Source organism: Nonomuraea sp. NPDC052265 (assembly GCF_044547985.1).
In the GTDB taxonomy this organism is placed as follows: Bacteria; Actinomycetota; Actinomycetes; order Streptosporangiales; family Streptosporangiaceae; genus Nonomuraea.
Genome location: NZ_JBIUBJ010000010.1, coordinates 224,543 through 265,459 on the forward strand (window position 1 = coordinate 224,543; position 40,917 = coordinate 265,459).

General features: G+C 71.6%; 36 protein-coding genes, 1 tRNA gene and 2 pseudogenes (1 of these 39 running past the window's edge). 13 read left to right on the forward strand and 26 right to left on the reverse strand.

From position 1 onward, the window contains the following. Positions 1-613: the 5' portion of an FIST N-terminal domain-containing protein gene (locus ACIHAD_RS28230; RefSeq protein WP_357708870.1), read on the reverse strand. Its footprint begins 569 nt before the window's first position; only the first 613 of its 1,182 coding nucleotides appear in the window; it begins with the start codon at positions 611-613; its stop codon lies off the left edge, out of view. A gap of 172 nt (positions 614-785) precedes the next feature. Between ACIHAD_RS28230 and ACIHAD_RS28235 the strand changes: the two genes are divergently transcribed. The 3 genes from ACIHAD_RS28235 (at position 786) to ACIHAD_RS28245 (ending at position 5,003) form a co-directional block, all read left to right on the forward strand. After that, positions 786-2,177 carry a sigma 54-interacting transcriptional regulator gene (locus tag ACIHAD_RS28235; protein ID WP_397357644.1) on the forward strand — a complete coding sequence of 464 codons (1,392 nt, stop codon included), beginning with the start codon at positions 786-788 and terminating at the stop codon, positions 2,175-2,177. Between the two features lie 62 nt (positions 2,178-2,239). After that, a complete protein-coding gene (locus ACIHAD_RS28240; RefSeq protein ID WP_397357645.1) occupies positions 2,240-2,998 on the forward strand; it encodes a hypothetical protein in 759 nt (252 codons plus the stop codon). A 37-nt stretch (positions 2,999-3,035) separates the two neighbouring features. Continuing rightward, the gene (locus tag ACIHAD_RS28245) at positions 3,036-5,003 is read left to right on the forward strand and encodes a VWA domain-containing protein (protein WP_397357720.1); all 1,968 of its coding nucleotides are present in this window, start codon (positions 3,036-3,038) and stop codon (positions 5,001-5,003) included. Between the two features lie 134 nt (positions 5,004-5,137). Here ACIHAD_RS28245 and ACIHAD_RS28250 read toward each other — a convergent pair whose 3' ends face one another. Further along, entirely contained in the window at positions 5,138-5,560 is a 423-nt protein-coding gene (locus ACIHAD_RS28250; protein ID WP_397357646.1) for a DUF6292 family protein, read from the reverse strand. Between the two features lie 139 nt (positions 5,561-5,699). Here ACIHAD_RS28250 and ACIHAD_RS28255 point away from each other — a divergent pair, with 139 nt between their 5' ends. Both ACIHAD_RS28255 and ACIHAD_RS28260 read left to right on the forward strand, forming a co-directional pair. Beyond that, positions 5,700-5,825: a hypothetical protein gene (locus ACIHAD_RS28255; protein WP_357708775.1), complete on the forward strand. Its 126-nt coding sequence runs from the start codon at positions 5,700-5,702 to the stop codon at positions 5,823-5,825. Between the two features lie 10 nt (positions 5,826-5,835). Beyond that, on the forward strand, positions 5,836-6,267 hold the full coding sequence (locus tag ACIHAD_RS28260; RefSeq protein WP_397357647.1) for a DUF2269 family protein: 432 nt from the start codon (positions 5,836-5,838) through the stop codon (positions 6,265-6,267). Here the strand turns inward: ACIHAD_RS28260 and ACIHAD_RS28265 are convergent. After that, complete coding sequence (locus ACIHAD_RS28265) at positions 6,264-7,403, reverse strand: cystathionine gamma-synthase (protein WP_397357648.1); 1,140 nt, start codon at positions 7,401-7,403, stop codon at positions 6,264-6,266. The two genes, ACIHAD_RS28260 and ACIHAD_RS28265, sit on opposite strands and share 4 nt — an antisense overlap. Before the next feature lie 132 nt (positions 7,404-7,535). Then, positions 7,536-7,745: a hypothetical protein gene (locus tag ACIHAD_RS28270; RefSeq protein ID WP_397357649.1), complete on the reverse strand. Its 210-nt coding sequence runs from the start codon at positions 7,743-7,745 to the stop codon at positions 7,536-7,538. 588 nt (positions 7,746-8,333) lie between these two features. Here ACIHAD_RS28270 and ACIHAD_RS28275 point away from each other — a divergent pair. Beyond that, a pseudogene (locus ACIHAD_RS28275) lies at positions 8,334-8,600 on the forward strand (histidine kinase); the annotation flags it as partial. Between the two features lie 276 nt (positions 8,601-8,876). Here the strand turns inward: ACIHAD_RS28275 and ACIHAD_RS28280 are convergent. Continuing rightward, complete coding sequence (locus ACIHAD_RS28280; RefSeq protein WP_397357721.1) at positions 8,877-12,239, reverse strand: BTAD domain-containing putative transcriptional regulator; 3,363 nt, start codon at positions 12,237-12,239, stop codon at positions 8,877-8,879. 75 nt (positions 12,240-12,314) lie between these two features. On the opposite strand from ACIHAD_RS28280, the gene ACIHAD_RS28285 reads away from it, so the two are divergent. Further along, positions 12,315-13,163 carry an NAD(P)-binding domain-containing protein gene (locus ACIHAD_RS28285; RefSeq protein ID WP_397357650.1) on the forward strand — a complete coding sequence of 283 codons (849 nt, stop codon included), beginning with the start codon at positions 12,315-12,317 and terminating at the stop codon, positions 13,161-13,163. Here the strand turns inward: ACIHAD_RS28285 and ACIHAD_RS28290 are convergent, their stop codons facing one another. Then, complete coding sequence (locus ACIHAD_RS28290) at positions 13,164-14,534, reverse strand: cystathionine beta-synthase (RefSeq protein WP_397357651.1); 1,371 nt, start codon at positions 14,532-14,534, stop codon at positions 13,164-13,166. A gap of 144 nt (positions 14,535-14,678) precedes the next feature. Between ACIHAD_RS28290 and ACIHAD_RS28295 the strand changes: the two genes are divergently transcribed. From ACIHAD_RS28295 to ACIHAD_RS28305, 3 genes are all read left to right on the forward strand, one after another. Then, positions 14,679-15,644, forward strand: coding sequence for an SGNH/GDSL hydrolase family protein (locus ACIHAD_RS28295; RefSeq protein ID WP_397357722.1), 966 nt, complete (start codon positions 14,679-14,681; stop codon positions 15,642-15,644). A gap of 148 nt (positions 15,645-15,792) precedes the next feature. Then, entirely contained in the window at positions 15,793-17,121 is a 1,329-nt protein-coding gene (locus tag ACIHAD_RS28300; protein WP_397357652.1) for a PQQ-binding-like beta-propeller repeat protein, read from the forward strand. Positions 17,122-17,195: 74 nt separating this feature from the next. Beyond that, positions 17,196-18,413, forward strand: coding sequence for an acetyl-CoA C-acetyltransferase (locus ACIHAD_RS28305; RefSeq protein ID WP_397357653.1), 1,218 nt, complete (start codon positions 17,196-17,198; stop codon positions 18,411-18,413). A 62-nt stretch (positions 18,414-18,475) separates the two neighbouring features. Here the strand turns inward: ACIHAD_RS28305 and ACIHAD_RS28310 are convergent, their stop codons facing one another. From ACIHAD_RS28310 to ACIHAD_RS28405, 20 genes and pseudogenes are all read right to left on the reverse strand, one after another. Then, the gene (locus ACIHAD_RS28310; RefSeq protein ID WP_397357654.1) at positions 18,476-18,883 is read right to left on the reverse strand and encodes a PPOX class F420-dependent oxidoreductase; all 408 of its coding nucleotides are present in this window, start codon (positions 18,881-18,883) and stop codon (positions 18,476-18,478) included. A 56-nt stretch (positions 18,884-18,939) separates the two neighbouring features. Further along, positions 18,940-19,173: a DUF4287 domain-containing protein gene (locus tag ACIHAD_RS28315; protein ID WP_397357655.1), complete on the reverse strand. Its 234-nt coding sequence runs from the start codon at positions 19,171-19,173 to the stop codon at positions 18,940-18,942. Positions 19,174-19,331: 158 nt separating this feature from the next. Next, a complete protein-coding gene (locus ACIHAD_RS28320) occupies positions 19,332-20,123 on the reverse strand; it encodes a Bax inhibitor-1/YccA family protein (RefSeq protein WP_397357656.1) in 792 nt (263 codons plus the stop codon). Positions 20,124-20,492: 369 nt separating this feature from the next. After that, a tRNA-Leu gene (locus tag ACIHAD_RS28325) sits at positions 20,493-20,568 on the reverse strand. Between the two features lie 49 nt (positions 20,569-20,617). Next, positions 20,618-21,142: a peptide deformylase gene (locus tag ACIHAD_RS28330; protein ID WP_397357657.1), complete on the reverse strand. Its 525-nt coding sequence runs from the start codon at positions 21,140-21,142 to the stop codon at positions 20,618-20,620. Further along, positions 21,139-21,660 carry a glycine cleavage system protein R gene (locus ACIHAD_RS28335; RefSeq protein ID WP_397357658.1) on the reverse strand — a complete coding sequence of 174 codons (522 nt, stop codon included), beginning with the start codon at positions 21,658-21,660 and terminating at the stop codon, positions 21,139-21,141. The genes ACIHAD_RS28330 and ACIHAD_RS28335 overlap by 4 nt, the downstream gene beginning before the upstream one ends. Positions 21,661-21,740: 80 nt before the next feature. Continuing rightward, on the reverse strand, positions 21,741-23,057 hold the full coding sequence (locus tag ACIHAD_RS28340; protein WP_397357659.1) for an NAD(P)/FAD-dependent oxidoreductase: 1,317 nt from the start codon (positions 23,055-23,057) through the stop codon (positions 21,741-21,743). 95 nt (positions 23,058-23,152) lie between these two features. Further along, complete coding sequence (locus tag ACIHAD_RS28345; protein ID WP_397357660.1) at positions 23,153-23,947, reverse strand: uracil-DNA glycosylase; 795 nt, start codon at positions 23,945-23,947, stop codon at positions 23,153-23,155. Positions 23,948-23,965: 18 nt separating this feature from the next. Next, on the reverse strand, positions 23,966-24,931 hold the full coding sequence (locus ACIHAD_RS28350; RefSeq protein WP_397357661.1) for a hypothetical protein: 966 nt from the start codon (positions 24,929-24,931) through the stop codon (positions 23,966-23,968). Continuing rightward, entirely contained in the window at positions 24,928-25,254 is a 327-nt protein-coding gene (locus tag ACIHAD_RS28355) for a PadR family transcriptional regulator (RefSeq protein ID WP_397357662.1), read from the reverse strand. Before ACIHAD_RS28355 ends, ACIHAD_RS28350 begins: the two co-directional genes overlap by 4 nt. A gap of 88 nt (positions 25,255-25,342) precedes the next feature. After that, on the reverse strand, positions 25,343-26,782 hold the full coding sequence (locus tag ACIHAD_RS28360) for a hypothetical protein (protein ID WP_397357663.1): 1,440 nt from the start codon (positions 26,780-26,782) through the stop codon (positions 25,343-25,345). 172 nt (positions 26,783-26,954) lie between these two features. Continuing rightward, positions 26,955-27,902 (reverse strand): exopolyphosphatase, encoded by a 948-nt coding sequence (locus ACIHAD_RS28365; RefSeq protein ID WP_397357664.1) that lies wholly within the window; start codon positions 27,900-27,902, stop codon positions 26,955-26,957. After that, positions 27,893-28,381 (reverse strand): DUF501 domain-containing protein, encoded by a 489-nt coding sequence (locus ACIHAD_RS28370; protein WP_397357665.1) that lies wholly within the window; start codon positions 28,379-28,381, stop codon positions 27,893-27,895. The genes ACIHAD_RS28365 and ACIHAD_RS28370 overlap by 10 nt, the downstream gene beginning before the upstream one ends. After that, complete coding sequence (locus ACIHAD_RS28375) at positions 28,371-28,781, reverse strand: septum formation initiator family protein (protein WP_357974748.1); 411 nt, start codon at positions 28,779-28,781, stop codon at positions 28,371-28,373. The genes ACIHAD_RS28370 and ACIHAD_RS28375 overlap by 11 nt, the downstream gene beginning before the upstream one ends. A 71-nt stretch (positions 28,782-28,852) precedes the next feature. Beyond that, complete coding sequence (gene eno, locus ACIHAD_RS28380) at positions 28,853-30,130, reverse strand: phosphopyruvate hydratase (protein WP_397357666.1); 1,278 nt, start codon at positions 30,128-30,130, stop codon at positions 28,853-28,855. A gap of 123 nt (positions 30,131-30,253) precedes the next feature. Continuing rightward, the gene (locus ACIHAD_RS28385; protein WP_397357667.1) at positions 30,254-32,233 is read right to left on the reverse strand and encodes a WD40 repeat domain-containing serine/threonine protein kinase; all 1,980 of its coding nucleotides are present in this window, start codon (positions 32,231-32,233) and stop codon (positions 30,254-30,256) included. 75 nt (positions 32,234-32,308) lie between these two features. Further along, positions 32,309-33,241 (reverse strand): MazG family protein, encoded by a 933-nt coding sequence (locus ACIHAD_RS28390; RefSeq protein WP_397357668.1) that lies wholly within the window; start codon positions 33,239-33,241, stop codon positions 32,309-32,311. Positions 33,242-33,245: 4 nt separating this feature from the next. Further along, positions 33,246-33,836 (reverse strand): annotated as a pseudogene (locus ACIHAD_RS28395) (SurA N-terminal domain-containing protein); the annotation flags it as partial. Between the two features lie 26 nt (positions 33,837-33,862). Then, a complete protein-coding gene (mfd, locus tag ACIHAD_RS28400; RefSeq protein ID WP_397357669.1) occupies positions 33,863-37,363 on the reverse strand; it encodes a transcription-repair coupling factor in 3,501 nt (1,166 codons plus the stop codon). 75 nt (positions 37,364-37,438) lie between these two features. Continuing rightward, positions 37,439-37,810 (reverse strand): signal peptidase I, encoded by a 372-nt coding sequence (locus ACIHAD_RS28405; RefSeq protein WP_397357670.1) that lies wholly within the window; start codon positions 37,808-37,810, stop codon positions 37,439-37,441. Between the two features lie 62 nt (positions 37,811-37,872). On the opposite strand from ACIHAD_RS28405, the gene ACIHAD_RS28410 reads away from it, so the two are divergent. Genes ACIHAD_RS28410 through ACIHAD_RS28420 form a run of 3 tightly spaced genes read left to right on the forward strand, consistent with a single transcriptional unit; the run spans position 37,873 to position 40,801 of the window. Beyond that, positions 37,873-38,592, forward strand: coding sequence for a methyltransferase domain-containing protein (locus ACIHAD_RS28410; RefSeq protein WP_397357671.1), 720 nt, complete (start codon positions 37,873-37,875; stop codon positions 38,590-38,592). Between the two features lie 59 nt (positions 38,593-38,651). Continuing rightward, on the forward strand, positions 38,652-39,878 hold the full coding sequence (cysC, locus tag ACIHAD_RS28415; RefSeq protein WP_397357672.1) for an adenylyl-sulfate kinase: 1,227 nt from the start codon (positions 38,652-38,654) through the stop codon (positions 39,876-39,878). Further along, the gene (locus ACIHAD_RS28420) at positions 39,875-40,801 is read left to right on the forward strand and encodes a sulfite exporter TauE/SafE family protein (RefSeq protein WP_397357723.1); all 927 of its coding nucleotides are present in this window, start codon (positions 39,875-39,877) and stop codon (positions 40,799-40,801) included. Before cysC ends, ACIHAD_RS28420 begins: the two co-directional genes overlap by 4 nt. Positions 40,802-40,917 lie beyond the last annotated feature (116 nt).

Below are 40,917 nucleotides of genomic sequence, written 5' to 3' on the forward strand. Positions count from 1 at the left end.
GGCCGATCGGGCGGCAGCCCTGGCTGACCACCGTACTGATCTTGACCGGCCCGCTGAGCAGGACGCCGATCGCGCCCTCGGTGTAGATCTTGCCGTCCGCGAACAGCCGTACGGACCCGCGGCCCTGGAGCCCGTTGGCCAGCCCGCCGATCAGCGGCAGGTCGCCGAGCACGTCGACCGAACGCTCCACGAACGCGTCGGTCGGGAAGGTGTACGGATCGGCCAGCAGGATCGCCACGTGGTCGTCCCCCGTGCGCTCGGGCAGGCCGACGACCACGAACCGGTCCTCGGCCGCCAGCGTCTCCAGCGCGAACGTGGTGAGCCTGGCCCCCTCCAGGGTGGCCGCCCACGCGCTCACCGCGGGCGTCAGCTCGACCCCCTGCCCGTCGCCGATCACCCCTGTGGCGCTGCAGCCGATCACGTGCGCCTCGGGCGCGAGCTTCATCGCCGCCTGGCCCGCTCTGGCGACGTCCTCGGGGTCCTCGCCGCAGATGAAGAAGCAGACCAGGTTCGCTTGCCCGCTGAGCCTCGACAGTGCCTGACCGACGGCGTTCTCCGCGGCCTCCACCAGGTCGGAACCCACGGCGAGGCCGTCGGCGAAGCGGCTTGTCATCAAGGCCACGCGTCTCGCCTCCCTCGACATGTGCATGTTCCCTAGGGCCGATTCTCCCCACTAAAGGGACAAGCACGCGTACGAACCGTCACGCAATGGGTCAAGATCCGAAATCTCCGCCAGATGCGAAACTCTCTGCCGCATTTCTCGCGGGGGACGTAGTCTCGTTCCCGTGCATCAGCCACGTATTCTCCGCGAGTTGCGAGAGAGCGGCCACGTTCATCGCAGCGTCAAAGCCGAGGTCCGGGAAAACCTGCTGGCCAGGCTGCGGGCCGGCGAGACCCGGTTCCCCGGCATAGTGGGCTTCGACGACACCGTTCTGCCACACCTGGAGCGGGCGCTGCTCGCCGGGCACGACCTGGTCCTGCTCGGTGAGCGCGGGCAGGGCAAGACGCGGCTCATCCGCACGATCACCGGCCTGCTCGACGAGTGGACCCCGGTGGTCGAGGGCTGCGAGATCAACGACCATCCGTACGCACCCGCCTGCACGCGCTGCAAGACGCTGGCGCGGGAGCTGGGCGACGAGCTGCCGCTGGCGTGGAAGCACCGCGACGAACGTTACGGCGAGAAGCTCGCCACTCCCGACACCTCCGTCGGCGACCTCATCGGCGACGTCGACCCGATCAAGATCGCTGAGGGGCGCACCCTCGGCGACCCCGAGACCGTCCACTACGGTCTGGTCCCCCGTACCAACCGCGGCGTGTTCTCCGTCAACGAGCTGCCCGACCTGGCCGAGCGCATCCAGGTCTCGCTGCTCAACGTGCTGGAGGAGCGCGACATCCAGGTGCGCGGCTACAACCTGCGCCTGCCGCTCGACATCCTGCTCATCGCCAGCGCCAACCCCGAGGACTACACCAACAGGGGCCGCATCATCACGCCGCTGAAGGACCGGTTCGGCGCGGAGATCCGCACCCACTACCCGCTCACGGTCGAGGACGAGCTCACGCTCATCCGCCAGGAGTCGGTGCCCGACATCGGGGCCGACGTGCCGGAGCACCTGATCGAGGTGATCGCCAGGTTCACCCGGCTGGTCCGCGAGTCCACGGCCGTCGACGCCCGTTCCGGCGTGTCGGCGCGCTTCTCGATCGCCGCCGCCGAGACCGCCGCGGCCTCCGCCGTGCGCAGGTCCGCGATCAAGGGCGAGGACCAGGCCGTCACGCGCGTCTGCGACCTGGCCTGCGTCGTCCACAGCCTGCGCGGCAAGGTGGAGTTCGAGGTCAGCGAGGAGGGCAGGGAGACCGAGATCCTGGCCCACCTGCTGCGCCGGGCCACGGCCGAGACGTTCAGGAGCAGGCTGGGCGGCATGGACCTGGCCCCGGTGACCGACAAGTTCGCCGAGGGCAACCAGGTGGAGTCCGGCGACATGGTGGCCGCGGCCGAGCTGCTGCACCAGATCGGGCCGGTCAGCGGCCTGGCCAAGGTCATGTCGAGGCTGGGCATGGGCGCCGGCGAGGAGTCCCCCGGGCACGCCGCGGCGGCCCTGGAGTTCGCGCTCGAAGGTCTCTACCTGATGCGGCGGCTGTCAAAGGAAGACCTCGACGGGGTCACGATCTACAGGACGTGAACAAACGGGCGGTTTCCCGCGTCGTAGTGTTTGGTTGATCACGACTCCGGGGGGAACCGCCCATGCGCCTGCTCATCCATGCCACCGCCGTCGGCCTCGTCCTGGGCGGCCTCGCGCTTCCCGCGCACGCGGCCCGCGTCAAGACGGCCGCCAAGACCGCCTACGGCTACGCCTGGGCCGACGGCAAGGGCAGCCTCCGGATCGTGCCCATGAAGCCCGCCAAGGTCCGACGCGGCGGCAACGTGCTCTACAAGCTGACCCCGGTCACGGGGGCCGAGGAGCTCAGGCTCGACTACACCCGTGCCGCCTACAGCCGGGTGACGACGGCCTGCGACCTGAAGGAGACCGAGGGGCGGGTCGCGCTCGACCGCGACGGGCTGGGCCGTACGGCGTGCAAGCCCTCCCAGCTCACCGCCGGGCTCCGGGAGGGCGCGGTCCCGCTGCGCGTGGAGTACGAGGGTGGCAAGGCCGTGAAGGCGCAGGAGTTCCTGCTCGACGCCTGGCCGGAGCCGGTCACCGCGCGCGGCTCGATCAGGCGGATCGACGACGCGACGGTCCTGTTCAGCACCGGCGGCAAGCAGATCAAGCTGGGCTACACGTACATGACGTCCTTCTACCGGGCCACCTCCCGCTGCGGCGACCGCTGGGTGTCCGGCAAGCCGGCCGGCGTCGACAAGCGCGGGCTCGGCACGCTGCCCTGCGGGTCGGCCGACCTCGCCAAGGCGCTCAAGGGGGCCGGGCGCGCCGTCCAGGTGCAGGTGAGTTATACGCCCGACGCGAACAGCGCGGTCGAGGTGTGGGAAGTGGCCAGGCGTCCGTAGACGGGCGGGGGCGGGTTGGGGTTAGCGTGGAAGCGTGATGGCCTTCCGCTACGGCGAATACCACAACGGCCCCGACCCCCTGGCCCCCCCTTATGACGTACGCGCGGCCCTCGACGAGATGGGCGACGCGATCCTGTCCGGTTCGACGCCGGTCCACGCGCTGCGCGACCTGCTCAAGCGCGGGCTGCCCGGCAGCCAGGACCGGCGGGGGCTCGACGACATGCTCAAGGAGGTCCGCAGGCGGCGCAGGGACCTGCGCGAGCGCGGGCGGCTCGACGGCACCCTGGAACGCGCGCGGGCGCTGCTGGACAAGGCGATCGGGCAGGAGCGGGCCGAGCTGTTCCCCGACCCGTCCGACGACGCGCGGCTGCGTGAGGCCGGGCTCGACGGGCTGCCGGAGGACACCGCGAGCGCCATCCAGGAGCTGAGCACGTACGAGTGGCGCTCGGCGGCGGCCCGGCAGACGTTCGAGGAGCTGCGCGGCCTGCTGCGGCGCGAGGTGCTCGACAGCCAGTTCAGGGGCCTGCGGGACGCGCTGGCCAACCCCGACCCCGAGGCCATGGCCCGCGTCCGGGAGATGATGTCCGACCTGAACGACATGCTGGACAGGGACACCAGGGGCGAGCACACCCAAGAAGACTTTGACGCCTTTATAGCGAAATATGGCGATTTGTTCCCAGAAAAGCCCCGGGACCTTGAGGAGCTCGTCGACATCCTGGCCCGGCGGGCCGCCGCGACCCAGCGCATGCTGGCCTCGATGACCCCCCGCCAGCGCGAGGAGCTGTCCAACCTCATCAACCAGACGCTCGACCAGGCCGGCCTGTCCGACCAGATGCGCCGCCTCGGCGAGGCCCTCCACGCCCGCCGTCCCGACCTGGCCTGGAACGCCCCCGAGCGGCTGACCGGCGACGAGCCCCTCGCCATGGGCGACGCCGTCACCGCCCTGGAGGAACTGGCCGACCTCACCCAGCTGGAGACCGCCCTGCGCCAGGACTACCCGGGCGCGCGGCTCGACGACATCGACGAGGCCGCCGTACGCCGCGCCCTGGGCCGGGCGGCGGTCGACGACCTCGACGCGCTCAAGCGCATCGAACGCGAGCTGGAGGAGCAGGGCTACCTGCTGCGCCGCCGCGGCAAGCTGGAGCTGACCCCGAAGGCGGTCCGGCGGCTGGGCGAGACCGCGCTGCGGCGCGTGTTCTCCTCCCTCGACGCGGGCCGGCGCGGCGACCACGACCAGCACGACGCGGGCTCGGCCGGCGAACTGACGGGCTCGACCCGCCCCTGGCGCTTCGGCGACGAGCAGCCGATCGACGTCGTCCGTACGCTGGTCAACGGCGTGCGCAGCGGCGGCGTGGCGACCGCCCCGCAGGACGGGCGGGCCCGGGTGCGGCTGTCCGTCGACGACTTCGAGGTCTCCGAGACCGAACGCCGCAGCGCCGCGGCGGTGTGCCTGCTGGTCGACCTGTCGTACTCGATGGCCCTGCGCGGCACGTGGGCCGCGGCCAAGCAGACGGCGCTGGCCCTCCAGGCGCTGGTGGCCTCCAAGTTCCCGCAGGACGCCGTGCAGATCATCGGCTTCTCCAACTACGCCCGGGTGCTGCAGCCCGACGAGCTGGCCGGCCTCGACTGGGACATGGTCCAGGGCACCAACCTGCACCACGCCCTCCTCATCGCCGGCCGCCACCTCGACCGGCACCCCGACTTCGAGCCTGTGGTGCTGGTGGTCACCGACGGCGAGCCGACCGCCCACCTCATGCGCAACGGCAGGTCCGCCTTCGAGTGGCCGCCGTCGCACGAGACGCTGGAGCTGACGCTGTCCGAGGTCGACAAGATGACGCGACGGCGCGCGACGATCAACGTCTTCATGCTGGCGGCCGACGACCGGCTGAAGGAGTTCGTGGACGAGGTGGCCCGCAGGAACGGCGGCCGGGTGTTCTCGCCCAGCGCGGACAGGCTCGGTGAGTACGTCGTCAGCGACTTCCTCCGCCTCCGCCGCTCCCGCTGACAAAAGAGGCGGCACGGCCTGCCGCCACTTCTCAGGCGTCTGGCGCGGCCGGCCCGCACCAGACGCTCACTCCGTCGTACGGCTGAACACTCGGCGAGGATGGGGGGTCGGAGGCCCTTGCCCTTCGGAAGGTGTCAGGCTTCGATCAGGCGGGCGTAGAAGTCGAGGGCCACGTCGAACCCGTCGCGGCAGTTGCGATGGGACCGGTAGCAGGGCCGCCAGGCCGAGCTGGCCCCCACCCCCGCCCTCGCGTCCACAAGAGCCGACGGCACGCGCTCCGGCCGGGGCAGCAGCCCATGGCCCAGGTAGCGGACGCCGGTCAGCTCGGTGTGCGCGCCCGCCCCGCCGGCGACGAAGCGGCCGAGCCGCCAGCCGCTCTCCTCGTCCCACACCAGCGCGTGGCCGTCGGTCAGCTTGACGGTGGCGTCGCGCGGATCGCACGGGCCCTCCCACCAGTCGGCCACCTCGGCTCCAAGCAGGTCGACGACGCGCTCCACATAGCCGGCCGGCTGCTGCAGCCACTCGTCGGTGTACGGCTCGACATGCCTGATGGCCACGGACGGCACCCCCTTGTGCCCTAAAGGTAAGAAAAAAGCGACGGTGACCAACCATACCCGTGGCGAACTTATTCCGTTGCACGTCCGTCTAGTCATTACGGACGATATTTACGTCAGACACGGGGAAGGAGGGGAGCCCATGATTGCCACGATCCTGCTGATCATCCTGATGGCCGTCGCGGTGGCGGCCACGGAGCTGATCATGCGTTGCTCCTCGCAGGTTAAAGAGAGTGTCGAGCCGCCGACCGAGATCGTCGGGGACTAGTCTCAGGCGCATGTCCCTGCTTCTGTGGCTGCACATCGGCTTCGCCATCTTCACGATCGGCCCGCTGACCGCCGCGACGATGGCCGCTCCCCGGGCCATCCGCAACAACAACGTGCCCGTCCTGCGGAACATCCAGCGCACGACGAGGATCTACAGCCTCGCCTCCTTGGGCGTGCTGGTGTTCGGGGTGGCCGTGGGCATCGCCGCCGGGAACGGCGTGCTCGGCCTGTGGTACATGACGGCGTCGATGACGCTGTTCATCGTGGCCATCGTGCTGCTGGTCATCATCGACCGCGACCTGCGCACCGCCCTCCGCGCTCTCGAGAGCGAGAACGCGGAGGACGACGCGAAGGTGCAGACCGGACGGATCGCGGCGATCAGCGGCCTGCTGGCCGTGATCTGGCTGGTGATCCTCTTCCTGATGGTCGTCCCGACGCCCTAGCCGAGGGCCTGGGTGAGGTCGGCGAGCAGGTCGTCGACCGTCTCGATGCCGACCGACAGGCGCACCAGGTCGCTCGGCACCTCCAGGGGCGAGCCCGCCGCGGAGGCGTGCGTCATCCTGCCCGGGTGCTCGATGAGCGACTCGACGCCGCCCAGCGACTCGCCGAGCGTGAACAGCTTGGCCCGGTTGCACACCTCCACGGCCTCCGCCTCGCCGCCCGCGACGCGGAAGGACACCATGCCGCCGAAGCGCCGCATCTGCTTGGCGGCGGCCTCGTGGCCGGAGTGCTCGGGCAGGCCCGGGTAGAGCACCTGGGTCACGCGCGGGTGCGCGAGCAGCAGGTCGACGACGCGTTCGGCGTTGTCGCAGTGGCGGTCCATGCGCACGCCGAGGGTCTTGAGCCCGCGCAGCGTCAGCCAGGCGTCGAACGGGCCGGCCACCGCGCCCATCGCGTTCTGGTGGTAGGTCAGCTCGTCGCCGAGGCCCTTCTCGCCCGCGATCAGCGCGCCGCCGACCACGTCGGAGTGGCCGCCGATGTACTTGGTGGTGGAGTGGACGACCACGTCGGCCCCGAGCGCCAGGGGCTGCTGCAGGTACGGCGAGGCGAAGGTGTTGTCCACGACCAGCAGCGAGCCGTTCCCGTGGGCCAGCTCCGCCAGGGCGGCGATGTCGGCGATGCCGAGCAGCGGGTTGGTCGGCGTCTCGACCCAGACGATCTTCGTCTTCTGCGTCATGGCCGCCGCCACCGCGTCGAGGTCGTGCAGCGGGACCGGGTCGTAGTGCAGGTCCCAGCGCTCGTGCACCTTGGCGAACAGCCGGTACGTGCCCCCGTACGCGTCGTTGGGGATGATCACGTGATCCTGCGGCCTGCACACCGTGCGCAGCAGGGTGTCCTCGGCGGCCAGGCCCGAGGCGAAGGCCAGCCCGCGCGCGCCGCCCTCGACGGCGGCCAGCGCCTCTTCCAGCGCCGCCCTCGTGGGGTTGGCCGAGCGGCTGTACTCATATCCCGAACGCAGGCCGCCCACGCCGTCCTGCTTGTAGGTGGACGTGGCGTAGATCGGCGGCACGACCGCGCCGGTCAGTGGGTCGGGCTCCTGACCTGCGTGAATCGCCAGGGTCTCAAAACCGTTGGTCATAGGCCCCACGTTAACGGAAAGCGGCCCGCGATCCGTTCCCCGACGGATCGCGGGCCGAAGGCGGGGCCGTCCCCCGACTGCGCCCGCCCGGACCCGCGCGCCATGCCCGCGCGGGCCACGTTCATGAGGGGCTCAGGCCGCCCTGGGCTCGCGGGCCGTCCCGGCCGTCGCGGCAGTCGCGGCCGGGGCACTGAGCCGTACGATCTCCACGTCGATGTGGCGGCCGCTGCCGCCCTCCGCGTCCTCCCCGTTGATGCGGGAGAGCAGCACCGGATCGGCCAGCGCGAGCAGCGCCGTGACGACCAGTCCCAACCCCAGCAGAACGAACCCGATGACAACCATGTCCTGTCCCCCTTCCGACGTGTTCCAGCATCGCCGAGTGGCCTCCGCCGCCGCCTCCGCTGAAGGGCTGGTCCGCGGGCGACCGGGTCGGCCGATCGGTTGATACGAGTTGTCCGACTTCCGGCCTACTCTCGTGGCGTGGGGGATTCGAAGGGCGTCGTGTACTGGGTCCGGCGGCTGAGCGAGATCGCGATGCTCGGCTGGCTCGGCATGATGCTGCTGCTCGACCTGGTCATCGCCGTCGGCACCGGCGGGCTGCAATGGTTCGTACCGGTCTGCGGCGCGGTCGGGATCGCGGTCGTCGTCCTGCGTCGCCGCCACCGGCTTGAGGGCTTCTGCGCGTTGCTGGGGCTGTCCTTCGCCGTGTCGGCGGTCATCGGGTCGGTCGACGCGCCGGGCGTGCCCGGCATGGCGGAGACCGGATCGCTGCTCATCCTCCTCATCGGCGTGCTGCGGCACGTGGAGCCGGTACGGCGGGCGGCGGTGCTGACGCTCGTGGGGCTGGTCGTGCTGATGGCCGAGTCGGCCGGGCGCGACTATCGCACGGCGGGGCTGGCGTTCTCGTTCCTGCTGTTCGCGGGGTGGTCGATGGCCGTGGGCATCGGCGGCTACCTCCGGTTCCAGCAGGAGCGCCGTACCGAGGCGGTGCATTCCGTACGGCGGTCCGAACGTCTCGAACTGGCCAGGGAGCTGCACGACCTGGTCGCCCACCACATCACCGGCATCGTCGTCCAGGCCCAGGCCGCCCGTACGGTCGCCGAGAACAAGCCCGAGGCCGTGCTGCCCGCGCTCGACGCGATCGCCTCGGCCGGGTCGGAGGCGCTGACCTCGATGCGGCGCATGGTCACCGTCCTGCGCACCGAGGACGAGGCGGACCGCAGGCCCGGCACGACGCTGGCCGACCTGCGGCTCCTGACCGAGCGGTTCTCGGTCGAGGGGCCGAGGGTGGCGTTCGAGATCGGGTCCGGCATCGACGACCGCACGCTGCCGCCGGAGGTGATGACGACGCTGCACCGGGTCCTGCTGGAGTCGCTCACCAACGTGCGCAAGCACGCCACCCGGGCCGCCTGGGTGGAGGCCGATCTGCGGCGGTACGAGCGGGTTGTCGTCCTGCGGGTGCGGAACTTCGGCTCAACCGCGTCGGACCCGCGGGTGTCCCGGCTGGGCGGCGGGTTCGGGCTGGTCGGCATGGCCGAGCGGGTGGAGGCGCTGGGCGGCAGGCTCTACGCGGGCCCGTCCCCCGAGGGCCCCTGGCAAGTGATCGCCGAATTCCCCCTGCCCTGACCCGGCCGCCCCATCGGAAGACCCCTCGCCGAGGTCCCGCTGGTCCGCGAGGTAGGGCACGTCGAGAGGTCCCTCGCCGAGGTCCCGCTCCCCGGCGGTGAAGGATCGGGCGAAGTGTTCCTCGCCGAGGGCGGCGCGCAGGCGGGCGGTGATCCGGTCCACGTCATGACGTTCGCCCGCTGGGAGGGGCGCGCCGACGGCTCGCCGGATCGCCGCCGCCCTCCCCAGCTTCCCGGCCGCCTCCTCCAGCCGCGCGTGGCCCGCGATCGACGGCGCCTCCTCCGGGCGCTCACGGCCCGCGATCGACGGCGCATCCTTGAGGTGCTCGTGGCCCGCGATCGACAGCGCGCCCGCCAGCCCCTCCAGGGCCAGTGCGACGGCCCGGGGGTCGCCCGTCGCGCGGGCGTGCCCGTACCCCTCGTTCTGGCGCGCCAGCGCGGTCTCGGCGTCGCCGCGCTGCTCGGCCACGAACCCCCACTCGGCCATGACGAACGCCACCCCGGGAGTCCCCCGTACCCGCCGCAGCCAGTCGAGCGCGGACAGCAGGTACGACTCCGCCTCCTCGTACCGCCCCTGCCTACGCGCGCTCATGGCCAGGCCGAGCAGCGCGTTCTCCTCCGCTGCCCGGTACGACTGCGCCACCGCCAGCCGCCTGGCCCGCCCGTGGTAGTCGTCGGACCGCTCGTAGTCGCCCGTGAGCAGCGCGAGCCGTCCGATCGCGGCCAGCTTGAACGACACGTCGAACCCCAGCCCCTCGGCCAGCCGCAGCGCCTCGTGCCGCAGCCGGGCCGCCCGCTCGTAGTCGCCGCGGATCTCGGCCAGCCGGTCGAGGACGTCCATGGCTTCGACCTGCCCCCATTCGTCCCCCAGCTCCCGGAAGATGGCCAGGCCGCGCTCGCCGTCGCGTTCCATCGCCGCCAGGTCGCCGTGGCCCACCGCGAGCTTGGCCCGCAGGCACAGCGCCGCCGCCACCCCCCACCGGTCCCCCAGCTCCTCGTACGCCGCCAGGGCCCGCCCCACAGCGGCCCGGTGCGCCGCGTGGTCGCCGTACGCCCAGCGGACGAAGCTCAGGAACCAGTCGGCCAGCGCGGCCCCCGTACGGTCGAGCGCGGCCCGGCGCACCGGCGGGGTGGGCTCGCCGAGCAGCAGCCCGATCCCGGCCAGCCAGACCGAGGCCAGGGCGGCGGCGCCCTCCTCGCCGCCCGCCGCCAGCGCCGCCTCGATCGACCGGCGGGCCTCGCGCAGCCTGCCGCGCAGGATCCAGTACCAGGCCAGCGCGTTGGCCAGGCGCAGGGCCTCCGGGCCGGACAGGGCCAGCCGCAGGTTGGCGCTCTCGGCGTCCAGCCTGTCCAGCCACTCGTGCTGGCGCGGACCGCGCAGCTCGGCGCGGGCGGCCAGGTCGGTGTAGTGGCGGGCGTGCCGCTCCCGCAGCAGGTCGTGCTCGCCGGCCTCGCGCAGCCGTTCGAGGCAGTAGGCGGTCACCGACTCGAGCAGCCGGTAGCGGGGGCCGCGCGACACGACCACCAGCGACCGGTCCACGAGCCTGGCCAGCACGTCGAGCACGTCCACGCCGGGCTCGGCGCAGACCGCCTCCGCGGCCTCCAGCGTGCAGCCGTCGGCGTGCACGGCCAGCCGCCGCAACACCGTGCGCTCCTCGGCGGACAGCAGCTCCCAGCTCCAGTCGATGGTGGCCCGCAGCGTGCGCTGCCGGGCCGGCGCGTCCCGCATCCCGGCGCTGAGCAGCCTGAACCTGTCGTCCAGCCGGGCGGCCAGCTCCTGTACGCCGAGCGCCCGCACCCGCGTCGCCGCCAGCTCCAGGGCCAGCGGGATGCCGTCGAGCCGCCGGCAGATGACGGCCACGGTGGGGCCGGGCTCGACGTCCGCGCGGGCCGCGAAGAGCCGTACGGCATCGGGTTCGGTCAGCGGGTGGACGACGCGGACCCGTTCGCCGGACACGCCCAGCGGCTCCTGGCTGGTGGCCAGCACGCGCAGGCCGGGCGCGGCCCGCAGCAGCCCCGAGACGAACCCGGCGACCTGCTCGACCAGGTGCTCGCAGTTGTCCAGGACCAGCAGCGCGCTCCCGCCCCCCAGCACCCCCGCCAGCCTGGACGCCAGCGGCACGGAGTCGTCGTCGCGCACGCCCAGCACGGCCGCCACCGCCTCGGCCACGTCCGCGGCCCCGGCCAGCTCCACCAGCCACACGCCGTCGGCGAACGGGCCCGGCCGCGCCTCGAACGCCCCGTCAGCGGAACCGTCGGCGAACCCGCCCTGCCGCGACTCGGCGCCCCCGTCGGCGGAACCGTCGGGGAAGGCCAGGCGGCGGGCGGCGGCGAGGGCGAGGCGGGTCTTGCCCACGCCGCCGGACCCGGTCAGGGTCACCAGCCGCGAGTCCGCCAGCAGGCCGGCGACCTCGGCGAGGTCGGCGTCGCGGCCGATCAGCGCGGTGAGCGGCGCGGGCAGATTGGTGGACGGCCCGGCCTCGGCGGCGGGCGGCGGGGCGGTCAGCGACGGATCGTGGCGCAGGATGGCCCGGTGCAGCGCGGCCAGCTCCGGCGAGGGGTCGAGCCCCAGCTCCTCGGCCAGCCTGACGCGCAGCTCCTGGTAACCGGCCAGCGCCTCGCTCTGCCTGCCGCCCCGGTACAGGGCCTTCATGTGGGAGGCGCGCAGCCGTTCGCGCAGGGGGTGGCGGGCGACCAGGTCGGCGAGGTCGACGTCCTGGCCGAGCGCGAGGCGCGTCTCGGCCTGCTCCTCCAGGGCCGACAGGCGCAGCTCGGCCAGCATGGCGATCTCGGGGCGGGCGAACCCCTCGTCGGCGAAGTCGGCGTAGGCCGCGCCCCGCCACAGCGCGAGGGCCTGGTCCAGCTCGCGGGCCCGCTCGCGCGGCGCGGCGCCGCGGCGGCCCACGAGGGCGCGGAAGCGGGCGGCGTCGGAGTCGTGGGCGGCCAGCCGGTAGCCGGCCGGGCCGTGGACGACCATGGCCGGGTCGCCGAGCGCGCGGCGGAGCTGGGAGACGCGGGCCTGGAGGGTGCCGACCGGGTTGCGGGTGGGCCGGTCGCCCCACAGGTCGTCGATCAGCCGGTCGGCGGAGACCGGGCCGCCGCCGGCCGCCAGCAGGGCGGCGAGCAGCGCGCGGACCTTGGGCTCGGCGACGTGGACCTCCTCGCCGCCGTCCGTCCAGACGGCCAGCGGGCCGAGCACCCCGAATCGCACCATGCAGAGACTAACCCGTAGCCGGTCATAAGGATTTCCGTAGGACGGTGCCGCAGGCTCCCTGTCATGACTCAGGTGACAGTTGTGGGGCTCGGCCCGATGGGGTCGAAGATGGCCGAGACGTTCCTCGGCGCGGGTTTCGACGTGGCCGTGTGGAACCGTACGGCGAGCAAGACCGAACCGCTGGTCGCCCGGGGAGCCCGGCGCGCGGCCTCGGCCGCGGACGGCGACCTGCTGGTGATCAGCCAGATCGGCTACCAGGCGATGTACGACAGCCTCGGCGAGGCCAGGCTCGACGGGAAGGTGCTGGTCAACCTCAGTTCGGGCACCCCCGAGGAACTACGCGCGGCGGCCCGCCGGGTGGCCGGACGGGGCGGCACGCTCATCACCGCCGGGATCATGGTCCCGCCGCCGGGCATCGGTCAGCCGGGCGCGTACTCCTTCTACAGCGGCCCGAAGGACGCGCTCGACCGGCACACCGCGACGCTCAGGGCCCTCGGCGACATCACCTACGTCGGCGCCGACGAGGGCCTGGCGATGATGTACTACCAGTCGCTGCTGCTGATCTTCTGGTCGAGCCTGACCAGCCAGATGCACGCCATGGCGATGCTGCGCACGGCCGGGGTCTCCCCGCTGGAGTTCCTGCCGTTCGTGCGGGAGGAATTCACCCAGCTCGGCGGCGACGGCGTGATGGGGTTCGCCAGGGTCCTGGCCGAGGAGTTCGCCGCCGGGACCTACCCCGGCGAGCTGAACTCCCTGCACATGCAGGCCGTCGGCCTCGGCCACGTCGTGCACGCGCTGGACGAGGCCGGGGTGGAGACCACGGTGCCGAACGCGCTGAAGGAGCTGTTCGAGCGCGCCGACGCCGAGGGACGGGGCCACGAGGGCCTCGGCACCGTGATCGAGTCGATCAGGAACCCCTGATCAGTGGTTGGCCAGGAAGGCGAGCAGGTCCTGCCGGGTGATCAGCCCGGCGGGCTTGCCGTCCTCCAGGACGACGGCCGCGTCGGCCTTCTCCAGCGCCTCGACCGCGCGCGCGACGGGTTCACCGCTGCCGATCGTGGGTAGCGGCGCCGACATGTGGTCGGAGATCGGGTCGTCGGAGGCGAGCCTGCCGTGGTAGAGAGCCTCCAGCAGGTCGCGCTCGACGATCGAGCCGACCACCTCGGCCGCCATGACCGGCGGCTCCTCCTTCATGACCGGAAGCTGGGACACCGAGTACTCGCGCATGATCGAGATGGCCGTGCCGACCGACTCGTGCGGGTGGGCGTGCACGAACTCCGGCATTCCCGGCCCCTTGCGCGCCAGCACGTCGCCGACCAGGCCCTCGTCCGAGCTCGTGGTCAGGAAGCCGTAGTCGGCCATCCAGTCGTCGTTGAAGATCTTCGACAGGTAGCCGCGGCCGCCGTCGGGCAGCAGCACGACCACCACGTCGTCGGGCCCGGCCTTGGCCGCCACCTGCAGCGCCGCCACCACGGCCATGCCGCACGAGCCGCCGACGAGCAGCCCCTCCTCGCGGGCCAGGCGGCGGGTCATGGTGAAGGAGTCCTTGTCGGACACCGCGATGATCTCGTCGCAGATCCCGGTGTCGTACGTGGCCGGCCAGATGTCCTCGCCCACGCCCTCCACCAGGTAGGGACGACCGGAGCCGCCGGAGTACACCGAGCCCTCGGGGTCGGCCCCGATGATCTTCACCCGGCCGCCGGAGACCTCCTTGAGGTAGCGGCCGGTGCCGCTGATCGTGCCGCCGGTGCCGATGCCCGCCACGAAGTGCGTGATGCGGCCCTCGGTCTGCTCCCACAGCTCGGGACCGGTCGAGTGGTAGTGGGAGTCGGGGTTGTTGACGTTGGAGTACTGGTCGGGCTTCCAGGCGTTGGGGATCTCGCGGGCCAGCCGGTCGGAGACCGAGTAATAGGACTCCGGGTGGTCGGGCGAGACGGCGGTCGGGCAGACCACGACCTCGGCCCCGTACGCGCGCAGCACCGCGATCTTGTCCTGGGCCACCTTGTCGGGCACCACGAACAGGCACCGGTAGCCCTTCTGCTGGGCCACGATGGCCAGGCCCACACCGGTGTTGCCGGACGTCGGCTCCACGATGACGCCGCCCGGCCGCAGCGCGCCCGACGCCTCGGCGGCCTCGATCATGCGTACTGCGATGCGGTCCTTGACGGAGCCGCCAGGGTTGAAGTACTCGACCTTGGCCAGCACCTGGGCGGAGATCCCCGCCGTTACCTTGTGCAGCCGGACGAGCGGAGTGTTCCCCATGAGGTCGACCAGGGAATCGTAAACGCGCACCGAGGTGTTCACCTTCTTTGCCGAAGCTTGATCAGCTTGCCCGAGGCCGAGATCCATTGGGGGTGGCAGGCCCTCGGCTAGTTTTCAAGCAAACGCTACCGCCGAGTTCGACCGGGAGGACACTACGTGGTCTGGGCAGCAGGCATGGCACGCGCGGCCAGGAGGATCGCCATGGCGGCCGCGCTCGGAGGTGGCGGGCTGACGGCGCTCGGAGCCACGGCGTACGGCCTGCTGATCGCTGAGGGACTGCTCGCGCGCAAGGCCATCGGCCGCCCCCACGGTCTGGACGGACCGCCCTCGGACGGCGTCTACGGCGATTTCCGCGGCATTCCCCTCAACATGGTCATGCTCGGCGATTCCACCTCCGTGGGCCTGGGCATGACCGATCCCAGCCACACCCCCGCCGTGCTGCTGGCCAACGGCGTGGCGGCCGTGGCCGAGCGCCCGGTCCACCTGCTGGTCGCGGGCAAGTCGGGCGCCCCCTCCGCGGAGCTGTCCGAGCAGGTGGACGCCGCCCTCGCCATGCGCCCGGACGTGGCGGTGATCTTCGTGGGGGCCAACGACATCATCACCCAGACGCCCCCGGCCGTCGCGGTCCGCCATCTGGCCAAGGCGGTGCGGCGGCTGCGCGAGGCGGGCGTCGAGGTGGTCGTCGGCACCTGCCCCGACCTGGGCACGGTGCGGCCCATCGCCCAGCCGCTGCGCTGGGTGACCCGGCGGTGGAGCCGTCAGCTCGCGGCGGCCCAGACCGTCGCCGTGGTGGACGCGGGCGGCCGGACGGTGGCGTTCGCCGACGTCCTGGGCCCGGAATTCGATACAAATCCGACAGAAATGTTCGGACCGGATCGTTTCCATCCATCTGACCGAGGTTACGCGCAGGCCGCTTACGCGGTGCTACCGTCGGTGTGCGCTGCGTTGGGGCTGTGGCCTGAGCCGCGGCCCGCACGGGGCGAAGGACTGCAACCGATCTACCTTGCGGCGGCAACGGCCGCGGAGGAGCCCGGCACCGAGGTCAGCGCGACCCGGGTCGACGGGCGGGCGACGGGGCTCCACGGCAAGTGGGCCACGCTGTTCCGCCGGCGGCTCGGCGAGACGCCCACCGACGCCTGAGCGCGCCCGGCGGGCGGCTCGGCGACCCCCCACCGACGCGCGAACGTGCGCGGCGGGGGGCTTGACGACGTCCGATCCGGTCACCCTCCGAGCCCTAGCCGTCACTCCTCGTTCTCTTTGGAGTGAATTGCCTGTGCTCCGGCCCCTCATGAAACCTTCCCTGGCCCTCGCCGGGACCCTCGCCCTGACCGCCTGCTCCGGCAGCGACGCCGCCACGGCGAACTTCCCCTCCTGGCAGAACACCCAGGTCAACGCGGTCAGCCGGATCGTGTCCGCGGCCGGGGTGGCGACCACGACCTCCATGAAGCCCGACGGCACGCTGGAGACCGTGGCGCTCGGCCTCGACGACGGGCGGCGCCTGTGGGCGTACCCGGCCACCATGGCGGGGCGCCTGCCCGGCATGGGCGTCTCGGCCCCCGCGATCGTGGAGACGGCCAAGGGCCAGGGGGTGATCGTGGCGCTCGACCCGACCAGGAAGGGCCGCTGGAACGCCACCCTCATCGCCCGCGACGCCCGTTCGGGGGCGCAGAAGTGGACCAGGCCGATGCACTCCACGTTCGGGCCGCAACGCTGCGGCCCCTACCTGTGCGTGTCGGAGCACACCGCCCTGGCCCACGCCCGCATGGTCGTGCTCGACCCGGCGACCGGCCGGGTGATGTGGCGGCTGCCCGGCATCTCCGAGGTCGAGTGGTCCGACCCGGCCCGGGTCCTGCTGCTGCGGATGGCCGCCAACCCCATGATCGAGTCGTACGACGTCAAGACCGGCAAGCTCCAGTGGCAGCAGCCGATCGAGCAGGCGCTCGGGCCGGGCATCGACCTGTCGGGCGGGTGGGCGTTCGGCTCGACCGGCGACAACCTGGTCGGCTACGTCGCCCCCTACACCAACCCCCAGACGAAGAAGGTCTCCACCTTCGGCCTGTTCTCCATCAGGATCGGCGACGGCACGGTCAACTGGATGCGTCCCTCGGTCGTGCGCGTCTACCCGAGCGGCAGCCCCGGCTACGCGCCCGTCGTACGCCCGGTGGACCGCCAGGGCGCCTACGGCGGTTTCGCCCGGCTCGACTCCGAGACCGGCCGGGTGGTCGGCCAGATCACCGCCTCCGACGTCCCCGGCTCGGGCTGGTGGCTGGCCTTCCCCGACCGCATGGACAAACTGGGCTTCCTCAAGCACGACGCCAAGGGCAGCGCCTTCGACCTGGTCTCGGGCAAGCCCGCGCAGGTGGGCGAGGAGCGGGGCTGGTCCTTCTGCGTCACCGACCCCAAGCCGCTGCCGCTGCGCGGCCAGGCCCCCGGCTTCTACTCCACGGCCGCCGTCTGCGAGTACGACCTCGGCAGCGGCACCCGCGTCTCCCCCATGAGCGCCCCGCCGCCCTGGTTCACCGGCAGCCAGGACGGCTGGCGCCTGTGGCGCGACGAGAAGGGCGCCGTGCACGCCGTCAACGACCACACCGCCACCGCCCCCGGCATGTACGGCTGACGCGGGGGCCCGGGGTGCTTGCGAGAAGGACTGGAATATAGTTCTAATATCAGCGCCGGACACAAGGAGGGGCCATGCCCGAGGCAGTCATCGTCGCAACCGCGCGTTCCCCGATCGGACGAGCCTTCAAGGGGTCGCTCAAGGACATCCGTCCCGACGATCTGACCGTACAGATGATCCAGGCGGCGCTGGCCAAGGTGCCCCAGCTCGACCCGAACACCATTGACGACATCATGCTCGGCTGCGGCCTGCCGGGCGGCGAGCAGGGCTTCAACATGGCCCGGGTGGTGGCGGTGCTGCTCGGGCTCGACACCGTGCCGGGCACGACCGTCACGCGTTACTGCTCCTCCTCGCTGCAGACGACGCGGATGGCCTTCCACGCGATCAAGGCGGGCGAGGGCGACGTGTTCGTCTCGGCCGGCGTCGAGACCGTCTCCCGCTTCGCCAAGGGCAACTCCGACTCGCTGCCCGACACCCACAACCCGCTCTTCCTCGACGCGCTGGCCCGTACCAAGCAGTCGGCCGAGGGCGGCCGGAGCTGGCACGACCCGCGCGGGGACGGCGCCGTCCCCGACATCTACATCGCCATGGGGCAGACCGCCGAGAACCTGGCCCAGCTCAAGGGCGTCAGCCGCCGCGAGCAGGACGAGTTCGGCGTGCGCTCCCAGAACCTGGCCGAGAAGGCGCTGGCCGACGGGTTCTGGCAGAAGGACATCACCCCCGTCACGCTCCCCGACGGCACCGTGGTGAGCAAGGACGACGGCCCCCGGGCCGGCACCACGTACGAGGGGGTGGCCTCGCTCAAGCCGGTCTTCCGCCCCGACGGAACGGTCACCGCCGGCAACTGCTGCCCGCTGAACGACGGCGCGGCGGCCCTGGTCATCATGAGCGACGTCAAGGCGGCCGAGCTGGGCATCACGCCGCTGGCCCGGATCGTCAGCACCGGCGTCAGCGGGCTCTCGCCCGAGATCATGGGCCTCGGGCCGGTGGAGGCCTCGAAGCAGGCGCTGTCCCGGGCCGGGATGGCGATCGAGGACATCGACCTGGTGGAGATCAACGAGGCGTTCGCGGCACAGGTGATCCCGTCGTACCAGGACCTCGGGATCGACCTCGACCGGCTCAACGTCAACGGCGGGGCCATCGCCGTGGGGCACCCGTTCGGGATGACCGGGGCGCGCATCGCCTCGACGCTGATCAACAGCCTGCGCCACCACGACAAGAACCTCGGCCTGGAGACCATGTGCGTGGGCGGCGGCCAGGGCATGGCGATGGTGCTGGAGCGCCTGTCCTAGATCGTGCCTGACGGCCCCGTACCGGTCTCACTGCCGGTGCGGGGCCGTTCGCGTCGTGCGGGTCAGCCCTGGCGGTCCGGGCCCGCCTGGAGCGGCGTCACGCGGACGATGACGCGCCGCTCGCGGGCCATGGCCTCGCGGTAGCCGTCCCAGTCGGGGTGTTCGCCGGAGATGTCGCGGTAGTAGGCGACGAGCCGGTCCATCGCCTCCGGCAGGGAGACGATCTCGGCGGTGCCGTCGACCTGGAGCCACTCCCCGAAGAAGCCGTCGGCGAGGACGCAGAGGGAGACGCGGGGATCGCGGCGGATGTTGTGCACCTTCATCGCCGTCTCGCGGGTGCTGATGACGATGCGCCCGTCGGCCACGCCCGCCAGCACCGGCGACATCTGCGGGTGCCCTCCGCGACGGCTGGTGAGCAGGACTGCGTGGTGGTTCTTCTCGATGAAGCCGAGTGCCTTGTCCAGATCCATGTGTTCATGATGACGCGCCCGTGCTCCGAGCACGGGCGCGCTGATGGGGAAGGGCTCTAGATCAAGCCCATTCGGGTACGGCGGTGCCGCTCGTGCTCCAGCACGATCGCGGCGGCGTAGCCGTGGGTCAGCCCGTGCTCGTCGGCGAGCCAGTTGGCCCGCTCGTCACACCTCAGGAAGGATGGGCCGTTGTCGATGGCTTGGAACCACTCGGGGAGTTCGCGTCCCGTTATCGTGGGGACCCTTGCGATGAGCTTCGTCTGCGTCTCCGGTGAGTGGTTCAAGGACATGGGCACCTCCGCGGATTAAGGTCCTTTGCTCGACACTGCAACACCGCGGTGCGAATGGCAACCCCCCAGCCAGGCATCATTCTGTGACGGCAGGTAGATTTCCGGTCGCACAAAGAGAGGGCCCCGCCGTTACGGCGAGGCCCCCAGGAAGTGAACGATCAGTCGTCGCCGGTGAAATAGCTGATGAACCGGAGCACCTCGAGGTAGATCCAGACCAGGCTCAGCGTGAGGCCGAACGCGCACTGCCAGGCGAACTTCTCCGGAGCGCCCTGGCGCACGCCCTGCTCGATCGAGTCGAAGTCGAGGAGCAGGAAGAAGCAGCCGACCAGGATCATGACGATGCTGAAGATCCAGCCGAGCGGGCTGTCGGTGCGCAGGCCGAGCCCGACGCCGTTGAAGATCCCGACGACCAGGTTGACCAGCACCAGCCCGACCACCGCGAGGGCGGCCGCCATGCCGAACCTGACCAGCTTCGGCGTGACCCGGACGACCCGCAGCGAGTAGACGGTCAGCACCGCCCCGAAGGCGAAGGCCGTGCCGAGCACCGCCTGGAAGACGATGCCGCTGATGGCGCCCTCGAAGACCTGGCTGATCTTGCCCAGGAAGACGCCCTCGAAGACCGCGTAGCCCAGGATGAGCGCCGGGTTGGTGCTCTGGGTGAACGAGGCGATCAGACCGAGGATCAGGGCCACGATGGCGGCGCCGATGGCCAGCGCCGGGGGGACGTCGAGCACCCAGGTCGCGGCGGCGGCCACGACGAGCGCTCCGAGGGTGAGGAAACCCCGGACCACGACGTCGTCGAGGGTCATCGCCCGGTGGGCGGGCGGGGCCGGGGGTGCGTACGACGGGGCGTCGTACATGTTCCGCAGGGTGTCGGGTGACGGGGCTGGGCCGGCCCAACCCGCGTGCTGCTGACGCGTCCTGCTGAAAATGGGGTTCTTGCTCTCCATCGCTGCCTCCTGTGGCGCCGAGCCTACGGGGCCTGGCGGCACCTAGGTCAACTCACGCTGAGATCGAAGTTCGTCGGGGGACTTCGGCAGCGAGGACAACGAACGTGACCGCGCGTGAGTTCCCGAGGTCGGGGCGGCCGTCCCGGGCGGGCGCGGGCGGGCGGGCGGCAGTAACTCCGGCGCGGCCAATTGAAACAGAGTTCTGTTGGGTTTCGTGATGAAAACGGAATCTTCCCGACGCGTCACCAGACCGGGTCTTCCCGGCAAACGACCGGAAGCATTGTGTGACGGGTTGATAGCAGTAGTGAACCATCGGATGCGACAAGATGCTTCACTCGGAGAAAACCCCAGGTCGGGGACACTTAAGAATGGTGCCCCCGGCGGGATTCGAACCCGCACTACAACCCTTTTAAGGGGTTTGCCTCTGCCATTGGGCTACGGGGGCGCCGCAATCATACGAAACGGACCATGCTTCCGAGGAGCACAACTTCGCATCAGGCGTCACAACTGTGAAGTCTGCGGTGAAGTGATAGCGCCCCTGGCACTCTGTCCAAGAAGAGTAGACCGTCCAGATGGTCCAGTTGGTGCTGAATGCAGCGAGCCTCGAAGGCGTCCGCCTCGATGACGACCGGCTCCCCTGTGCCCGGCAAATGCCCATGTACGGTGATGCGCGTCGCCCGGCGTACGTCGGCGGTGAGCCCCGCGATGGACGCGCACCCCTCGCGCCCACCGCCCCAATGGGAGGCACTCGTGAGGCGAGGGTTGACCAGGACGAGCTCCCCGGCCCACGACCGGGCCCGGGGGTGGGCCCAGGCGTTGAAGGCGATCAGCCGCCACCTCAGGCCGATCTGGGGAGCGGCCAGACCCGTCATGGCGATCTCGCCGCGCAGGGTCGCGAGGAGGTCGGCGGCGGCCGTCACGGTCTCGGGGGCCGCCGGATCGACCGGCGCGGCCCTGGCCGACAGCGCCGGGTGCGGCGCGCCGAGCACCTGGCGCGGGGTGCCTCTGGCGCCCGTCACAACAGGTCCGGCTCGACGGGACGGAAGGTGATCTCCGAGTCGAGCCCCGCCCCGACGGCCGCCAGCCGGCGCATGAGGGCGGCGACGTCGACGTCCTCGGGCAGCTCGACGTCGGCGATGAGCACGTAGAGGCGGCCGGTGAGCCGGGTGCTCATGCCGGTGATGTTGCCGCCGTCGGCGGCGAGCACGGCGCTGACGGCCGAGATGATGCCCGGCCGGTCGGGGCCGTGCACGGTCAGGACGTAACCGAGGCCGCCGCCGTCGCCGCCGCCGTCGCAGAAGTGCCGCCGCGCCTCGATCGCCGAGGCGGAGACCACCAGCTCGGGGGCGCACAGCCGCTTCGTCAGCTCGTCGGGTTCGAGATCGCCGGAGACCAGCAGCATCATCGCCACGTACCCGCCGAGCAGCGTCATGGTCGAGTCCTGGATGTTCGCACCGCAGTCGGCCAGCGAACCGGTGACGGCGGCGATCACGCCGGGCCGGTCCACGCCGAGCACGGTCACCGCTGAGAGCCCCACCCGTGGTACCCCTTCCGCATTTCGTTCCGGGGTGCCGAAAACGCCCCGGCGATGTTCGCCGGGGCGCTGCCGTGTCTGGGCTAGCGGCGGGTCGTCGCCACCGCGGCCCTGAACCCGTCGCGCGGATGCTCCATCTCACCGAGTGAGATGGTCTCTCGCTTGAAGAACAGGGCCAGGGTCCAGTCGACGACGACACGGACCTTGCGGTTCAGCGTCGGCACCCGCGACAGATGGTAGGTGCGGTGCATGAACCACGCAGGGAAACCGCGCAGCTTCACGCCATAGACATTCGCGACGCCCTGATGCAGGCCCAGTCCGGCCACCGATCCGACATACTTGTGGCGGTAATCGACCAGTTCCTCGCCACGCAGGTGACGGACGATGTTGTCGGCCAGCACCTTGGCCTGGCGCACGGCGTGCTGGGCGTTGGGGGCGCAGTACTGGCCCGGGTTCGTCACGTCGGGCACCCCCGCGGCGTCGCCGGCGGCGAAGGCGTCACGGGTGCCGGCGACGGTGAGGGCGGCGGTGGCCTTGATCCGGCCCCGCTCGTCCAGGGGCAGGTCGCTGTCGTTGACGACCGGGCTCGGCTTGACGCCCGCCGTCCACACCAGGGTCTCGGCGTCGAACTCGGTGCCGTCGCTGAGCACGACGTGACCGCCCTCGCACGACTCCAGCCGGGTGTCCAGCTTGACCTCGATGCCGCGCTCGCGGAGCTGCTCCAGCGTCCACTTGCCCATCTCGGGGCCGACCTCGGGCAGCACCCGGTTCGTGGCCTCGACGAGCACCCAGCGCAGGTCGGCCGGGGTGATGTTGCGGTAGTAGCGGGTGGAGTCCTTGGCCATGTCCTCAAGCTCGGCCAGCGCCTCGACGCCCGCGAATCCGGCCCCGACCACGACGAACGTGAGCGCCCTGCGCCGCACCTCGGGATCGACGGTCGACTCGGCCACGTCGAGCAGGTGGAGCACGCGGTTGCGCAGCGCGATGGCCTCGCCGACGGTCTTGAACCCGATGCCGATGTCGGTCAGCCCGGGGATCGGCAGCGTACGCGAGATGGACCCGGCGGCCATCACGATCACGTCGTAGGCCACCTGGCGCGGCTCGCCCTCGGCGGGCTGGAAGGTGACGACGCGCTCGGCGTGGTCGACCTTGGTCACCGTGCCGTTGAGTATGCGCACCTTGGGCAGGATCCGGCGCAGCGGGGCGACCATGTGCCGGGGTGAGAGGTTGCCCGCCGCCGCCTCCGGCAGGAACGGCTGGTAGGTCATGTAGGACTGGGGGTCGATGATCGTGATGCGCGCCTCGCCGCCGCGCAGCTCGCGGCGGAGCTTGCGCTGCAGCCGGAGCGCGGTGTACAGGCCGACGTAACCGCCGCCGACGATCAAGATGTGCTTGTTCATCCTGAGGCCCCATCCCTCGTGGAATGCTTGTGAAAGCATTCACAAGCTTACGTCGGCGCCTTCCGGTGAGTCCAACCCGGGGATGGTGGGACGCGTCACACCGCCAGCGACCTGGCCCGGAGGAAGACGTCGTCCAGCATCTGGGCGGTGACGCGGCCGGTGAAGGTGTTCTGCTGGCTCGGGTGGTAGCAGCCGAGCAGGGTGACGGGGGCGGCGTCGTACCGGACCTCGACCTCGACGCCGTGGCCGAACCTGGGCCGTACGCGCGGCAGCTCGTAGCCGGCGTCCTTGAGCGCGGGCCACATGGCCTGCCAGGCGAACCCGCCGAGCGCCACCACCGCCCGTACGCTCCCCGCCACCATCGCCACCTCGCGCGCCATCCACGGGAAGCAGGCGGCCTTCTCCTCGGGCGTGGGCTTGTTGGCCGGGGGCGCGCAGCGCACCGACGCCACGACCCTGGTGTCGATGAGCTCCTGGCCGTCGCCGGCGTACGTACTGGTCTCCTTGGCCGCCAGGCCGCAGCGGTGGAGCGAGGCGAACAGCCAGTCGCCGCTGCGGTCGCCGGTGAAGATGCGGCCGGTCCTGTTGCCCCCGTGGGCCGCCGGCGCCAGGCCCACCAGCAGCACCTTCGGCCGCTCGGCCCCCCACCCCGGGACGGGACGGCCCCAGTACGTCTCGTCCGCGAACGCGCGCCGCCTCACGCGCGCCACCTCCTCGCGCCACTCCACCAGACGCGGGCAGGCGCGGCAGACGGACTGCGCGGCCGTGAGCTCCGCGAGGGTGCTGGTGGTGGAGGCGAGGCGGCGCACGTCCGCGGGGTCGTGGGCCACCGGGGTGTCAGGGGTGGCGGGGTCACCGGGCCAGCCGGTGCCGGGTGGTACGAAGCTCATGACACCGATGGTGCCCGATCACCTGGTCTTCTCCGGCACGGGCGTGGCGGTGGTCGTCCCGGGGGTCGTCCCGGGGGTCGTCTCGGTGGCCGTGGCTGGGGTCGTCGCGGGGGTGGGGGCCGTCGCGGGGGTCGGGGTCGCCGTGGCGGTCGCGCACGCGGAGGGCGTGGCCGTGGGCATGCCGTTGTCGGCCAGGATCTCCTGCTCCTGGACCAGCGGCAGCGGGTAGCGGTTGAGCACCGGCTCGCCGCACGACCGGTCGACCACGTAACCGCGGCTCTCGGGGTCGAGCGTGATCGGCTTGCCGTCCTGGTCGTAGAGGTAGACGTCGGTCAGCGGGCTGCCGTCCTTGGCGTACGGCTTGATGTTGTAGATGTCGAGGCCGCCCCCGACGAGCATCACGTCGGCCGGCTCCGACATCGCGACCGGCTGGTCGTCCACGTCGGAGGCCGCCGCCATGCCGGCGAGCAGCGCCAGCACCGCCAGCGCGTTGACGCCCGTCGCCAGCAGCGCGGCGAAGCGCCCCCCGCGGGCCCGGCCGAACCACACCGAGACCCACACGGCCACCGCCACCAGCGCCCACTCCGCCAGGTTCCCCGGGACGACGCCGCCGCGCGCCGTGATCGCCAGCAGCAGCATGGCCAGCAGGTAGCCGCGCAGCACCCACCAGCCGGGCCGCAGCTCCGGCAGGAAGGCCACGAAGCTCCGGTACGGCTTGTGGCGCAGCAGCCCCGCATGCGCCCGCGCCGCCCACGCCCGAGGCCGCGGACGGCGCCTCTGGCGGCCCTGCGGACGCCCCCCGTAGGCGGCCACCAGTTCCTCCGCGTACGCGGCGGGCGGCCCGAGCCGATCCTCCAGCGGCAGGTCCGACTCGGCCGCGATCTCGGCCAGATGGTCGTCGAGGTCCTCGATCAGCTCCTCGCGGTCCGGGTGACCGGCCAGGGCGTCGCGGACGGCCTGCGCGTACTGTTCCGGCGTGGTCATGCGTGCCCCTCCTTGAGCAGGGAATCCATGGTGGCCGCGAACGACGTCCACCGCTTGGCGGAGGCGGCGTACAGGGTGCGGCCGACCTCGTTGAGCCCGTAGTACTTGCGGTGCGGGCCCTCGTCGGAGGCCACGACGTAGGAGTTGAGCGCGCCGGCCTTGAACAGGCGGCGCAGCGTGCCGTAGACGGAGGCGTCGCCCACCTCTTCCAGGCCCGCCTCCCTGAGTCTGCGTACGACGTCGTAGCCGTAGCCGTCGCGCTCGTCGAGCACGGCCAGGACGGCCAGGTCGAGCACGCCCTTGAGCAATTGGCTGCTATCCACGCAAAGGAGAGTACTGTGCAATGCACAATAGTGGCAACAAGAGAACCGGGCGGCTCCCCTGAGGGTGCCGCCCGGTCACGTGATCAGCCTAGGCGTCGGCCTTGGGCGGGCAGGTCGCCGAGTAGCTGGCGACGCCCGACGAGGCGGCGTTAGGGCTGGTGACGACGAGCTCGATGGTGCCCTTCGTCTCCTTGCTGTTGTGCGTGCCACCGACACCCCAGGTCACGGCGAGGTCGCCGTTGACCTGACGCTCCAGGACGTTGACGTCCTTCACGCCGTTGACCACCCAGTAGTACTTGACGGTGGTGGGGCCGGTGCTGTGCAGGGTGGCCGTGAAGTCCACGCCGGGACCGCGGTTGTCCTTGCACATGTCGTTGCGGTTGCCGGAGACCGACACGGCCGACACGGACGCGGTGGGCTTGGGAGCCTCGCACGCCGCGTACGACTGCGTGATCGAGTCGTTGTTGTTCGGCCCGGTGACCGTCAGGGTGATCTTGCCACCCTTGGCGGCCTCGCCGGTCAGCGCCCGGTCAGGGAGCTCGACGGTCTTCGAGCCGCTGCCCGAGAAGACGCTCTCGCCCTTGAGCACGGACTCGCCGTTGACGGCCCAGGTCCACTGGACGCGCGCGGCGCCGGTCGCGTTGACGTTGGCGTGCGCGCCGACCTTGCACCCGTCGTTGTTGGTGGCCGTCACCAGGTCGGTGGCCGACACCTTCACAGCGGGAGCGGGGGTCGAGTCCTTGCACCACACCTTGTAGTAGGCGCGGTTGGACAGGGCGTCGTCGGGGCCGACGATCTCAAGCTGCGCCCAGCCACGCTGGCTGTGACGCGGGGAGATGCCGAAGCCGACCTTGCGCTTGCTCCAGACCTTGACCTTGCCGTGGTCGACGACCTCGCCGTTCAGGACCCAGCGGTAGCGGACCCAGCTCGGACGGTTGACGCTGATCAGACCGGTGAAGTCGATCTTGTCACCCGGGGTGCACGCACCCTCGTAGGACGACGGGTTGGCCCAGGCGCGCGCCGAGACCGACACGTCCTTGTCCGTACGGACGCCACCGAGGTCGACACACGAGACCGAGAAGTAGCCCTTCTTGGACGTGACCTTCTTCGGACCGAGGACCTGGACGGCCTCCCAGCCCTTGACGTCACCCTTGAAGGTCACCGACTCCTTGACGGTGACCGACTTGGTGCCGTGGCCCTTGAGCTTGACAACCTGGACCTTGCCCTTGGACCCGTCACCGTGGAGCCAGCGGTAGGCGAGCTCGGTCTTGCCCTTGACCGGGACCTTGATCTTGGCCGCGAAGTTGACCTTGACCGGACAAGAACCCTGGTAGTCCTGGTCGGCCGCCTTCGGCGCGGTGACCGACACCTTGGCGGACTTGGCCGAGGTGGCCGTGGCGGCCTTGCCGGCCGCGGACGTGGTCGCCGCCTGTGCGGGGCTGGCTACCAGGCCCGCTGCCATGGCGGCCAGCACGGCAGCAGAGGCGCCGAACGCCGCCGCCTTACGTGCTAACCCAACAGACATCATGTGAGAGTGCTCCATTCCGTGAGGGAAAAGACGCGCTCGGGAACGGTCGCCACGCCGGCACCTTCCGTGCACAGCGATATGGCAAAGCCCCCGTTTTGCGCCTTTACCTAATCACAATAGTGATTGCACACTCAACACGGGACATAGATCGGAAATGTCCGGATTTGGCTATCTAGCCGGCGAGAGACCAGGCGATTCCATCCAAGATGTCGTGTTCGCTGACGACGACCTGCGAAAACGCGAATCGACGGACGATCCGGTCAAGAATTAGCGCACCAGCACCAATCACGTCAACTCGCCCGGGATGCATCACCGGAACCCGCGCGCGATCACCATGAGTCATCGCGAGCAGCCGTCGCGTCACCTCGTGGACCTGTTCTGCGGAGATCCTGGAGTGATGGATGCGCTCGGAGTCGTAGGCCGGCAGGTCGAGGGCGATGCCCGCGATCGTGGTCACCGAACCGGCCAGACCGACCAGCGTGTGCGCCCGCTCGACGGGCACCGCCTCCTGGACCCGGTCGAGCGCCGCCTCGATGTCGGCGACCACGGCCTCCAGCGCCGGGGCGGGCGGAGGGTCGCCGGCGTCCCGCAGATGCCGCTCGGTCAGCCGTACGCAGCCGATGTCCACCGACAGCGCGGCCTCGGCGTGCTCGGAGCCGACCACGAACTCCGTGGAACCGCCGCCGATGTCCACCACCAGGTAGGGCGGCAGCGGGCCCTGCGGCATCTCGGTCTCCGGCGAGATGCGCAGCAGGCCCCTGGTCGCCCCCCTGAACGACAGCTCGGCCTCCTCCGCCCCCGTCACGACCTCGGGCGCCACGCCGAAGATCTCGCGGACGCCGTCGACGAACTCCTGCCGGTTGCCCGCGTCGCGGGTCGCGCTCGTGGCCACCACCCTGGTCGCGACCGCGCCGTGCCGGTCGATCAGCTCCCGGTAGGAACGCATCGCCTTGAACGTGCGCTCCAGCGCGTCGGGCGCCAGCATGCCGGTGCGGTCGACGCCCTGCCCCAGGCGGACGATCTCCATCCGCCGCTCGACGTCGTGCAGCGTGTCGTCGCGGACGTCGGCGATGAGCAGGCGCACCGAGTTGGTGCCGCAGTCGATGGCGGCTACACGCATGGTCCGTCACTCCACCAGTCGGGGAGCGCGTCCAGCGCCTCCCTGCCGAACGGGTTGCTCCCCGGCGCCGCCAGTTCGTGCGCGACCAGGGCGTGCAGGCACTTCACGCGCAGCGGCATGCCGCCGGTGCTCTGCATGTCGCGGGGCAGCGGCTCCATGCCCTCGTCGTGGGCCGCCTTGTCGCGCCTGGCGACGTAGTCGTCGTGCGCGGCCTGGTAGGCGGCCGCCAGATCGGGGTCGGTCGCCAGCCTGGCCTGCATCTCGCGCATCAGGCCCGAGCCTTCGAGCGTGCCGATGGCCGAGGCCGCCTTGGGACAGGTCAGGTAGTACAGGGTCGGGAACGGCGACCCGTCGGGCAGCCGCGGCGCGGTCTCCACCACGTCGGGGTTGCCGCACGGGCAGCGGTGGGCCACCCCGCGCAGACCTCTGGGCGGACGGCCGAGCTGCCGCTGGACCGCTTCGACGTCGTCACTTTCCACTGCTGCTCTCCACCGCTCTGCGACCCGTGCCCTTGTCGGCGGCCTCCACCGACTCCCACAGCGTCTGGTACCACGGGGGCACCTCGACGGGCTGCTTCACGGCCGTCTGCTCCTTGCCCTGCTCGGGCTCCATCACCACATAGCACTTCTCGCCGGGGCCGCAGAAGTGCAGCCGTTCCTTGGCGGTGCGCCTGATCCAGTTGGGATCGTCGCTCTGCCGGTCGCGGGCCAGCAGCGTCTGCCGCTCGGCCTCGACCCTGGCCTTCTCCGCCTGCAGCTCGGCGATGCTGCGGCGCAGGCTGATGTACTCGCGCACAGGGTAGGCCAGGCTCATCGCGATCGCGCACACCACGACCGCGAGGATGGCGGCCCGCCCGGTCAGCTGCGGCCTCTTCGCCAATGCTGCACACCCCCTTCGACGTACGGCTCGCGGCCGTCAGACCTTCCCCGGCCGCGAGCCGTCAGTCGAAACTAGCGCCGGAACCGCGGAAAAGCCGCGCGACCCGCGTAGCGGGCGGCGTCGTCGAGAAGCTCCTCGATGCGCAGCAACTGGTTGTACTTGGCCACACGGTCGGACCGCGCCGGGGCGCCGGTCTTGATCTGGCCGCAGTTGACCGCCACCGCCAGGTCGGCGATCGTCGTGTCCTCGGTCTCGCCGGAACGGTGGCTCATCATGCACCGGTAGCCGCTGCGGTGGGCCAGGTCGACGGCGTCGAGGGTCTCCGACAGCGTGCCGATCTGGTTGACCTTGACCAGCAGGGCGTTGGCGGTGCCCTCGTTGATGCCGCGCTCCAGCCGCTCGGGGTTGGTGACGAACAGGTCGTCGCCGACGAGCTGGACCTTGGCGCCGAGGGCCTCGGTGATGGCCTTCCAGCCCTCCCAGTCCTCCTCGTCGAGGGGGTCCTCGATGGAGACGAGCGGGTAGTTGTCGACCAGGTCCTCGTAGAAGGCGATGAGCTCACGCGCCGACAGGCCCTTGCCGTCGATCGTGTAGACGCCGTCCTTGTGGAACTCGGAGGCTGCCACGTCGAGGGCCAGCGCCACGTCCTCGCCCGGCACGTAGCCGGCCCGCTCGATCGCGACCAGGATCAGGTCGAGGGCGTCGCGGTTGGAGGGCAGGTTGGGGGCGAAGCCGCCCTCGTCGCCCAGGCCCGTGGCGTAGCCCTTCTCCTTCAGCACGCCCTTGAGCGCGTGGTAGACCTCGGTGCCCATGCGCACGGCCTCGCGGAACGTCTCCGCCCCGATCGGCGCGATCATGAACTCCTGGATGTCGACGTTGGTGTCGGCGTGCGCGCCACCGTTGAGGATGTTCATCATCGGGACGGGCAGCACGTGGGCGTTGGGGCCGCCGACGTAGCGGAACAGGGGCAGGTCGGCGCTGTCGGCCGCGGCCTTGGCGACGGCGAGCGAGACGCCCAGGATGGCGTTGGCGCCCAGCTTGGCCTTGTTGGGCGTGCGGTCGAGGTCGATCATGATCTGGTCGATGATGCGCTGGTCCTCGGCCTCGACCCCGTTGATCTCCTCGAAGATCTCGTCGGTCACGGCGAGCACGGCCTTCTCCACGCCCTTGCCGCCATAGCGCTTGCCGCCGTCACGCAGCTCGACCGCCTCGAACTGGCCGGTGGACGCCCCGCTCGGCACGGCGGCGCGGCCGCTGCTGCCGTCGTCGAGCACGACCTCGACCTCGACCGTGGGGTTGCCCCGGGAGTCGAGGATCTCGCGAGCGTAAACGACCTCGATGGTAGCCACGGGTTGCGCTCCTAAATCGAAAGGCAATATGCCATCAGAGCCTATCGGTACCCCGGGGCACCGGCACGGCACGGTCACCCACCACGGTCCAGCCGGTGGGGCCGGGCGCGGGGCCGTCGGGGGTCAGCCGGTGGAGGCCAGGCTCCAGGCCTGGAGGCGGCTGCCCGTCGCGACGACCAGCAGGCCGTCGCCGGCTGCCAGCCCGGTGACCTTCCTGCCGGGCGCCAGGTCGCCCAGCCGCTCGCCGCGGTCGGCGTTCCACACGGTCACCCCGTCGCCGCCGCCGGCGATCATCCGGCGCCCTCCCGCGGCCGTGACGCCGACGCCCGCCGCGCCCGTGGTGAAGCCGCGCACGAAGGCGCCGCTGTCCAGGTCGTACACGGCGGTCGAGCCGCCCGTGGTGACGGCGGCGCGGCCGTCGCCGAACGCGGCGACCGAGCGCACCTCGCCCTTGCCGAGCGGCCCCGCGGGCGCTCCCAGCAGGCCCCGGCCGGTGCCGACGAGGGCCTTGCCGGTGGTCTCGTCCCAGGCCAGGGCGGTGACCGGGCCCGTTGCGGGCCGGTCGCGGGCGACGATCCGGTCGGAGGCCAGGTCGAGCGTCACGACCTGGCCGTCGGGGCAGCCGATCACCACCGCGGGCTGCTTGCGCCACTGGCCGGGCGCCAGGCGGGCCTCCGACCGGCACACCACGTGCCAGGCGCCGGGGCGGGCGTCGCCGATGCGCCAGCGCCGCACGATTCCGTCCGTGCCCGTCCAGACGGCGGTCTGCCTGCCGCCCACGGGGATCAGCACCAGGGAGCGCACCGGCGTGGGGCCCGCGTCCGGAAGCCGGTCGAGCGGCTCGCCGATGCGCGGGTCCCACACCTCGATCGAATTGCCGGACTTCTCGGCGTAGGCGACGACGGGCGCGCCCTTGTGGTGGCCGATGGCCATCGCCGCGACGTTCGCCCCGGACGCGGGCCCGAACTCGGGGCCGAGCTCGACGCCGAACGCCGCCTGCCCGCCGGTCGGCCCCTCGACGGCCGGAAAGCCGGCGTTGCGCCACAACACCCCGGCCACCACCCCCAAGGCGACGAGCACGCCCACCCCGGCCGCGGCCCACCCCCGCCGCGTCCCCGGCCCCGGCCCCGGCCCCGGCCCCGGCCGCACGTCCCGCGGCACCTCGCCAGCGTTACGCGGCAGCCTCCGCGGTTCACGCGGCCCCGCGTCGGCGTCCCGCCGCGACCTCCGCGGTTCACGCGGCGCCGCGTCCGGGTCGCGCCGCGCCCGCCCGGAGGCGTGGCGGCGCGGCGCCGCGGCGGTACGGCCCAGCAGCCGCGCCAGCACGTCGTAGGCCGACGGCCGCGCCACCGGCTCCTTGGCCAGGCACGCCCGCAGCACGGCCCGCAGCGGCTCGGGCACCTCGCGCAGGTCGGGCTCGGCGTGCAGGATGCGGTTCATCACGGCGGGGATCGAGTCCCGGCCGAACAGCGGCTCCCCCGTGGCCGCGAACCCGACGGTGGCCGCCCAGCTGAAGACGTCGGACGCGGCCGTCGCGCCCTCCCCCGCGATCTGCTCCGGCGACATGTACCCGGGCGTGCCGACGACGCTGCTCGCCGTGGTGGAGACGTCCATGTCCTTGGCGATGCCGAAGTCGATCACGCGGGGGCCGTCCTGGCCCATCAGCACGTTGCTCGGCTTGAAGTCGCGGTGCACGATGCCCGCGCCGTGGACGGCGGTCAGGGCCGTGATCGTGCCGGCCGCCAGCCGTTCCAGCTCGCCGACGGTCAGGGGGCCGCCGTCGAGGACCAGGTCGTGCAGGGACGGCCCGTCGATGAACTCGCTGACGATGTACGGCCGCCCCTCGGCCACCCCGCTGCCGTAGATCCTGGCCGTACGTGAGCCCGCCACCTTGGCGGCGGTCGTGCTCTCGCGCAGGAACCGGCGAGTGGCCCGCTCGTCGCCCAGCAGGCGCGGATGCAGGATCTTGACGGCCGCGTGGCCGCCGTCGGCGTCGCGGCCCAGGAACACCGACCCCTGGCCGCCGTCGCCCAGCCGGCCGAGCAGGCGGTAGCCCGCCACCTCCCGCGGCTCCCCCGAGCGCAGCGGTCTCAGCTCCACCACCAGTCCCCCTCGGCTCGCCGGTTCAAGCCCCCCAGGATCCTGGCATTTGGTGACTTCTCCCGACAACCAGGGCGGTCAGGCGTTCGACTCCCACGCGCGTACGCGGTCACGGTAGGCGCGGGCCGCGGCGCGCAGCTCGGCCTCGGGATCCAGCCCGGCCTCCTGGGCGCGGCGCACGAGGTCGAACAGCTCCCGCGCCACCCCCTGGCCGACCGCGGCCGCCAGCGCGTCGGGCGCGCCGGCCCGCTCGGCCCTGCGCAGCAGCTGGGCGGCCAGCGCGAGCGCGGGCTGGCCCATGGGGACGCCGTCGAGCACCGACGACTCGCCGCCCTTGGCCGCCCGTTCGGCCGCCTTGATCGCCTCCCAGTTGTCGTTGACCTCGTCCGCGCTCTCCGCCCGCACCGACCCGAACACGTGCGGGTGCCGCCGGACGAGCTTCTCGACGATCCCGGCGGCCACGTCGTCCATGTCGAACGTCTGGGCCACGCGGGCGTGGAAGACCACCTGGAGCAGCAGGTCGCCGAGCTCCTCGCGGAGCGCCGCGTAGTCGCCCTGCTCGATCGTCTCCAGGACCTCGTACGCCTCCTCCAGCAGGTACGGCACCAGCGACTCGTGCGTCTGCTTGCGGTCCCACGGGCACTCGGTGCGCAGCCGGTCCATCACCACGACGAGGTCGAGCACCCGCGAGCCGGGCAGGTCGTACGAACCGGGCACGACCTCGATGAGCGGCGGCTCGTCGAGCGCGATGGCCGCCCGCCCGATCGCGCGCATGAAGTCCTCGTCGTCGCCGGCGAGCCAGACCACCCGCTCGCGCACCGCCCGTCTGGACAGCGCGACCGCGTCGGGCACGACGACCTCCGCCTCGATGCCGGCGGCGGCCAGATAGGGAAGCTGCGGGTGGGCGCCGGAGCCGGTCAGGACGGGCCCCGAGCGCAGCGCCTGCCAGCCCTGGTCGCTCAGCAGGCCCGGCGCGACCCTGGGCGAGGTGGTGACGACGATCAGCGGCATCGGGCTAGCCCTGCTGCGGCTGCGCCTGCTGGGAGGACTTGCCGAACCGGCCCGGATCGACGAAGCCCTGCTGGGTGAACTCGCCGTAACGCGGGCTGTAGATCGGCTTGATGCTCGTCAGCTCCTTGACGAACTTCTCCTGGGCCGCCTGGTCCTGGGCGCCGCCGAGCTGGTTGCGCACCTTGACCGCGCCCAGCTCCGCACGCAGGTAGCCGCGCGCGTCGGCCGGGCTGACGCCCCTGGCGATCAGGTTGATCTCGGGCGACTGGTACTGGCCCGGGTCCTTGAGCGCGTTGTCGATCTCGCCCTCGCTGACCTGCACGTTGTGCTTGGCCGCGAGCTGCCTGAACGCGCTCTCGTTCGCCATCCGGTAGAGCACGAACTGGGTGACGGGCACCCCGAGCTGCTCGGCCGAGACGTTGGCGCGCTTGAGTGCGCCCTCGTACTCCTGAACGTTCCTGGTCAGGTCGCGGGCCGAGATGCGCTCGCTCCCGACCACGGCCGCTGCTCCGGCCTCCATGGGCGAAGAGCAGGCGGTGAGCGCGGTGAGTCCTACCGCGCCGGCGGCCACAGCCACTCGAATCGACTTCACATGCGTCCCTTTCCGAACAAAAACCGCGCTTAGCTTACCCGCGCGGGCTCAAGAAACATCGCCTCGACCAGGTCGCCGCACCATTTGAGCAGATCGAGGTCGCGCAACGGCTGCCCGCCCAGCGGCTTGGTCTTGGGAACCGGCACCAGCAAGGTCTCGGCCGCCTGCTTGTAGATGGCCTTCTTGTACAGCCGGTCGAGCCTGACCTGCTGCGACTCCCGCAGCCGTGCCGGGCCGAACTTGATGTTCTGCCCCTGCAGCGTGACGTCGGTGAGCCCGGCCGAGCGCGCTCTGATCCGGAAGCGGGCCACCTCCAGCAGGTTCTCCACCTCCACCGGCGGCTTGCCGTAGCGGTCGGTGAGCTCCTCGCGGACCTCGTCGATGTGGATCGGCGCGGTGATGGCCGCGATCCGCTTGTACGCCTCCAGCCGCAACCGCTCGGAGGTGACGTAGTCGTGCGGGATGTGGGCGTTGATGGGCAGTTCGACCTTGACGTCCTGCTGCTCCTGCTGGACCTCGGCCCCGGACAGCTTGGCCTTCTGCTCCTGCACGGCCTCGGCCATCAGGCGCACGTAGAGGTCGAAGCCGACGCCCGCGATGAAGCCCGACTGCTCGGCGCCCAGCACGTTGCCCGCGCCGCGGATCTCCAGGTCCTTCATCGCGACGTACATGCCCGCGCCCATCTCGGTGTGCTGGGAGATGGTGGCCAGGCGCTCGTGCGCGGTCTCGGTCAGCGGCTTCTCGGGCGGGTAGAGGAAGTAGGCGTAACCGCGTTCCCTGCCTCGACCGACCCGGCCCCTGAGCTGGTGGAGCTGCGACAGGCCGTAGTTGTCGGCCCGGTCGACGATGAGCGTGTTGGCGTTGGGCACGTCGAGGCCGGACTCCACGATCGTGGTCGAGACGAGCAGGTCGTACTCGCGTTCCCAGAAGCCGACCATGATCTTTTCGAGCTGGTGCTCGTTCATCTGGCCGTGGGCCACCGCGATGCGCGCCTCGGGGACCAGCTCGCGCAGCCGCGCCGCCACCCGGTTGATGGAGGCCACCCGGTTGTGCACGAAGAAGATCTGGCCGTCGCGCATCAGCTCGCGCCGGATCGCCGCCCCGATCTGCTTCTCCTCGTACGGCCCCACGAACGTGAGGATCGGGTGCCGCTCCTCCGGCGGCGTGAGGATCGTGGACATCTCGCGGATGCCGGTCAGGCCCATCTCCAGTGTGCGCGGGATCGGCGTGGCCGACATGGCCAGGACGTCGACCTGCGTGCGCAGGTGCTTCATGGCCTCCTTGTGCTCGACGCCGAACCGCTGCTCCTCGTCGATGATGATCAGCCCGAGGTCCTTGAACCTGACCTCCGGGCTGAGCAGCCGGTGGGTGCCGATGACGACGTCGACCGCGCCCGACCTGAGCCCCTCCATCGTGCCCTTGACGTCGCCGTCGGTCTGGAAGCGCGAGATCGGCCTGATCGCGATGGGGAAGCTGGAGAACCGCTCGGCGAAGGTGGACATGTGCTGCTGCACCAGCAGCGTGGTCGGCACCAGCACGGCCACCTGCTTGCCGTCCTGGACGGCCTTGAACGCCGCCCGCACCGCGATCTCGGTCTTGCCGTAGCCGACGTCGCCGCAGATCAGCCGGTCCATCGGGACGCCGCGCTCCATGTCGCGCTTGACCTCGTCGATGGCTTCGAGCTGGTCGCCGGTCTCGGCGTAGGGGAAGGCGTCCTCCATCTCGCGCTGCCACGGCGTGTCGGCGCCGAAGGCGTGGCCGGGCGAGGCCATGCGGGCCGAGTAGAGCCTGATCAGCTCGCCGGCGATCTCCTTGACCGCCTTCTTGGCCCTGGACTTGGCCTTGGCCCAGTCGGCGCCGCCCATGCGGTTGAGCGTGGGCGCCTCGCCGCCGACGTAGCGGGTGACCTCGTCGAGCTGGTCGGTGGGCACGTAGAGGCGGTCGCCCTTGGCGTACTCGATGACCAGGTACTCGCGGGTCGCGCCCTGGACCGTGCGCTGGACCATCTCGACGTAGCGGCCGACGCCGTGCTGCTCGTGCACGACGTGGTCGCCGACCTTGAGCTGGAGCGGGTCGACCATGTTGCGGCGGCGCGAGGGCAGCCGGCGCATGTCCTTGGTGGACGCCTTCTGCCCCACCAGGTCGAGGTGGGTGAGCACGGCCAGGCCGGGCGTGATGAACCCGTGCTCGATCAGGCCGGTCGAGACGTGCACGACCTTGGGCTCGGGCGCCTTGTCCAGGTAACGCTGCAACCTGGCGGGCACGTCGACGCCCTTGAGCAGCTCGACCATGCGCTCGGCCGGCCCGTGGCCCTCGCTGAGCAGCACGACCGCCTTGTCCTCGGCCAGCCAGCCCTTGATGTCGGCCAGCGCCTTGGCCGTGTCGCCCCGGTACGCCTCGGAGTCCTGGGCGTCGAGCTCGACGCCGTTGCCGAACGGCGCCATCGTCCACCAGGGCTGGCCCAGCGCGTCGGCGTGGCCGCGGATCTCCTCCAGCGTGCGGAAGGCCGCCGCGCCCAGGTCGATCGGCGCCTCGCCGCCGGCCGCCGCGTTGATCCAGGACGCCTCCAGGAACTCCTGCGAGGTGCGTACGAGCTCTTCGGCCCGGCTCCTGATGCGCTCGGGGTCGCACACGAACACCGCCGACCTGATCGGCAGGTGGTCGAGCAGCAGGTCCATCTCCCCCGCCAGCACCGGCGCGAACGCCTCCATGCCCTCGACCGGGCTGCCCTCGGCGAGCTGGTCGAGCACCTCGGCCAGGGCCGGGTGCTCCTGCGCCAGCTCCCGCGCCCGCGCCCTGACCTCGCCGGTCAGCAGCAGCTCGCGGCACGGCGGCGCGAACAGGCCGTCCTCGGCCGCCTCCAGCGAGCGCTGGTCGGCCACCTTGAACCAGCGGATCTCCTCGACCGTGTCGCCCCAGAACTCCAGCCGCAGCGGATGCTCCTCGGTGGGCGGGAACACGTCGAGCAGCCCGCCGCGCACGGCCACCTCGCCGCGCTTCTCCACCATGTCCACCCGGTGGTAACCGTTGGTGACCAGCCGCTCGACCACGGCGTCGAGGTCGGCGTCGTCGCCCGCCCTCAGCCTGGTCGGCTCCAGGTCGCCGAGCCCCTTGACGATCGGCTGGAGCAGCGCCCTGACCGGGGCGACCACCACGCCGAGCGGGCCCGCGGCGGCGTCGCCCTCGACCGGGTGCGCCAGCCTCCGCAGCACGGCCAGGCGCTGGCCCACGGTGTCGCTGCGCGGCGAGAGCCGCTCGTGCGGCAGCGTCTCCCAGGCCGGGAACACCGCGACCGAGCTCGGCTCGACGAGGCTGGTCAGCGCCGCCGCGAGGTCCTCGGCCTCCCGCCCGGTGGCGGTGACGGCCAGCACGGTGCGCTGATCGTGCGCGGCCAGCGCGGCCACGCCGAACGGCCGCAACGCCGAAGGCGCGATCAGTGAGACGTCGCCGCCCTCTTCGAGCGCGGCGGTCAACTTCGGGTCGGCCCCGGCCCCCAGGGCAACAAGGTCAAGCAGTCCGGAAAGACTCATCAGATACGCCCACAGCCCCACGACGGCAACACAACTACCCCCGGCCGGGTCAGGTCGCGGGGGTCTCCACCCAGCCTACTCGGGGTGCGGCACCCGGTAACCGGGGACCGACGGCCAGCGTACGGTGAGCACCACGGACTCCTCCTCGGCGACCCACGAGTGGTCCACGCCCTTGCCCCACACCACGTAGTCGCCGCGCTCGGCCAGCAGCACGCTGCGCCCCGGCAGCTCCACCCGGAACCTACCGCTGATCAGGACGAGCAGGGCGGTGCGCTGCTCGCCTGTGACCCACTGGGCACGCTCGTCGCCTGCCGGGTGCACACCCCACTTGATCTCGACTTCTTCACTGTGCCGTGGGTCGCCGAGGGGTTTGAAGTGCCCGAGCAGCCAGCCACGGTCGCCGGCGGCGTCGATATCGGCGTTCCCCACGTAAACCTGCTCGTCCACGGGGCAGGACGCTAGCAGGGATGTGCGTAACCGAGACCGCTCGATTGATTACTGTAGGTGACATGTCTGAGGTGCGATCAGTCGCCCAGCGAGGCGACATCTTCGGTCAACGGATCCGCGAGCACTGGGCCGGGCGGTTCAGCCGGCGGCTCGACATACTCGTCGCGGGGTGCGCCCACGACGAGCCGCTCGACCTGGAGCCGCTGGAGGCCAGGGCCACGGGTGCCGACGAGGACCATCCGGTCATCAGAGACGTCGTGGAGGAGCGCGCCGACCTGGTGGCCTGGTCGCTCGGCGACCTGCGCTGCGTGCCGCTGCAGCACCGGGCCTACGACGTGATCCACCTGTCCTTCCTGCTCGAACGCGTCCAGCACGCCGAGCTGGTGTTCGACCGCCTGCTCCAGTCCCTGCGCCCCGGCGGCCTGGTGCTGCTGCGCATGCGCGACAGGAAGTCGGCCTACGGGCTGCTCGACCGCCTCACGCCGTCGTGGCTGCGCCGGCTGTTGTGGCGCACGCTGGTCACCCCCGGCACGCCGGGCCCGCTGCCCGTCGTCTACGGGCCGCTGGCCTCCAGCGACGGCATGCACGCCTTCTGTCTCAGCCGCGGCCTGATGATCACCGACGACGAGCGCAGGGTCAGCGGCCCGGCCCGCGCCGGCCGGCTCGGCGCCGCCGCCGTCGCCCTGGTCGACCGGCTGAGCGGCGGGCGCTACACCGCCGCCCACGACGAGATCACCATGGTGATCAGGAAGCCGCAACATCACTTCGCCCGGCTGCTCTAGCGACACGACGCCATGAGTGAGTAGACTCCTTTCCTACCAATTCAATCGGAATAGTTGGGATGTCGGAAACCGTGGAGTGGACCCCGGACGCGCACGAGCTGGCCGACCTTGAGCTGCTGCTGTCCGGGGCGTTCGAGCCACTGACCGGCTTCCTGGGCCACGACGACCTGCACGCCGTGCACGAGCGCGGCACGCTCGCCGACGGCACCGCCTGGCCCGCGCCCGTCACCCTCCACCTGCCCGCCGAGGTCTCGCCGGGCGACGAGGTGCGGCTGCTCGACCCCGAGGGCCTGCCGCTGGCCGTGCTCACCGTGGCCGCGCGCGAGGCCGACGGCCTGGCCTCGGGCCCGCTCAAGGCGCTCGGCACGCCCGAGCACGGCCCGTTCGCCCGGCTGCGCCGTACGCCCGCCGAGGTCAAGCACGTGCTCGGCGACCGGCCCGCGCTGGCCGTCACGATGCGCGGGCCGCTCGACGACCTCACCGAGATCACCGCCACCGCCAAGGAGCTCGACGCGGTGATCGTGCTGCTCCCCCTCTCCTACGGCGAGGCGGGCCCCGGGGTCGTCCGCGCCGCGCTCCGCGCCAAGGAACGCCTGCCCGAGGGCACCCTCGTCGTCCCGGTCCCGCTCGCGCCCCGGGCGGAGCCCGAGATCGACCTCGAACTCCGCGAGCACGTCGCCACCGCCTACGGCGCCACCGAGCACTACGCGGGCCCCGAGCCCGTCACGCTCCCCGGCCCGCCGCACCGCCGCGGCCTGGTCGTCTTCTTCACCGGCCTGTCCGGCTCGGGCAAGTCCACCATCGCCCGCGGCCTGCGCGACGCACTGCTGGAGCTCGGCACCCGCACGGTCACCTACCTCGACGGCGACGTCGTGCGCCACCTGCTGTCCAAGGGTCTGACCTTCTCCAAGTCCGACCGCGACCTGAACATCCGGCGCATCGGCTTCGTCGCCACCGAGGCCGCCCGCCACGGCGGCCTGGCGATCTGCGCCCCCATCGCCCCCTACGCGGCCACCCGCGAGGAGGTGCGCGAGGGCGTCGAGTCCGTCGGGGCCGACTTCCTGCTGGTGCACGTCGCCACGCCGCTGGAGGAGTGCGAGCGGCGCGACCGCAAGGGCCTGTACGCCAAGGCCCGCGCCGGCCTGATCCCCGAGTTCACCGGCGTCTCCGACCCGTACGAGGAGCCGGACGACGCCGACCTGGTGATCGACACCACGCACATCTCGATCGAGGCGGCCGTCTCCCAGGTCCTGGGGACGCTGCGGTCCGGAGGGTGGGTACGTTGATCGACTTCGCGCTGGTCGCCGGGTCCTTCGTCGTCGCCGTCGTCGTCGGCCTGACCGGCATGGGCGGCGGGGCCCTGATGACCCCGATGATGATGTTGTTCTTCAACGTCCCGCCGCTGGCCGCGGTCTCCAGCGACCTGGTCGCCTCGGCCGTGATGAAGCCGGTCGGCGGCGTCGTCCACCTGCGGCGGGGCACGGTCAACCTGCGGCTGGTCGGCTGGCTGTGCGCCGGGTCGGTGCCGGCCGCGTTCTGCGGGGTGTTCCTGGCCCGCGCGTTCGCCGTGACCGACGCGGTCAAGTACGCGCTGGGCGTCGCGCTGCTGCTGGCGGTCGTGGGCATGGCGGTCAAAAGCTGGCTCGGCGCGCGGGGCGGCTCGTCGAGCGCCCACGACATCGTCGTGCGCCCAATTCCGACCCTACTGGTCGGTACGGTAGGCGGGCTCGTGGTCGGCGTCTCCTCCGTGGGCTCGGGATCGCTGATCATCGTGGCCCTGCTCGCGCTCTACCCGGCGCTCAAGGCCAACCAGCTCGTCGGCACCGATCTGGTGCAGGCCGTGCCCCTGGTCGCCGCGGCCGCGCTCGGCCACCTGCTGTTCGGGGACTTCAAGCTGGAGCTCACGCTCTCGCTGCTCGTCGGCTCGATCCCCGGCGTCTACCTCGGCGCGCGGATCTCCTCACGCGCCCCGGGCGGCCTGATCAGGGCCCTGCTGGCGATCGTGCTGCTGGCCTCCGCGCTCAAGCTCCTGGACGTGAACAACACCCTCACCGTCGCCCTCCTCGCCCTCGCCTCGGCCGTCACCGTCGTCGGTTGGAGGGTGCGAGGGAGTGCCGTCGCCTGGAGGAGCGGCGGGAGCGCAGCGACCAGAGCGGGGGAAGGCGGCGGCGTGAGGCGACCGAGCCCGCCTCACGAAGTGAGGCCATGAACCCTGCGAGGGAGTGCCGGCGCCTGGAGGAGCGGCGGGAGCGCAGCGACCAGAGCGGGGGAAGGCGGCGGCGTGAGGCGACCGAGCCCGCCTCACGAAGTGAGGCCATGAACCCT

What these genes read in the sequence shown, in the direction of transcription:
- ACIHAD_RS28240 (WP_397357645.1), top strand. Translation starts at nt 2,240, where the DNA reads ATGCGCCTGCTCATCCATGCCACCGCCGTCGGCCTCGTCCTGGGCGGC.
- ACIHAD_RS28245 (WP_397357720.1), top strand. Translation starts at nt 3,036, where the DNA reads ATGGCCTTCCGCTACGGCGAATACCACAACGGCCCCGACCCCCTGGCC.
- ACIHAD_RS28255 (WP_357708775.1), top strand. Translation starts at nt 5,700, where the DNA reads ATGATTGCCACGATCCTGCTGATCATCCTGATGGCCGTCGCGGTGGCG.
- ACIHAD_RS28260 (WP_397357647.1), top strand. Translation starts at nt 5,836, where the DNA reads ATGTCCCTGCTTCTGTGGCTGCACATCGGCTTCGCCATCTTCACGATC.
- ACIHAD_RS28265 (WP_397357648.1), bottom strand. Translation starts at nt 7,403, where the DNA reads ATGACCAACGGTTTTGAGACCCTGGCGATTCACGCAGGTCAGGAGCCC.
- ACIHAD_RS28270 (WP_397357649.1), bottom strand. Translation starts at nt 7,745, where the DNA reads ATGGTTGTCATCGGGTTCGTTCTGCTGGGGTTGGGACTGGTCGTCACG.
- ACIHAD_RS28295 (WP_397357722.1), top strand. Translation starts at nt 14,679, where the DNA reads ATGGCACGCGCGGCCAGGAGGATCGCCATGGCGGCCGCGCTCGGAGGT.
- ACIHAD_RS28300 (WP_397357652.1), top strand. Translation starts at nt 15,793, where the DNA reads ATGAAACCTTCCCTGGCCCTCGCCGGGACCCTCGCCCTGACCGCCTGC.
- ACIHAD_RS28305 (WP_397357653.1), top strand. Translation starts at nt 17,196, where the DNA reads ATGCCCGAGGCAGTCATCGTCGCAACCGCGCGTTCCCCGATCGGACGA.
- ACIHAD_RS28310 (WP_397357654.1), bottom strand. Translation starts at nt 18,883, where the DNA reads ATGGATCTGGACAAGGCACTCGGCTTCATCGAGAAGAACCACCACGCA.
- ACIHAD_RS28315 (WP_397357655.1), bottom strand. Translation starts at nt 19,173, where the DNA reads ATGTCCTTGAACCACTCACCGGAGACGCAGACGAAGCTCATCGCAAGG.
- ACIHAD_RS28320 (WP_397357656.1), bottom strand. Translation starts at nt 20,123, where the DNA reads ATGGAGAGCAAGAACCCCATTTTCAGCAGGACGCGTCAGCAGCACGCG.
- ACIHAD_RS28340 (WP_397357659.1), bottom strand. Translation starts at nt 23,057, where the DNA reads ATGAACAAGCACATCTTGATCGTCGGCGGCGGTTACGTCGGCCTGTAC.
- ACIHAD_RS28345 (WP_397357660.1), bottom strand. Translation starts at nt 23,947, where the DNA reads ATGAGCTTCGTACCACCCGGCACCGGCTGGCCCGGTGACCCCGCCACC.
- ACIHAD_RS28350 (WP_397357661.1), bottom strand. Translation starts at nt 24,931, where the DNA reads ATGACCACGCCGGAACAGTACGCGCAGGCCGTCCGCGACGCCCTGGCC.
- ACIHAD_RS28360 (WP_397357663.1), bottom strand. Translation starts at nt 26,782, where the DNA reads ATGATGTCTGTTGGGTTAGCACGTAAGGCGGCGGCGTTCGGCGCCTCT.
- ACIHAD_RS28365 (WP_397357664.1), bottom strand. Translation starts at nt 27,902, where the DNA reads ATGCGTGTAGCCGCCATCGACTGCGGCACCAACTCGGTGCGCCTGCTC.
- ACIHAD_RS28390 (WP_397357668.1), bottom strand. Translation starts at nt 33,241, where the DNA reads ATGCCGCTGATCGTCGTCACCACCTCGCCCAGGGTCGCGCCGGGCCTG.
- mfd (WP_397357669.1), bottom strand. Translation starts at nt 37,363, where the DNA reads ATGAGTCTTTCCGGACTGCTTGACCTTGTTGCCCTGGGGGCCGGGGCC.
- ACIHAD_RS28410 (WP_397357671.1), top strand. Translation starts at nt 37,873, where the DNA reads ATGTCTGAGGTGCGATCAGTCGCCCAGCGAGGCGACATCTTCGGTCAA.
- cysC (WP_397357672.1), top strand. Translation starts at nt 38,652, where the DNA reads ATGTCGGAAACCGTGGAGTGGACCCCGGACGCGCACGAGCTGGCCGAC.